Source organism: Pelagicoccus sp. SDUM812005, assembly GCF_031127875.1.
GTDB lineage: Bacteria > Verrucomicrobiota > Verrucomicrobiia > Opitutales > Opitutaceae > Pelagicoccus.
This window is the reverse complement of the sequence record NZ_JARXIA010000027.1, coordinates 1-57,671: the sequence shown is the minus strand read 5'-3', so window position 1 is coordinate 57,671 and position 57,671 is coordinate 1. Positions and strand designations below refer to the sequence as shown.

Below are 57,671 nucleotides of genomic sequence, written 5' to 3'. Positions count from 1 at the left end.
ATCGTCATCTTTTTTCAAATACAGAACCACCCTGCCAGATCGCAGGGCTAGGCGGCCATCCTTTTCGCTTCACAATACACCAATTCCTTCCGAGCCAAACCGCCTCCTAAACCGAAAAGAGCGGCCCTCCTAAGAAGGGCCGCCGCAGATTGTTACCAATGAAGCCCGAACCGCCTAGAACTTGTAGCGAACCGAGAGCTCCGTTACCGGCGGAGCGATCTTGCGCTGGCGGTAAACCAGCTCGTCGGTGAACACATTCACGAATCCGCCTGAATCGCGAAGATCGTCCTTGTTTTCCAAGTCCACCAGATTTCTGAAACGCAGGTCAAAGGTCAGGTTCCTCTTGTCGAGCTTGGTCTTGTATTGAAAGGAAAGCGTGACCGGATGTTGGGAACCGCCGATGAACTCGACGAGGTTCCCGTCTTCGTCCGTATCGAAGTCGAGATAGTAGTTGTCTCTCCACTGCCCCGAAAGCATCACCCGCAACTTCGGCAAGAAGAACTCCTTGCCGAACTGGTAGTCGAGCAGCCACTTGGCGCTGTAAGGACGGGCTCGCGACTCGTCCACGATCGCGTTGCCAGCGTCCTCCGCGATGATATCGAGGGCTTCGTCCAAGTACCCGCGCAGGTCTTCCTCCGCTTCCGGCAACTCCCCTTCCTCATAGTTCGGGTCGTTCTCCCAATGCTCCGCTAGAAAAGCCGCACGCTCCGCTTCCCGGGCTTCGGCCTGCAGCGTCATTTCGGTGAAGAGGTCCAGATCGTTGTTGGCGTCCACGTCGATGTACGACAATGCCAAGCGGGCCTGCAGGCCCTGGGTACGCTGCATGAGGAAGGTAACCTCAGCTCCACGCGAACGTTCGCTGGACTTATGAGTTCTCCACTCGTTGTTCAGCCCCGTTTCGATATCCACGAATCCAGGATCACCCTCGACAACGGGCGTATAGATAATCGTGCCGTCCGTATCAATGCTCAGCGTCGTATCGTTGTAGAGCAACTCCATCTCGTCGTGATTGTTGGCGCTGGCCACGGTAAAGGGCACGTTCTCGCGCTTAATATCATAAACCGCAGCCGTTACGGACAGCTTGTTATCCATGAAGTCGCCCTTCAGGCCGAGTTCCTTGGTAGATCCTTCCTGCGGTCCCAAGACATTGCCAAGGAAATCCACGCTGTCCTGCCAGCGGAAGGAATCGGAGACCGTAGCATAGACGTTATAGTTTTCGTTCACCTTGTAAACGAGGCCCGCGTTTCCCGTCGTCGCGGAGGCGCCAGCCGCCTCCAGGTAGGAATAGTGCTCCGGCGCCTCGTCCGGCGTGCCGAGGTTTACGTCCTGTCCCCAGTAAGCAGCTTCGCCATACTGGTCGATGGCAGCTTGTCGCAAGGAGCTGGAGCCAATATCGAGCAAGTCCATTCGCTTGAGGCGGAACTTGTCGTAGCGAATGCCCAGCAGGCTCCGCAGCCTGCCGTTGAAGTACGAACCGTTCGCAGAGAAGGAAGCGGACTTGGAATAGCGCTTGTCGTAGTAGGGCGATGTCTGCGGAGCGTAGTTCACCCAAATCGGCTCCATGATCCCTTCCACGTAAGGCAAGTTGTCGCGGTCGACCTGAGCATAGAAGTCGGGATCTCGCAGGTCGACCTCGGGATCGTCCAGGTAAGCGCGCACCGTGATGCGGTGACGCCCCTCCAAATCGGTCGTGTAATCATAGGTTCCGTCGCCATTGGAAGCAGCCGCTCGGTTGACCAAACGGGAGCGGAAGGAATAAGCGATCTCATCCTGGTAGTCGACGCTTCCCACCAAGTACTGCGACATCCAATCTCCCACATGCAGAGGGTAGCTGGCGGAAAAGCGGTAGGAGTTCACGTCGTTGCCGAAGACCTTCGAATCCAGATCTCCATCGGTATAGATCCGTCCGTCCGCATCGACCGAAAGGGTCGAACCGAAGCCGCCATCGTTGCGGTTTTGGTACTGCTCCTGGCGATTCATCGACAGCTGCAAGCTCAGGTCCCCTACCCGCTGGTCGAGCCAAAAGCTATAGTTGTTGATTTCACGGTTCAGGAAATTCCCCGTCCCATAAGTATTCACGCCATCCGACAGGCCGTCCAAGGTCAGCAGGGGCTCGTCGTCCCGATCGTAGACCAACGCGGTGGCGCCAGGCACCAAGTCCAGAGTGTTGCCGGTAGCAGCCCCGGAGCGATCCGAGCTGGCCAAGGTTACCGGCTCCAGGAAACCGCCCGCCCCGTCGGATTCGTAGAAAAGGCTATTGCTGCGAGACGAACCGCGATTCGCCAGGTCCCCGTCGGTCGTGTAGTACCAACGGGTGCTGGACGTGAAACCACGGCCATTCGCGGATACCTGCCGAATCCCGACTTGGTTGCCCGCCGCGATGCGGTTGTACTTCAAATCTTCAAACTCGAAACGGATCTCCGTTTTATCGAACGGCTTATAGGTCAGAGCCACATCGTAGCCCTGCAAGTCGTCCTTGCCAAAATCGAGATAGCTTTCCTTGGAACGCTTCACTCCATTGAGACGGATCGCCAGCTGGTCGGTAATCTGACGGTTGACGTCCACCGTATAGCGATAGCTCCCCTCGCTGTCGAAAGTCGTGCGAAACTCGGTCAGGTCACTGAACATGGCTCGCTTGGTGAAAACCGTGGACTGCCCACCGGGCGAGGCGTCGCCGAACATCAGGGAATTAGACCCTTTGTTCACGTCGATTCGGCTCACGTTATACGTATCCGTTTTAGCATACCACATGAAGAAGTTGCGAGAGGATTGGGCGTTTTCGCGTCCTCCAATCTCGAGACCACGGTAGGACGAACGATTGTCGTCCGTGCGCTTGTCGGCCTGGTCGATCGTGTCGAGGCCGGCCATGTAGCTGTTCGCCTCGGTCAAGTCCTCGATCCCGAGGTCGTCGATAAACTCTGCGGTGATCGGATCCACGCTGATGGGCACGTTCTTGAGAGCCTGGTTCGTACGGGATCCGGTAAGCGTGCTCCCCGCCCGCCAGCCTTGGTCCTTGCTAGCGTCGACGGTGAAGGGAGAAAGCTCAAAAATTTCCTGCTCCTCCGCTTCTTGAGCAAGGAGGGCGGGAACGAACAATCCCAGCAGCGTCACAGAGCGCAGAGGGATGCGAAGCGAGGAATGTCTTCGAGCAAACGGATGGTTTTCGAATAGATTCATGGGTGTGGGTACTTTTTTGGGTTTGATAAGGTTGTTGGCTGGTTAGGTGAACAAATCCTATCCCAAATACACGCGGCTCACCCTCGAGGTTGGTCAGGAGCATGACAGTCGAACAGTATCGAGATTCGCCGAGAAAACGGGAATAGAAGCCGACGCTCGACAGGAGACGCGAGGTAACTGGGGGGTAGTCTCCAAGTCATCATACAATGAGCATTTCGTCAAAGACGAGGGAACGTGACACGTTGCGTTCCTCCCTTTCAGGGGAGTCCTCAAGAATACTCAAACGGTCACGAAGGACCTGACCAGAGTTGATCGCCCCCTCAGTCCAGCAGCGGAGCGAGCGCTTCCGCGTAGCGTTCGCCCAAAGTCACGGCCGACGCCGTATCGAAGTGGGTCCCGTCCTGAGTGGACAAGCCTTTCGAGCTCGCTACCGCGCAGTTCGGGTACGACGCCAGCTTGGCTATCTGCTCGTTCACGGGACGCGAGCCTTCCACCTGCCCTGCCACGAACGGCAAGTCAGGCTGCTCCAAAGCCGCGCGCAAGCCATCCACCAGCTCCACCAGCTTCTCGTGGTAGAGCTCGTCCTTGCTGTTGCCTTCGCCTTGATGCCAAAGAATTCCTCGAAGCGTTCCTGCCTTAGCGGCGATCCGAGCTCGAGCGACCGCTTCCTCGAAGAGCACGCCGCCCTTCTCCCAAGCCTCGATCTTGGTTCCGCCCCGAGCGTTCACCACCAGACCGATGGACCGCTCTGGCCGCAACTCTCGCAAGCGCTTCGCAAAACCGTATCCCGGCCCCAGCCGCTGCATCTCCATGCGCTTGCGAACCGTGGAAAAGCGATTCAAGGGATTGTCCAACGGAACCCAACGCCCCTCGCTATCGAGTAGTCCGGCGCCGGATACAATCTCGTCGGCAAGATCCCCTAGCTCCGCTCGCCCAGCCATGTTCGACTGACCGATCAACAGGTACACGTCCATCTCTCCCTGGGGTTCCTCGATCGGATTCCCGTAGTAGCGGTTGTCGACGAAATGGTTGCGACGGCTCTCGCCTAGGTCGATGTAGGCCCCTTCGCTTCGGTTCACAACAATGTTCTCCCGATAGGTCGTACCTTCCGCCCAGGTCCCCCAGCGTTTGTGAAAAGCCAGTTTCGTATCCCGCTGGCGTTCGCCGAGCACGAAGGTGTTGCGGTAAAACAAGGTGTTAGTAGCGGAACCCGATACCCGCACCATGAACCGTCCTTCGCCTCCTTTGCGCTCCCGCTGACCGTCTTCCTCGAAGAGATTGTCGCGTACCACCGTCCCGTCGTTGAAACGTCCCGGACCGCCCGTCACCAGCATGCCGAAGTCGTTGTGATGCGAGTAATTTAGCTGGATGAGCGTATTCTTGCTGCGATAGTCGCTGTCGACCCCACCGGCGTCTTCGTCTCCTTCGTTGGCTTTGGTGTAGCGAAACTCGTTGTGCTGCCACACCGCTCCGTCCGTGTTGAAATTAAAGGCCGCATTGCCCGAGCCCTTGATAGCGCAGGCATCGAAGAGGTTCTTTTCCATCAGGGGATCTACCGCCACCCGAACGATCAGAGCATTGGCGCCGGTGCGGCGAAAGGTGTTTCCGGTAATCACCCAACCACGATTCGGCGTCCAGTTTTCAGTATCCGTCAGATCGCGCTTATCGAAGTCAGAAACATTGGATACACCGGTACGATCTACGTCCTGAATCGTACAGCCTTCGATTCGCACGTCGTCGAATCGCATCGGTACGCCGCTGCCATCGTCGTACACGCGAAAGAAGATGCCGCCATTGTGCTTGGTCTTCATGTTGCCGTTGACCCCATGGATAACAAGGTTGCGGAAACGGAAGCCCGAAAACGCTCCCTTGCCATTGTCGCCCTTCGCTTGCACGAGGATAGCTACTTTGCGAATACGCTCTTCCTCCATCGGAGCAGGCGTATCCACGTTCTCGTACAATTCGATATTGCGACGCTCCCAAGCCGACAGCGAAAGCCCAGCTTCCTCCTCGGCGTTGTAGTTGGTGATCTCCAAGTTTTCGATCCACCAATATTCCTGGTTGTAGAGTCGGATAGCGCTGCTGATCGTCTGCTCGTTCGCCTCATTACGATTCGTTCGCCCATCTCCCTCGATCTTCGGAGCGGGTCCCTCCCCGTAGGAGCTCAGCACGATGGGATCCCCCTCCTTGCCCGATCCTTGCGGCATGAAGCAACCGCTCCAAACGCCGCCAGATTTCAGCAGAATGCGATCCCCTGCCTCAAAGGTCATGGCGTTCACCTTCTCAAGGGTGCGCCAGGCGTGCTTCTCGCTCACACCGCTCGCTTCGTCGTCGCCATGCTGGGCATCCACGTAGTAATCCTTCGAATACAATGACGTAGCGAAGAAAGTTAGGACAAAGACACAGAGGATACGGGGATAAGCAAACATGCCAGCGAGTAGAAGGAACTTATTCTACAACTTCAAACGTTGATTCAGAGCGAATGTCTTCCGAGGAGCTTCCGGCCATCACCAGGAATTCCCCCGGCTCCACCACTCGCTCCATCTCAGGCCCAAGCAAACTCAGGTCCCGCCAATCCAGCTCGAACTCTACGCGCTGCGACTCGCCGGGCTTCAGCCGAACCCGCTCGAAACCACGCAGCACCTTGTCGTAGGTCGTTACCGAGCTCACCTTGTCCTGCAGGTAAAGCTGCGCCACCTCGCTGCCCTCGCGCTTGCCCACGTTGCGCAGCTCGAAGGCAACCGTGACTTTCAGATCGTCCGCCAGCTCCACTTTCCGAGCGCTAAGCTCCACTTCGCCGTATTCAAATTCCGTATAGCTCAAGCCATGGCCAAAGGGATACAGAGCGCCCATGATACGCGAATAGCCAAATCCGTTGTGACCATGCTTCCGGGGCTGACCCGCGTTGGAGGCCGGCTTGGAGGGAAACGCGATCGGCACCTGCCCCACCGTCTTGGGAACCGTAACCGGCATCTTGCCGCCGGGATTGTAGTCTCCCAACAAAATATCTGCCACCGCATCGCCGCCGAACTCTCCCGGGAACCAAGCTTCCAGAATCGCCGGCACATGCTTGTCCGCCCAGTTCATGGCCATGGGACGTCCATTCAGCAAAACCACCACCGTTGGAACTCCCGTCGCATGAATCGCCTGCAGCAATTTCAACTGGTTTCCGGGAAGCTGCAGACTGGTGCGGGAAACGCTTTCGCCCACCGTCTTGCCGTTGTCGCCAAGCACTACCACAGCGAGGTCCGCCCCCTTGGCCTTCCCGACCGCTTCATCGATCAAGGTCTGCTCGCTGGCGCTAGGATCCACGGGCAGGATTTCCGAATCGGGCCAACTGTCGTCCACCACTTCGCAGCCCTTGGCATGATCGACCGCCACGCCGGAGCCGAGCTTCGCCCGCAGGCCTTGGAGGATCGTTACGATATCCACGTTCGACGGACCATAGCGGCTGATCGAGCCGGACCCATCGTCCGCATTGGGACCGGCTACCAAAACGCGCTTCAAGATTCCCTTCTCAAGCGGCAGCAAACCGTCGTTCTTAAGCAACACGATCGACTCGCGAGAGGCCTGCTTGGATAGCTCGATATGCTCCGGAGTACGCACCTGAAGCATGGCTTCACCAGGATCACGATACGGCTGGTCGAACAGGCCAAGGTCGAACTTCACCGCCAACACCTCAGAAACGCGTTGATCGATCACGTCCATTGATATTTCTCCAAGCGCGATCGCTTCGCGCAACGGCTCCACAAACGACTCCGGCTTCGTGAAGTTCGTCCGCACGTTCATGCCGGCTTCCAAGCATTGGCGAATCGCGTCGCGATAGCTCGCGGCCGTACGGTGCTTGCGGAAGGGAAACTCCACCGCGTCGCTGTCGGAAACGACGTATCCATCGAACCCGAACTCGACACGAAGGATATCGGTCAAAAAGTACTTGCTGGTCGTGATCGGCTCTCCGTTCCAATCGTTGTAGGAACTCATCACTCCGCGACCTCCCGCTTCCTGGATCGCCACCCGAAAGGGCTCCAAGTGCAGGTCTCTCATTTCGCGCGGCGTCACCGCCGGATCGGTACGGGCATTCCCATCACGCCCGCCTTTGGGAATCCCGTAAACCGCAAAGTGCTTAGCCGTAGAAAGAACCCCTTGGCTCTGCAGACCGAGAACCATCTGACGCCCGTATTCGCCTACCAAATACGGATCCTCGCCATAACATTCCACGATCCTCCCCCAGCGCGGATCGCGCGGCAGGTCCAGGATCGGAGCGTAGATATTGGAGTATCCGAGCGCATACGCCTCCCGTCCTACCATCTCGCCAATCTCCCGTACGAGCTCCGTATTCCAGGTCGAACCGATCCCGATCTGAGCCGGCAAAAGCGTCGCCGAATCATGGCACAAACCGCGAATCCCCTCGTTGGTGAAATCGGCCGGCACCCCCAGTCTCGTTTCCTCGATAAAGAAGCGCTGCGTCGTATTAAACGCTTCGACGTGGTGATCGTATGGATACGAATGCTCGCGGGTCGATCCCTTCGCGATACAGCGAATGCTATTGTTCAAATGCTCGTCGATATTGCCAATCCCATCTTTCCAAACTCGATCCTTCCAACCGGGCGTGGGCAACGGATCGCTCAGCACGCGGCAATATCCGTAGAGCGTCACCAACTGGGCCGTCTTTTCCTCCACCGTCATCTGGGACAGCAAGTCCTCGACCCGAGCTTCCACCGGTTGGGCCTTGTCCTCGTACACGTCCCGATGGCCGTTCTTGTTCAAGTCGATCCAGCCCTCATGGTAAATATCAGCTGCGGAAGCCGCTCCCGCCAAGGCCGCGCCGGCGCTGGCCCCTAGCAGCAGATTTTGGATACACCTGAAAATCGAAGGTGAAGGAACCCTGCGCGCGAGGGCATCGAGACAATCGGTCAGTTTCATATAATCTGGGGTATATGTTAGGGCGAACGAGAGAGACACCGGTTGCATCTCCTCTCCTACAGCTCCGCTAGAGTCGCCTGCAGAGTCGCCCTGGGTCAATCGAGCCACTTCGTGACACGTCACGCGAACAGGCGCTTATCGGGTAGCCAGCGACCGACTCCGCGCCAGCGCTTCCAGCAGATAATAATCCGCATAGGTTATCGGCACCTCCACCTCGCTCTGCTTGTTCAGATTTCCGGTGCTTTTGTCCAAGAGAAACGGAATTTCCAAAGACGCGTCCAAGACGTACGCCTTCGATTGCAACGACTCCAAAAGGCGTTTGGCCTGTTCCAGAAAGTAACCCTCCTCGGTCGCTCCATACAGCTCGTAGAGAGCCGAGCACACGATGGCCGCGGCCGAGGAATCTCTCGGAACATTCGGAATCTTCGGGTCGTCAAAATCCCAATACGGAATGCCGTCCTCCGGCAAGCGTGGGTGCTGCAGGAAAAAGCGCGCGGTCTTCCGGGCCTGCGCCAAATATCGCTCGTCCTTGGTATAGCGATACGCCATCGTAAAACCGTAGATCGCCCAAGCCTGCCCCCTCGCCCAAGCCGACTCGTCACTAAACCCTTGATGCGTATTCTTCTGACGCGCCACGCCTGTCTCCGGATCGTAATCCACCACGTGGAAAGTGCTGCCGTCTGCCCGGAAGTGGTTTTTCAAAGTCGCATTCGCATGCCTCACCGCCACCTCATAAAACCGTTCATCTCCAGACAGTTTCCACGCCTCGAAAAGCAGTTCCAAGTTCATCATATTATCGATGATCACCGGATACTGCCACTGGCTCTTCGATGCGCCCCAGGAGCGAATTGAACCTACCGTATCACTAAAACGGGTACACAGAGTTCGAGCGCTCTGCACGATCACCGCTTCGTAGGCTTCCTGTCCCGTAAGACGGTAGCCCAAGCCAAAGCTCGATCCCATCCGAAAGCCGATGTCGTGATCCCGACCGTTGAGCTGCTCCCGTTCCAGCAAGGCCGTCCACTCCTCGGCCTTTTCCGCATAGGCCGCATCCCCCGTCAATCGATAGACGAGCCAAAGGTTCCCCGGAAAAAAGCCGCTCGTCCAGGCCCGCGACGAAGTTACTTCAAGCTCGCCCGTCTCCGGCGAATAGCTTCTGGGAATCCCTCTCTCTTCCACCGGATGCGTCAAAAGCAATTCGAACCGAGAGCTCAGGAGCTCATTCGCGTCGTCTTTTGCCTCCAAGGCGCAACTCGTAGCCGCTATACCAAGCGGAAGGAAGAATCTAACAAATGCCTTAATCATTGTCTGCTTTCGGGGATGATGACGATAGGGGAACTCTCGGCCCTCCAGCCAAGCACCCCATAGGACAGCCGTACGCGCGACAGCTCGAACCTTCATTTGAGTGACGCGTCACTCAATTCCACGGCTGGTCCAACCCAGAAAAAGCGTGACGAGTCACGCCCTCCCGTCATTGATGGAATTTCCCAAACGATCTTCATCGGACCTGTAGCAACCCCAAAAGCGCAAACCGTATCCCCATGAACATTCGCCACTTCACTAGGACTCTCGCGACAGCCTTGCTCGCTGCTTCAATCTCCGCTCTGCAGCTTCACGCCAAAGAGGCCCCACAGCCGAACATCATCTTCGTCATGGCCGACGACCTCGGCTGGGGCGACGTCGGCTTCAACGGCAACAAGATCATCAAGACGCCGCACCTCGACAAAATGGCCAACTCCGGCCTGAAGCTTGACCGCTTTTACGCCGCCTCCTCCATTTGCTCGCCGACCCGAGCCAGCACTCTCACCGGCCGACACCCTTGGCGACAGGGTATCCTCGCCGCCCATACCAGCGGACTGCGCACCGGCGAAATCACCATCGCCGAAATCGCCAAGGAAGAAGGCTACACCACCGGCATCTTCGGCAAATGGCATATCGGCTGGGTCAAGCCGGACGAGGTGAGCAGCCGCGGCCACTACTCCCCTCCCTGGCACCACGGCTTCGACCAAGCGTTCGTCACCACCAGCGCCGTGCCCACCTGGGATCCCGCGATCACCCCCAAGGGCTGGTCCAAATGGGGCAACACCGAAGGCGAGGTCTGGAAAAACTACCCCTACGTCGAAAACGGCGTCACCATCAAAGACAACATGCGCGGCGACGACTCCCGCGTCATCATGGACCGCGCCATCCCCTTCATCGAAAAGGCCGCCCAAAGCGGAACCCCCTTCCTGACATGCATCTGGTTCCACACCCCGCACGAACCGGTGGTAGCCGGTCCCGAATATCGAGCCATGTATTCAAAATATTCAGACGAAGCGCAGCACTACTATGGCTGCATCACCGCCATGGACGATCAAATGGGGCGCCTGCAAAAGAAACTCGAAGCGCTCGAAATCTCTGAAAACACCCTCATCATCTTCGCCAGCGACAACGGCCCCTCCTCCGGCGTGACCAATAAAGGCATCGCCTCCGCCGGCCCCTTCCGAGGCAGCAAGCACACCATCTACGAAGGTGGCCTGCGCGTCCCCGCTTTCATGTATTGGCCCGGCAAGATCAAGCCTCAGCAATCCAGCGATGCCATGACCGGCACCGTCGACATCTTCCCCACCGTATCCAAACTGATCGGACACCGCAAAGGCAAGAAGAGCAAGAATCCACTCGACGGCGTCAGCCTGACGCCCCTCATCGAAGGCAAGCCCTTCGACTCAGACCGCAGCCTCTTCTTCGGCTACCAACGCCTCTACAAAGGCGTCAAAACCATGGCCCTCACCGACGGCCGCTACAAGATCCTCCGCCTCCCCACGCCCGAAGGCGAATCCCCCTTCGAGAAGATGCCTGACTTCGACGCGAGCCAAGTTTGGGAAAACGATTCCCTCTATGCCCTCTACGACCTGCAGGAAGACCCGGGCGAAACCAAGGACCTCAAGCAGCAAATGCCGGAACGCTTCGCCCAGCTGCTCAAGCAATTGCAAGCCGCCGACCTCGAGTGCCAACTCAGTCGCGACGGCCTCGACTATACGTATTAGCGCAAGCGGGATGCCCCCCGTCCTACTCGCCTTCAGCATCACTCTTTGCCTTTTCCTCCCGAGCTGCTTTTATTCCAACAATGAAAGCGCTCGTCCCAGCTACCCTGATCGCCCTCTCCTGCATCCTGCCATCCCACGCGACAGCGGCCACCCCTTCCATTTCCCAAGGATTGGGAACGACCACCGTCGAATCCCTCTTCGATTGCGAAGGCGCTAGGCGAGCCAGGCCGAGTACCGTCGGCGAGGTAAGTTCGAGCGACGGCAAGACCTGGATCACGCCCGCCACAAACAACTTCCTCAACGGCCCCAAAGCCTCCGACCTCTATAACGACTGCTCCGGCATCCGCCTCCCCAACATTGACGCGCTCGACATCGAAAGCGTCCCCATCGTAGAGATCGATTCCGCCGGCGAAGTCTTCACCGGCTACCTCTTTGCCGACAACTACTTCGAACTCTACGTCAACGGCACCCTCGTCGCCGTCGACCCCGTCCCCTTCACCCCCTTCAATTCCTGCGTCGTCCGCTTCAAAGCCAAGCACCCCATCACCTACGCCGTTAAGCTCATCGATTGGGAGGAATCTCCCGGCATCGGGACCGAAAGCGGCCGCGGAAATCCCTACCATCCCGGCGACGGCGGTTTCGCCGCCTCCTTCAGCGACGGCACCGTGACCAACGCCGACTGGAAAGCCCAAACCTTCTACATCGCCCCGGTGCCCGATCCCTCCCTCGTCATCCAACGGCCCGACGGCACTCGCGACTCCAGCTCCGCTCCCAGGTCACCGGACAACGCGCCGGAATGCTACGCCCTCCACTACGAAATCCCAGATAACTGGGCGTCACCAGATTTCAACGACAGCAGTTGGCCTCAAGCCAGCGTCTTTACCAACGAAACAGTAGGCGTGCGCAACAAGCCTTCCTACATGAACTTCACCGATCAATTCATCGACGCCGGAGCCACCTTCATCTGGTCCTCCAATCTCGTCCTCGACAACGAAGTCCTCGTCCGCTTCACCCAACGACGTTCCCGCGCCGCCGCCGGGAAATAATTCCGCTGCGCCACGATCCTAGCCGCCAATCAAGGCCGCATAGCCGGAAAGCTCATCTCGCAATTTACCGTTCCCACAGAACCATCCGACCCGGAAATCGAATACCATCGAAAGCTTATAAACGGCCGCCCATCCGCGCGCTTCACCTCGAAGACCAGATAGCCGCCTTCCCCGCCGCCAAAATAGAGATGCTCCTTTTGGCGGCCTGGATTGCCTCCCAATTTCGCGTGCTCGTTATTGATCGGTCCGCAGCCGATCTCCACCAGCCCCGTCTCTGCGTCCTTGGACGCATACTGCCAGTGCCTGTCACCACAGATCACATACAAATCCTCAACTCCTGAAAGAAAACGACGGATTTCATCCCCTTCCGTGCGATAAACGTCATTGGACAAGTTATCCTTCTTCCCTGGCTTGTCCGGCCCCACGATAGGCGACGGACTGATTACCAGCTTAAAGGTCGCGTCCGATTCTGAAATCGTACGCTTTAGCCAAGCCTTCTGCTCTTGCCCCAGCATGCTTTTCTCCGGTCCATCAGGAGCGCGATTAGGAGTCCGGTAGTCACGTCCTTCCAGCAACCATATCTGCACATCCTTGCTCCAACGAACGGTGCGATACGGAAGCGGCGACTGGGTCGTCTGCTCGCGAAAGATTTCCAAGCCTTCCTCGAAAGTCAGATCCCCGTAGGTTTGTCCGGGATAACAATCATCCTTCAATACATCGTGATCATCCTTCAGAAAGTAGGAACTGATCTGCGAATGAAAGTCCCGATTCCAATGCATCGAAAACATGCGGTTCCAGCGTTCCCGAGCTTGCGCCCGGTTTTTGGAAAGCGGATGCACGCCATCGTAGTCCTTATCGTAATACACGATATCCCCCGTATGCACGAAAAAGTCCGCGTCGTGTTGGAGAATATCCGCGTAAGCCTTATGCCCCATCACCGGATCGTCGACCGTCCCCAGTCCCTGGCAGGTAACGACCACTCCCTTCACCCCTTCGATGGATTCGAGCGGCTTCGCCGTACGAAAGTGCCCTTTCAGCGCCTCGCTCGGACGCTTCGTTGAACCTTCCTGGTACGCGCGCGCCTCGAACTCGTATTGAGCGCCCGCACGCAGCCCCTCCAATCGCAGCTGATCCGTGAAATCGCGTTCCGCCGAGACGGGACGTCTTTCCGTATTCATCCAGTCCGTATTCTTGCCGCGCTCTCGATAGCTCAGCTCGTACCAACCCACGACTCCTGGCGCCGGCGCTACCGCTTGCTGCGGATTCCCTTTCTCCACTTCCGTCAACCGCACCCAAAACACCACGCTGTCCTGAGTGACCTCTCCCACCTTGATTCCATTGCCGAAGTACGGGACTGTTGCCGAGAGCAGATGGGAAACGGCCATACTCGCCAGAACGAGTAAACCAAGTCGGATCGTATTCATTATCTTCATCTATATCGGGGTTGTGAATCGCTCAATTCCTAAAATTCCACCTACAGTCCGTAGTTAAGAAACAATGACAGATCGACGACTCCTCTCCTTCAAGCTCACCCATCGTGACCGCCTGTCATCATCGCCACTCCAAGCGACCTGGCTTATTGCCAAGCTCGCCCATCTCGCCCATATCTTCTGCCGCGTCCGCTTCCTTGACGAGACCCGCGAGCGATTCCTCCGTAGCCGCATTCACAGGCAACACACAGACCGCGAACAGCCCCAAAGCAACGAACAGATTCTTCATAATCCCAAGCTAGAGACCTTTCCGCCCCAACTAAACCTCCTTGCTTCGTGACGCGTCACGGTCAGGAGAAATTGCCGCAAGCGATTCGATCCGAAATCATCCTAAGCTCCCCTTACCCCGAAAACCATGAAGACCTCCACCGTCCTTGCCCTCTGCATCCTGACAATTTCCCTCGGTGCCGCCGCTCAAGCGACCCCGCAGCCTCGCCAGCCCAACGTCCTCTTCATCGCCGTGGACGACCTAAACGACTGGATCGGCGCCTTGGACGGGCACCCCCAAGCCATCACTCCCCACCTCGACAAGCTTTCCGAGCGCGGCACCTACTTCACCAATGCCCACTGCTCCGCGCCCGTCTGCAACACTTCCCGCCACTCCCTGTTCACCGGCCTCCACCCGACCACCACCGGCTGGTACGGCACCACCGGCATGAAGAACATCGAAGCGAGCTATCAAGAGGTGTTGGGCGAACGGGTCCCGCTGCCGACCCATTTCCGGAACAATGGATACACCACTCTCGCCGCCGGAAAGATCTTCCACAAAGGCGTACAGGACTTCGACTATCCCTACTGGGACGAGACCCGCCCCGCCAAGTACAACTTCCGCCCGGGCTCCTTCAAGACCCACCACTTCGCTCCCTTCCCGCAAGACGGCGGCGCCATCGTCCGCAAGCACGGCGGACCCGTAAAAGGCGACACCCTCAGCTGGGCCGCCCTCGAGGACCACGAGATCCCCCAAGACGGCATGCCCGACGAACAGCTCGCCGACTGGGCCGTCTCCCAATTGCAAAAGGAACACCGCAAGCCCTTCTTCCTCGCTGTCGGTTTCCTCCGCCCCCACGTCCCCTTCACCGCTCCCAAACGCTACTTCGAGCGCTACCCGCTCGACTCCATCCAAATGCCCGAAGTCCCCGAGGACGACCTCAAGGACATCCCTCTCTACGGCAAAGCCATGATCTACGGCACCCTCCCCGAAGGCGACCATAAGGAAGTTTTGGATACAAGCCCCACTTACTGGAGAGAGCTCGTGCGGGCCTACCTTGCCAGCACCACCTTCGTCGACGAACAAATCGGCAAGGTGATCGCCGCCCTCGACCAGAGCCCTTACGCCGACAACACCATTATCGTGCTCTGGTCCGACCATGGCCAGCACCTCGGCGAAAAGAAGCACTGGCGCAAGCAAGCCCTCTGGGAGGAGTCCACTCGCGTCCCCCTCTTCTTCTCCTACCCCGGCATGCCCGCGACCGGCCAAAGAAACGACAGCCCCGTCAGCCTGCTCGACATCTATCCAACCCTGTCCGCCCTGGCCGGACTGCCCGAGCAAGATCTCGACGGCCTCAACCTCAAGCCCCTCATCGACGATCCCAACGCCGAACGCGGCCGCCCGGTGCTCACCACTCGCTACACGCGAAACCACTCCCTGCGCAGCCAAGACTGGCGCTACATCCGCTACCGCGACGGCAGCGAAGAGCTCTACGACCACCGCAGCGATCCACAAGAGTTCACCAACCTTGCCGCCAACCCCGAATACCTCCCCATCCTCGAGCAACACCGGGCCGCCTTGCCGCGACACGAAGCCTTCCCCGCCGGCAAGGACTCCTTCCCCAGCGACTCCTACGACAAGCGCGTTGCCAGCTTCAAAAAAGACGGGCTCCCCGCTTGGCTCGAATAGAGAAGCGACAAACAGCCGCATTCCGCGAACGTCTCCAAAAACTCGCTACGAGCGCGCCCTGCGCAGAACGGCTTGCTCCCGCTCGCCCCTTGCTTTCAGGTAAGCGCCTTCCAAGCGTCCCCATCTTCAGTCCGTGAAAAAAACGCCTGCCCCCAAAACTCTTTCCTCGCTCGAGCGCGTCAGCGTCGGCCAAAAGCTAGCCTACGGCACCGGCAACCTCGCCACCATGATCGGCAAGCAGGCCCCCAAGACCTTCTCCTACCAGATCTACAACATAGAGCTAGGCGTCATCAGCCCGATCATGATCGGCAACGTCATCTTCCTTTCGCGACTCATCGACGCGATCGCCAATCCCATCATGGGCGACATCTCGGACAAGTCGACCCACCGCTGGGGCCGCCGCCGCCCCTACCTCCTGCTCGGCTCCCTCCTCTCCGCCCTTTGCTTCGCCGCGCTCTGGATGATTCCGCGCGGCTTGAGCGACACCGGCTACCTCCTCTATTTCGGAGCCCTCTCCATCCTCTTCTACTTGGCCCTCACCGTCTACACGGTCCCGTGGTACGCGCTTGGATACGAGCTAACCACCGACTACCACGAACGAACCCGCGTGATGGCCTACCCCTCCTTCGTCGCCCCCTTCGCTGCCATCCTTGTCGGCTGGATGTACAACATCACCTACTGGGACATCTTCGCCGATCGCATCGAAGCCATCCGCTGGGTCGGCAGCCTGACCGCCTTCGCCATGCTCGCCGCCGGACTCGTATCCGCCTGCTTTACCGACGAACCCCTGCACACGGCCAAAGCCGCAGCTCCGCCCCCCAACGCGAAGCCGGTCTCCGCAAAGAAGGCTCAACGTTCCGGACTCTTCACCAACATCAAGCAGTCCCTCGCCTGCAAGCCCTTCCGCATGCTTTCCCTTACCATCGCCTGCATTCTGCTCGGGTCCAATATGATCCGAGGCCTGGAAAGCTACGTAACCGTCTACTACCTCTACGGGGGCGAGAAAGAGCCGGCCTCCGCCCTGCTCGCCTGGCACTCCACCGTATCCACAATCCTAACACTCGCGATCATACCCGTCATCACGCAGCTGGCCACCCGCTACGGAAAACAGCGAATCCTCGCCGCTTCGCTCTACCTCGCCCTGGCAGGCACCCTTGCCAAGCTGGTCCTCTATACGCCCGCCTGGCCCTACCTTTCGCTCGTGGTATCCATCATGGTCGCGCCCGCCATGGCCTCCGTCTTCATGCTCGTGCAAGCCATGGTGGCGGACGTCTGCGACCTGGACGAACTGCAATACCACCACCGCCGCGAGGGCATGTTCGGCGCCGTCTACGCCTTCCTTTTCAAGACGGGCATTTCCATCGCCTTCCTCTGCTCCGGGTACGTGATCGCCTCTACCGGATTCAGCCAAGAGATCGGCGGCCCCCAAAGCGAGTCCACCCTGCAAGGCCTGCGGCTCCTCTTCGCCTTCATACCCGCCCTCGCCTTCGCGGTCGGAATCTACTTCATCCACCAGTACGACCTCGACGAAAAGCAAGTCCGCCACATCCGCGACCAACTCGACGCCCGCAAGCTAGCCCTCTAAAACCGGAACCCGCCTGTTCTGGGAAAGCGCGAGCGAGCGCGCCCGAGAAACGGGCAACGACTTCCCCAAAAGAAAAAAGCGACAGCCCATGGGCTGCCGCTTTCTCGAAAATCTATCCTAGCCAAGAGGACGGAACGCCTAAGCCTCGTCCCGTCCCTTGGACTCGTTAAGCCTTCTTCTGCCGATTCGCGATGAATCCGTAGATAGCAATGATCACGAAGCAGAGGATAACGAGATAGAAGGAACCGCGGGTCGCAGTCGTCCCCATGAAACTGTCCAAGTCCAGCACCTGGCCTTGGAAACGGGTCATGAACACGCCACCCACGATCGCGAAAATGAGACCTGCGGACCCGAGCTTCGCGTCTTCGCCCACCCCGTCGAGGGCAAGTCCGTAGATAGTCGGAAACATGAGGGACATACAGGCGGAGATCAATACGAGCGAGTAGAGGCCCGTGAGACCTTGCAAGTAGATCGCGCCCAAGGTGAAGAGGATCGCGCCGGCGCTCAAGGCGAGCAGCAGCATGCTTGGAGAAACGTACTTGAGGAAGAAGGTACACACGAAGCGCGAGCAAAGGAAGATCACCATCGCCATGATGTTGAAGTTCTGGGCAGTCGCCTTATCGATTCCCAGCTCGTTTTCGGCGTACTGGATGATGAACGTCCAAGTCATGATCTGGGCCCCGACGTAGAAGGTCTGGGCGATCACGCCCCCCACGTATTTCGGGTTCTTGAGCAGACGCTTCACAGTGCGGCCGAAGTGCACGTCGTGATCGGAATCCGGCGGGCTGGTATTCGGAAGCTTGGTGACGAGGAAGATAACGAGCACGCCCGCCACCACGCAGCCGATCACCGTGTACGGCAGGGCTACCAGCTTGAGGTCGCTCTGCTGCAGCTCACGGTGCGTCATGCCTTGGAAGGACTCGATCTTGCCGTCCTTGAAATCCTGCAATGCGGTCGCGGGTGCATCCACGCCCTTCTCCATCACGTAGGCCTTCGCGTTCTCGTCGTAGACGCGCTCGCGGGGCGACGAACGAAGGAAGGATGGAATGTCGTACTCGACCTTCTGAACCTGAGTCGTATCCAACTCGGCTGCATAGCCGTTGATGTCGTTCTTGAAATCTTCGACCTCGATGTTGGAGAGGATTACCGTGCCTGCGATGAACATCCCGGTGAGGGAGCCCATCGGGTTGAAGGCTTGGGCCAGGTTCAAGCGGCGGGTAGCCGTCTCGGGAGGACCCATGGAAAGGATATAAGGATTGGCCGTGGTTTCGAGAAAGGCCAAACCGAAGGTCAGGATATAGAGCGAAATGATGAACAGGTTGAAGTTCGCTCCGGCCGCCGCAGGGATCGAAAGGAAGGCGCCGCCGGCATAGAGAGCCAGTCCGACAATGATGCCTTTCTTATACGAGTAGCGGCGAATGAAGATCGCCGCCGGCAAGGCCATGGTCGCGTATCCACCGTAGAATGCCATCTGCACCCAAGTACTTTGAGCGTTGGTGATAACGAAGACGTCCTTAAAGACCGCCACGAGCGGGTTCGTAACGTCGTTCGCGAATCCCCAGAGGGAAAACAAAGTCGTTACGAGAATAAACGAAAGCAGATACTTACGCGGAATAACGGGAGGGTTAGAATCAGAGGTCATATTTTTTGAGGTGCTGACGAGGATCCGGTCAGCCGGGGTTTCGTCGATTGTAAACTGTTATATAAATAACTCCAAGGGATTGAATGGAATGCAAAAAGGAGAGCCGCGGAGCGAAACCACGACTCTCCCGAAAACTATTCGTTTCCAGCGAAACTGGCATGAAAGACGAGCTCGGCCGGCAACCACTGGGCTTCCGCAGGCGTTCCGTCCAGGCGGCGCTGGCAGGGGTCCGTCAAGGACCACCACTTGCGCGTGTGGGGACACTGCTTCATCGCGGCCATGTCTTCCTCGAAGCTCGTACCGATGTATTCAAAATACGAGAACAAGTAGGCCTGTCCGGCCAGCTCGGTCCGAAAAATCGAGTAGTTCCGGATGTTAGCGGCTTCGATGGTGGCGAGCACCTCGGGCCACACGTCGGCATGCAGCTCGCGATAGAGCTGCTCCTTCTCCGGCGCTAAGCCGACCACCGAACCGAATCGCTGGGGCGACCCGGATTCCGCAGGGCTTGGATTGGTCGAACCGTATACTGGCTTTGCCATGATGCGCCTTAGCGGTACAAGGGACCGTAGTTTTCGCAGGCTCGGAAATCCGCGCCTTCGAGGTCTGCCGTGCCAAACGCGCGCCACGAGCTCGGACGGAATATCCGCTCTTCGGATACGTTGTGCATGTAGACCGGAATGCGGAGCATGGAAGCCAGCGTGATGTAGAGATGCCCTACGTGACCGCAGGTCAGCACGCAGTGGTTCGCGCCCCAGCTGTTCATGACCTCGTACGCGCTGCGGAAGGCCCCCTTGCCGGTAAGCGTCGGAGCGAACCAAGTGGTTGGCCAAGTCGGGTTGGTGCGGTCGTCGAGCGCCGTGTGGATAGAGTCTGGCAGCTCGATGGAATAACCTTCCGCGATCTGCAGCGCCGGGCCGAGGCCGTCCACCAAGTTCAAGCGGATCATCGTCGAAGCCATGCCTCCACGCGTCTTGTAGCGAGTGCTCCAACCGCCACCGGGGAAGTACTCCGTGATGGACGGATGCCAAGTGGTAGCCTTCAAGCAGGCTTCCGCTTCGCTGTCCTCAATTTCCCAATACGGCTTCATGGTCGGGTTGCCGTCCGCATCGCTCTGCTGGCCAGTGCCGTCGAGGGCAGCCGGGCCGGAATTGATGAGGTGCAGGATGCCGTCTTCGACCAAGTCGTTGTCCAAGCTCTCGCCGCTCGCCTGGGCGATCGCGTCCTTGCTCCAGTAGGTGCGCAGGTCGGCGAAGATCTGAGCCGAATTGGTCAGCAGGTGGCCAAAGAGCATTCCGGCGCCGTTCAAGGCGTCGTTCTCGGTCGCTACGATGTAGGGAGGACGCTTGCCGTTCCAGTCGAAGGAAGTGTTCAGGATGGCTTCCAGGAAGTCGCCGTTGGGGAAATGGTCGGTCCACTGGCGCTGGCCTTGGAAACCGGCAGCGATGGCGCCATGCCCATGGGCTTGCTCGCCCAGTCCCATCTCCGCGAGCTTGGGATTGCCCACCATTAGGTCGCGAGCGATCAAGGCCATCTTGATGGATACATCCCACTCGCTGTCGAGGGACTCGCGGGAGCGCTTGGTCTCCTCAGAGTTGTAGTCCTTCCCTTCCGGACAGTTTTCAGCCACCCAAGCCTTCGCTCTCTCGAACTCGTCCTGGTCGAACTGCCCCTTCTGCAAGCGGCCCACGAACTCGGTCAAGTCGATGGCTTCCACTCGCATGCCGAGGTACTTTTCCCACATGGAATTGTCCACCATGGAACCCGCGATTCCCATGGAGGTACCGCCCATGGAGAGGTAGGAACGGCCCTTCATCAAGCCAACCGCCAATCCGCAGCGAGCGAAGTTAAGCAGCTTTTCCGCCACGTCGGCCGGGATCTCCTTGGTGCCGGCAGGCTGCACGTCCTTGCCGTAAATGCCGAATGCGGGCAGACCCTTTTGCGTATGGCCCGCCAGGGCGGCCGCCAAGTAAACAGCGCCCGGACGCTCGGTGCCGTTGAAGCCCCAGATCGCCTTCACCGTGTGCGGATCCATGTCCATGGTTTCCGAGCCGTAGCACCAGCAAGGCGTGACCGTGATGGTGACCGTGACGCCTTCCTTGCGGAACTTCTCCGCGGCAGCTGTTGCTTCGGCGACGCCGCCGATGCAAGTGTCCGCCACCACGCACTCGACCGGCTCGCCGTTCGGGTAGCGCAAGACCTTAGTCAAGAGCTCGACCACCGACCGAGCTTGCTCCATGGTTTGCTCCTCGAGGGATTCGCGTACGCCGCCGAGACGACCGTCGATCGTCGGACGAATTCCAATCTTGGGGAGAGAGCCCGTCCAAGGGCTTGGGGATGCATTTAATTCAGACATAATGATATATTCCTAAACTTTTTGGGTTTTGTGAGTTTCGATTACAGAGCGAAGACGGTCAACGTATTCACTCCATAAGGACGTATCTCTTGGTGTAAAAGTCTTCGTTTCGACGGAGCGGCGAATGAGCTCCTGGCCCGCATCGATCGATTCGATAGCTCCGGCCGCCGCGAGCTGGGTAATGATGTTACCCATCGCCGTGGCTTCCACGGGACCAGCGGTCACCGGCACGCCCAAGGCGTTGGCCGTGCACTGGTTTAGCAGTTCGTTCTGGCAGCCGCCTCCTACCACGTTGAGCGACTCCAACGGTCCTTCCGAGAAGGACTGCAGGCGGTCCCAAACCAAACGGTAGGTAGCCGCCAAGCTTTCCGTCACCAAGCGCAAGAGCTGCCCCTTGCTTTCAGGGACGGCTTGTCCTGTATCCGCGCAGTACTTACGAATCTTGTTCGGCATGTCGCCTTCCTTCGCGAAGGAGGGGTGGTTCGGGTCGATAACCGAAAGGAACGGAGTCGCCTCCTCGGCCATCGCGGCCATTTCGCCGAAGCTGAGCTTTTCCCCGTCCTTGATCCACTGGGCCCGGCATTCCTGAAGCAGCCAGAGGCCGCAAATATTCGTCAGGAAGCGCACCTTGCCTCCGACGCCCATTTCATTCGAAAAACCCTGCTCGTAGGCTTCGGCCGCAAGGATCGGCTCCTCCGCTTCCATTCCCAGCAAGGACCAGGTACCGGAACTCAGGAAGGCGCGTCGGCCCTCTCCGGCCGGACGCCCTGCCACCGCGGAAGCGGTGTCGTGGGAACCGACGGCGATCACCGAGACGGAATCCGCTTCCGCAGCCCCGATCTTCTCCGCGACCGGAGCGCTGAGGGGACCCACGACGGATCCCGGCTCCACCACGTCCCCAAAGTAACCGCCGGAAATGCCCATCCGGTCCAAAACGTCGAGCGCCCACTCCCCGGTCAGAGGATTCAGCATCTGACTGGTGCTCGCGATGGTGCGTTCGTTCACGGCGACGCCGCTGAGCCAATAGTTGAGCAGGTCCGGAATGAAAAGCAGCTGGGTAGCAGACTTCAGCGAAGGGCTCCCCTCCTCGACCTCGCTCAACACCTGATAGAGCGTATTGAAAAACATGGGCTGCACACCGGTAGAGGCGAAAATCGCTTCCTCGTCCATGCGACTGGCAGCCAACTCCCGCATCCCGTCCGTACGGGAATCGCGGTACTGGTAGGGATTGCCCATCAGCTTGCCGCTGCCATCCAGCCATCCGTAGTCCACGCCCCAGGTATCCACTCCGATAGACTTCACGCGATCGCCGTAGTGCACGATCGCCGTAGAAAGTCCCTTCAAGATCTCGTCGTAGATGAACAAGATATCCCAAAAATAGGAACCGCCCACACACACGTTCCGGGTGGGGAAGCGATGGATTTCCTCCATCTTGAGAATCTCGCCATTGAATTCGCCCGCCACGACACGACCGCTCGAAGCGCCAAGGTCCACAGCCAATGCTACTCTGCTCTTATCCATACTTAGTGCACAAAAAAATCCGAGTCGTCGCAGCGTCCTTACTGCGATTTCGTCGAAACAAGGGGTTAAAGGAAACCGCCAGTATCGCAGATTCCCCGGCCAACTGGGAATAGCCATTACTTGCACACCTAACAATTTTTGACATTAGATTTTTTCAATTTTCCGAAATTGGCTTGCCTCGAGAACGCAGATACTGCCGCAAACAGCCCCATTCTCCCCTCTGTCGCCTCCAAATCCCAAGTAGCACGGATTATAGATCTCAGTAGTTACCCTAGCCCTATAAACAAAAATTGATCGCCGAAACGACGATCAATGTTCATGGCCCCAGAGACAGCGAACGGGGCAAGCCTCCCGGAAAAGCCGAGGGCGGATTAAAAGTCCGACAGCGCCGCTTGCGGCTGGGAGAAGACCTTCGGCTCGACGGAGCCCTGCAGCGTCTCGATCTCCGCCTCCGCCTCCCGGACGGCCTTCTTGGTATCCAGATTCTCGATCGACAACGTCGTGGTCCGCGACTCTCCGCCTGCCAAACTCATGACGCGCCCGCGCGCCCGCTCGAACTTGCGGGAATTGGGATAGTTCGTGGCCGGCTCCAAACCGGTAACGTAACCGTCGTCCAAGCCCGCCGTATTCTTCCAAAGCGTGAAACAAGGGAAGTCCTTCAGGGAGTAGCGCAGCAGCGAAGCTTGATCGCCCGCGGCGTTCCGCAACATCGCCAGCGTCTCCCGGCTGCCTCGCTTGCCCGCCAATTCGTACAGGTACGCTTGCTCGACGAAACCGACTTCCGGCTCTCCGTAGGTATCGAAGGTTTCGATACCCTCGGCCGCCCGGGGGTCGCGGGGAGCGACTTGCTTGAAGGGAGCGACCATGCGAGATCCCTTCTCCAAGAGCGTCTTCCCATAATTGATGTGGTACAGCAGTTCGTGCTCCTGGGGATTGCCTCCGATGTTCGTCACCGTATCCACAATTGTCAGACGTCCTGAGCCAAACTCGGTCCGGATCTCCGTATTGAGCCTCAGGGCCGGACCGAACATCATGGTCTCGTCGACCTCCCCTCTCAAGACGATCGCCTCGTCGGTAACCTCCAAAGAAACCGAGCGAGCCGGCAGGTTGGCGATGTTGCCATGCAAGGTCAGCGACACTTCCATCTCGTTGCCGCTATAGTCCAGCACCGTGTCCGTGCAGGGCGCTCCCATGCTATTGAGGCCGCAGCGCACGATCCACTCGTTGAATCCTTTCAGCCATCCAATGCCGCCACGCTCCTGCTGGTTTACGAAGGCTGGGTTGACCGGATCCTTAACCGGAGAATCCCAGCCGAGCTCGATCGGGCCGCACTGCCCCTTCCATATCCCCATGCCACGGGTCGGAAGCACGGCGAAGCGGAGCTTGCCATTGTCGATTTCCACAACCTGAACGCCTTCCTGTAAGCCGCCGCGCAGCGTGTAGGACTTCACCGACCAATTGCCAGGAGCGCTGTCGCCAAGTTCGATCGCAAGGAATCCTTCCGCGGAGCTAGGACTCAAGAGTACTAAATTATATCTTGTATTCATATTCTGGGGTTGTTCGCTCGTTTACTTGTCGGTCGCCTTCTCGATCTGGGCGATCAGTTGCTCTTTCGTCGGACCCGTCGCGTGAGTCACGAAAAAGGCCGTCGCTGCATTGGCCATCACCAACCGTTCCTTGAGCGGCAAGTCACCCAGCGAAGCGCAGAGGTAGCCGCCATTGAAGCTGTCTCCAGCCCCCGCCAGCCGTACCACATTTTCCTGGCGATCCTGCAGAGCGTAGGCCTCGCCGTCCACGGCGCTCGATGCCGCCGCGAACTCCGGAGTGTGCACCACCAGCTCGTCGAAGCCGATCTTTTCCCGAGCCAGGGTCAAGGCTGCCGCGACGGCCTGAGGCTCGAGCTTGGGAGCCGCCACCCCGATGCGAGAAAACAACTCCAGCACCTCGTGCTCATTCAGGCTAAAGGTCAGCGGAATCTTGCTGTTGTAGGGCTTGATCAACTCCAGCGACTCCATGAAGGCCTCGCTCGACTTCTTCTTGATGTCCGCGAAGTCGAAGAACATCCGGCGCGGTGGAGCGGAGTCCTCGTACTGCGACATGAAGCCTCGGAACAGGTTGTCGAAATCCGCCGTCAGCGACCAGTAGCCAAGCCCTAGGATATCCACCCCGGCGAACATTTCCTTTACGCCCTTGGCCCCGAACTGGGCCTCGAAGTCTTCCCACTTCAGGTTGGAAACCGCTTCGAGATTGCTCATCAAAACCTTCCCGTCGCCAAACTCCAAGGCAATGGTCAAGGCAGGATCCCCAAGCGAAATCAGCTCGCAGTTGTCTTCGAATTCCAAGAAGGCCGGGTCGATGGCGGCGCTGCCGTAGAGGCCGGGAAGCACCGGCTTGATGCCCAGGATGGCGGCGATGCGTCCGGTGTTGATGCCAAATCCGCCTTCGCAGCGGCGCTTGGGCACCAGCTCGAGCCCTACCCCGCCGTCGGCCCGCGCCACAAGCAACTCGCCGAATTGCTTGAGCTGCTTCATCGCCGTGTAATCGGTCTGGCTCTTGCGAACCTCCACGATCTCGTAGGTCTCGTCGACAAACCCATCGCAGCCTAGCAGGATCTTCCCGCTGATGCTCTTAACGTAGTCGACGTACTTCGTCATTTCAGTGCTCATAGTAGTATGTTCTCGTTTCTCAGTTACTAAGATTTCCTTACCTTTTTCTATTTGTTTATCCGCAGCTTGGGAAGCAAAAGATTCGATCCATAAATGGACGGATGCGTTTACGGGGGCGGTTCGCGGCGGGTCCTCGAATCGGCTGCCGTATTCTCGGCAGCCGACCGAGCAAGTTCGCGGGGGATTGAATGGAGCGAGTATAGCGAACACCCCCTGAAAGGGGAATAGCTATTGCTTGCATACCTAACAATTTTTGACCTTAGATCGAAGCATGCCTACCCCGAGCTTTCCCGGCGGGAGAATCGAAGTCGCTCCCCACGTCCACAACGCCCGCTACTCTTGCCCTGCCGATCCCTCTCGAAGGGACACCTTCCAGTACATCGCTGGCTACGAGGAATGCGACGGACACTACCGCGTCGCCCGCAACTCCTATCCATATTTGATACTGGAAATGGTGATCAGCGGCAGCGGGCGCCTGCGCATCGGCAAGGCCGAGCACGAGGTATCGGCTGGCTTCTGCTTTTGCGGCGGACCGGAGCTGGACTACGAGTTCGCGTCCAGCGCCGACTCCCCTATCCGCAAGTACTTCATCGTCTTCGGCAAGACGCAGGCCGGGAACGTCGCTCCCAAGAAATTCCTCTACCCCGGCTTCACCACGCCGTTCGCCATCCCGGAGGAACTGGAGAAGTGGAACGAGCTCATCATCGCCGAGGGCGTTTCCCAGGCCCCCGACGCCCTCGAGAACATCTCCGCCCTCATCGGCATCCTCGTGCGCAAGATCGCGCCCGACGCCAGCGGCAAGTCGAAGCGCCAAAGCACCGACGCCCTCGTCATCAAGGCCCTCGCCGAAATCGAACAAAACTTCAAGAGCCACAGCTCCCTGCAGGACCTCGCCGAAGCCCTAAGCGTCAGCAGCGAACACCTCTGCCGCGTCTTCAAAAGCAACGGCAAGGCCAGCCCCTACCGCATCCTCATCCGGCGTAAGATGGAGCACGCCTACGCCCAGTTGAAGATGACTCAAACGCCCATCCAGGAGATCGCCTACTCGCTCGGCTTCACCGACAGCTTCCACTTCTCCCGGGCCTTCAAGAAGCGCTACGGCCTGCCGCCCAGCAACGTCCGGTAGCCCAGCCCCTCCCCTCGCCTAGGCGCAAAAAAACATCGCCTCGGCGTTAACCAAGGCGATGTCCCTAGATCTCTGCTTTGAGCAAGCCCCGAACTCGCCCCTACAGAAAAACATAATCAGCAAGCTCCTCGTTCCACCTCGCGGGGAGATCCCAAAAGACCAATCAGCGAAACGAGGAACTGCCTGCGTTCTACACTAACCCTAGAAATCGATGGTCGTAGTGAGTTTCCAAGTACGCGGCGGAACGATCGAGTAGCGGCGGATATTGCCGTCGCTCAAGTAACGCAGCGGCTTGAACTCATAGTCACTCTGCAGAACGTTGTTCACGTTGAGCTGGAACTTCGCCTTCGTATCGCGACCCAGGATTTTCAGCTTGGTCGAGAAGGAAGCCATCAGATTCAAGCGGAAGTCATCGTCTGCCTCGTAGATCGTGATGCTGTCGTAGTCGCCGTACACCACATCCGGACGGGTCCTGACGACGGTTTCGCCCGTCTCGTCATCGATGTAGTTGAAGAAGTGATTCAAAGTACGCTTATCGCGCCAGGTGAAACCGCCGCCCACGCTCAAGCCTCTGGCCTTGCCTTCACGGAAGCTGTAAGTCGTGAACATGCTCGCTTTCTTGGCGCTGGAGCCGGTGTCGATGTCTTCGACCTGCAGCTTGGTCACGCCCGTCTCCTGGCCGATGTAGTCGTAGGCGCGACCGATCGGATGAAGGCTGGCGAACAAGGCTTCCGCCCCTTCGATATCCCCCGCTTCGATCATATCGTTCATGGCGACGCGATCTTCTTCCAAGACGAATAACTCGTTCTTTTCGTCTTCAATGTTCCGTAGGGCAGTCTTGAGGTCGTCGAGATAGCTGTCGCCAGCTGAAGCGTAGGCTTCGTAACGAGCCATGACTGACTCCTTCTCACCAGCGAGCCAAACGAGGTCCTCGTCATAGAGTCCCTTGCGCGAAGAGCGGAGCATGTCGGAGAAGTTGAACACGAGCTTCCAGTTTTTCGAGGGGTTCGCGATGACGCGCACATCGTAGCCCGCAGACTCCTTGTCAATAAGGGTCTGGTTGGCGCCCTCAGCGTAGGATGCCAAACGCTCTTCTTCACTCAAGTAGCGGGGATCGCTTTCGTCCATCGGAGCATTCGTGCGCTCTTCATCGACGATCGGATTTTCATCGTCGTCCAATATGTAGTCGCCATTTTCATCCTCGAGATAGTACTCGACCCCCTCTTGAGCGCGAACGAAGGCGTCCAAGACCGCGCGGTGCGGCTCGAGCAGGTTCTCTCCAACGCCGCCGCCCGTGGAAGCGTCTTCAGTGCGGTTCTCGAAATAGTTCATAGCGACCGAAAGCTTACGGTCGAAGAGGTTGAAGCGTAGCCCGATGTCCTGACCGAAGCCGTCTCCACTGGGAGCCACGATACCTGGAATGATGACGCGGTAGATGCTCGGATCGGAACGGTTCGTCGAACGGTTGTAGACCACCGACATCCACTTGGTTGGCTTGTAGACAACACCGAAGGTCGAGTTAGAAGCCGTCGATTCCTTGGTGTCGGTCGGCGTGGAGGACTGGAAGGACTCCGACAAGTTGTTATGCCCCGGCAGTCCTGTATTCGGGTCGATGTAGAGGAAGGGGCGGGCTGCCTCGTCGAGAAGAGCGATCTCACCGTTCTCGTTATAAACAACGTTTCCATCGTCGTCCTTCACGATCTGGGAATTTGCAGTTTTCCCGTTGTAGACGTTCGTGGTGGCATCCGTGTCACGCAGGCCAACCGTAGTGACAATCTTGTTGTTCCACCATCTTCCAACCCAAGTGAAAGAGGTACCCTCCGTGTCGGTAAGGGTTTCGCGTTGGTGGCCTCCACCGAGACGGAACTGCTTGGTTCCGAGCAGGAAGGGATTGCCGTCGCGATCCTCGACCAGCATCTCGACTGGATCGTAAAAGGCGCCGGTACGAATCTCGCTGTCGTCTATCGGATACCCGTCAGGCCCAGCTTCGTAGTAGTGTCGACGCCAGATCTTGTTGCGAGCGTGCAGCGCGTTGTTGCCCACCAGGTTGTAGCGGCCGAAATTCACGCCCCGGGCAATGGCTTCGTGGATATCGAGCACCTCTTGCGAAGTGGATCGCGCCCAGGACTTCTCCTTCTGGTTGGCCGCTATGTTGAAGCGATGGCTACCCCAGCGCTCAGTATCGAGCAAGTACCCGATGGATCCTCGGAGGGTGCTGTCTTTGAGGAAGAACTCGGGCACTTGGATCTGGGTCTCCGAATAGAGGTAATAACCATCCTCGCTAGGACCGAAGGGGTTCTCCATGTCATCGAAATACGGGGCCCCCGCTGCCACGCCGTCAAATACCTTGTTCGGATCCGCTTGAATCGCTAGGTTGCGTCCCGTGGGCGAAACCCGCAAAATGTCTCGTTCCGAATTGAAGTACTCGAGGTTCAGAAACAGGTTCTGACGAAGCCGTTGAGTCAGCCGGAGCCTCAAGTTCTTGACGTCTTGATTTTCGTAGGAATCCGGTCCGAAGGGAGTGAACTTCGATATATCGACTTCCTCGTCGGAAAGCATCCGCCCGCCAACCAAAGGACGCGTGCGAGAGAAGTTGTGCAATGGAATCACGTTACCCGCATCGGTGGGAAGCCCCTCTGCCTCGAAGTCGAGATTGTCTATGTAGACCTTGCGCTGGGAATTGTTTCCCCGAATGAGGCCGTACGCGGTCAAGCTATTGCGATTCACGCCCGCTTGATTGAAGGATTGGTAAGTGCCAGCTCCGTACAAGGCGTCATATTCCTCGCTGTCCCAAACGGCGTCCCAAGCTCGCCAGCTATCCGTGGCGCCCTGGTTCACAGTCCACTGCTTGTCGATATGGGCTCGCTCGTAGCTACCGCTCAACTCAGTCCCGTCGAAGGGATTCGCCGAGAGCACGAAAGTGTTGCGGCGGCTGTCGTTCCAAGCTCCCGCCCGCCAGCTTTCCTTATCCTCCGCTAGGGAGATTATCTTGAAGCCCAACTTGCCGTCGATCAGCACCTTGTTGAGGTTGAAGATGTTGCGGAACTGGTCGTCGGAACCCACCGTGGATTGGATGCGAAACGAATCGCGCTGCAGGCCTGCGCGCTGCGTCGAAATATTGACCGCTCCACCCGCTCCGCCGAATCCGAAAAGGACCGCGTTCGGTCCTTGCGAAATCTCGATACGCGAAGCGTTATAGGTGTCGATCGAGCCTCCGCCCGCATTGTTGTCCACCGTGATGGACGCCCGGCTGCCACGGATGTTCTGCAAGCCGTTTGCCACAAAGTTTAGGGTTGTGCCGACGTTTTCTTCAGTCGCGAGCCCGGTGGGGGCGTCACCATGATCCGGCTCCGCGTTCACCGCGTAGAGCAGGATGTCGTCAATGTTTTCGGCGCCGACGTCCTCCAGGAACTCCATGGTGAGGACCTCAACGGACTGGGCCACGTCGCCGAGCGACATGTTCAAACGGCTGCCCGCCAGCGTGTTTTCCGCGCGGTAGCCTTGGTCTTGCGAGCCGTCCACTTCGAAGGGGGAAAGCTCGTAGACCTCCTCCTCTTCATCTTTGTCCTGGGCGAACGCGGAAGGCAGGAAGCCCAAAGGGGCAATTAACAAAAGGCCTGCATACCTGAGCAGGACCGATCGATGGGGGGATTCGGGGATGGGGAATTTCATATGTAGGGTGCGGGGTCGAATTTGTAGTTTCGATTTAGTGGGTTGAGGTTATGGGATAAGCAGCCGACGACAGTTTACGCTGCGCCGAAACAGAGCGAAAATCGCTCATCGATTGTCTCGGCTTGGCCTGCTTTGCGGCTAGGGGCCGCAAAAGCATAGGGGGGTAAGCTGGGGTCTGCGTGAGGTACGATACCACTATAGGCTTAGCTCGCTTTTTACGAAATGCCCATTCGTCCTAAACCTAATGCGATTCGTCTATCTCCTTGTTGTTCTGAAACTTAAAACTGTATTTTAGTCCTAGAAACCGACTTAATTTCGGCGATTGCTCGGAGATCGCGGCAACCCTAGCGAAAGGGCCTTCCCCCCAACCCCCAAATCAGTTCCGAGCCTGCTTCTGGAACTCCGATGGGGTGCAATTGAAACGCTTCTTGAAGGCGCGATAGAAGGAGCTCGTTTCCAGATACCCGACCAGGGTCGCGACCTCCGCCACCGACTTTCCGCTGCTCAATAGCTCCTTCGCTTTCGCGAGGCGATAGCTCTTGATCGCCTCCGCGGGCGACACGTTCGTGATCGCCTTGCACTTCAGGTAGAACGAGCTCCGGCTCATGCCAATTTCGCTGGCGAGCATGTCGGTATTGAAGTCGGGCTGGCTCCAGTTTTGCTCCACCACGGACCGAATCCGCTTCACCAGCTCCGCTTCCGAGTCGTTCACGGCGGCGCTCACTTCCGCCTCCGGCTCCAGAAGCTGAGTCCTCAGGAACTTGGCGTGCCGCTTGCCCGCATCCAAGTGGCTTTGGATGCGCTTCTTGAGCAGGGTAACGGAAGTCGGCTTCGTCAAGTAGTCGATCGCTCCCGCCTCGAAACTGGCTACCTCCTTCTCCTCGGAGGCAAGCGAGGTCTGCAAGATGACAGGAATATGGCTCGTCGCCGCGTTTTCCTTCAACGCGCGGCAAAAAGCGATGCCATCCATCTCCGGCATCATCACGTCGGCGATGATCAAGTCGGGAACCTTTTCCGTGGCCAGATCGATTCCCTCGCGGCTGCCCTCCGCCTCGATCACCGTAAAGTCCACAGCCAACTCCTCCGCGATGTATTCGCGCAGCTCGTTGTGGTCGTCGACCAGCAGCACCACCGCTCGATCGCTCTCGGATTCCAAGGTCGCTGGCGTTTCCGAAACGGTTACGCCGCGCCCTTCCGGCTCGTTCGCTTCCCAGGAAGCGGCTTCAAGCTGAGGCGCTTCGAACTCCGGCATGTTCGAAAACTCGATAGTGAAGCGGGAACCGAAGCGACGCCCTTCGGAGTCTTTCACCGGACTTTCGACCGCGATCGTCGCCTGGCAGAAGTCGACCAACTCCTTCACCAACGCCAGGCCGATGCCGAAGCTGCGGATGCGTTGGCTGGAATTTTCCGAATTGTTGTAAAACGGCTCGAAGATGCGCTTCAGCACATTGGGCTGGATGCCGGCGCCGTTGTCCTCCACGACCAAGCGAAGCTGGCCCGTCCCCAAGCCGCTATCCTCGCCCTTCTCCAGCGTCACGGTGACTTCGGAATTCGCAGGCGAATGCTTGATCGCATTGAGAACCAGATTGTCCAGAATCTTGCGGTAGATGTCCTCGTCGAATCGCGTCAGGTAGCTCTCCTCCTTGCAGGAAAATTGCACCGTCTGGTTTCGCGAAGACGCGAGCGAGTCGAAATCCGCCACGACCGCTCGCGTGTATCGAACGACATCCCCCGCTTTCGGATTCAACTTATACTTCTGCGCCTTGGCCTTATGCAGCTCGAGCAATTGCTCCACCAACTGATTGAGCCGCCGGGTGCTGCGCAGCGCCGTGGCCAGCCCCTTGGAATTTTCGTCGATCCCATGCTCCTGAATGAACTTTTCCAAGGGCAACATGATCAAGCTCAAGGGCGAGCGCAGCTCATGGGAAATGTTCATCAGGAAGCGGGTACGCAGGCCGTCGAGCTCCGCCATGTGACGGATCCGCTGCGCCAGCAACAGGATGATCAAGCCAATCACGATGATCGGAACCGCAACCGCCGTGGCCACGAACCAAGGCGTTTCCCAGAAGGGAGCATAAACCGTAAAGGACAAAACAGCAGGGCTCGTATCCACGTTTCCATCCTGGTCCAAAGCCCTTACCCGCAAGCGATGATCGCCGGGCTCCAATTCCGAGAAATGGGTCGACGCATCCTTGCTGAAGGGAGACCAGCGACCTTGGTCGAGCTGATAGGAGAAGAGCAAGTCTATCTGAGGCGTTTCCGACCAAGGGTCGACTCCCGTCCAGGAAATGTATGCAGTATCCGAATACTTCGAACGCTCGTCCATCGAAACAATCCTCGTCTCCGGCGGCAATGCATCCGGCTTGAAGCGGAGACTCCTGAAGTTCATGGCCGCATTCTCTCTCGAATTTTTCCGAAAGTACCAGCTACGGCTCGCCAGGTTCACCCAAACCGAACCGTCCGACGAGCTACGCAAAGTCGTTCCCTCCCGGATTCCACTGATAGCCGGGCCTTTGACGTTTTGCCACTGCCCATGCTGGTAGCGGTCCAGCCCTTTAGCCGTCAAAGCAAGCACGGTTCCATCCTTCTGTACCATCAGGTTGGATACATAGATAGAGCTCAGTCCATCGCTTTCCGTAAACATCCGCCACTTGCTTCCATCGAAGTAGTGAACTCCCTGCCCCCAATTGCAGAACCACAGCTTGCCGTCGCTTTGGGTATGGAACTCGTCGATCCAGCTCACGCGATGCTTCCGCGGCACCTCGATTCCAGAAAAGGTGTCCTCGCCATATCGAAAGATGCGATCTTTGCTGTAGAGCAGGTTCCCCTCGCTATCCTCTTGGATCGCGATGATCCGGTTATGCGTATCCTCGAGGCGCTCCTTCACGTAACCCTCGCCCTGCGGGCGAAAGCGAACAATGCCTCCCTTCCCTGGTTCGATCGTAGTCTCCTGCCCGCAGGCGAAAAGCAAGCTCCCGTCCGAGAAGGAGCGAGCCCCGAAGCGACTCACGATCTCCCCTAGCTCCGGCAAGTCGTGACGTATCCACTTTTCACCGTCAAACTGGTTTACGGCGGCTTCGTTCTCGTGCGATCCGGCGATCCAGATCTCCCCCTTCGCGCTGAGCAACGCCACCAGCGGATTATCGATCAAACCGTCCTCCAAGGAAAACAGCTCCCACTCGCCACGCGCTGTATCGTGGATAACGAACTCACCCTTCTTCGTCAGGAAACAAAGCCTTCCCTCTCCCCACTCGCACTGGAAATTCAAGTTGGCGTAGTCCTTCCAGCGCCGACCGGAATAGTCGACCCGGGCCAATCGGCTCCGCCCTTGCGAGCTGTTGCTCTGCACGAACCAAACCTGCCCGTCCCTCCCTAGGCTCATGTAGGTCGTGAAATCCGTCAGCCGCAAATTCGCGTTGGAAATCGATGCCCAATCGGCCCCCGAGCGATAGGAGATCGATTCGTTGCCTGAAATCAGCAGCCGTCCGCTTTGCGGCTCGAGGATGGAATAGTTAACGTTGTTCCCGCCGGCCTTGCGAAGGTCGACCTCCTCCCAGACGTCCTTCCTCGGATCGTAGCTCCGAGGAGCCCGCTGCGGATTCGAGTCCACGAACCAAACGATTCCCTCGCTGTCCACTTCGATCATGCCCACTCTCCCCAAGCGCCCCGCCGGGAACCCGCCGGTCCCCTGCCAACTGCGCTTCACGCTAGCCACGCCGTCTTCCGTTTCGCAGCAGACGACGCTTCCCTGGGCGTCGAGCGCCCAGAGCTGTCCGGACTGGTCGAACTCTATGTCGAGAATCGCTGCAGCAATCCCCCTCGACATCACGACCTCTTCTCCCAAGGCGCTGAAGATTGCTCCCCTAGAGGCAAACCAAACCCTCCCATCCGCATCTTCCTGCATGCGCCGCACCGCAAAGGGGCCCACATGCTGCAGCCGCTTCCATTCTCCGCCGCTGAAGCGGTGAAGCTCCTGCCGCGACAGGAGGTAAACCTCCCCGCGTTCCGTTTCCTTAACCGCTCGCGGCACCCAAGGCGTATCGCCATCCGCGCTCAAACGCTGCATTTCCCTGCCGTCGTAGCGCACCAATTCATTTCCGATTCCCACCCAGACCGCTCCACTCTTCGGAGCATCGAAACAGCGGATCGATCCCGGACCTAAAGCCTCAACATCCGTCCAACGCCACGCCTCGCCAATCGGCTCCAAGCGCTCCGGGAAATAGACCTGCGAAGCAAACGCCAGCGAACCGCCGATTAACAGCGGCAAACTAGCGACCAGTACTCTAACAAACCCTATCAAGCTGGGAATCATTCGAAATCCGCATCCGTCCTCGGCATCCGCGCCCCCGACTGGAGAAGCCAAGCATCGAGCTTCTTCTTCAGCCGATACGCATGCTCTGGGTTTTCATCCAAAACATTATTCGTTTCCCCGGGATCCTTCCTCAAGTTGAACAACGCGTCTCCCGTCTCCGCGTATCCAAGATACAACTTCCAATCCCCTTCCAAAATGGAACTGCCCATCATGTAATCGATCCCCTTGCGGTGATGCGGGAAATGCCAATACAAGGCCTCGCGGCCGAGATCGGAACCACCCTCGAACAGCGGCATCAGATCCAAGCCATCAAGCTCCTTGAACCGACCGGCGTCGCCGCCCGCGGCATTCACGAACGTAGGGAAAAAGTCCATACTGGTAACCGGGACGGAACTCTCGCTCGCCGGCTCGATAACCTTCGGCCAACTCACCACCATCGGCACTCGCACGCCCCCTTCCAAAAGTGATCCCTTCTCTTCCGCCAGGCCTTCCGTCGGCTTCCAGCCGCCATTGTCGGAGTAGAACACAAGCAAGGTGTTCTCGAGGGAACCGGTTTCCTCCAGGGCCGCGATCACCTTGCCCACAGCCGTATCCATACTTTCGAGCATCGCCAGGTAGGCGTCGCCACCGTTCTTCTCAACGAGGTCGGCGGGAGCCCGGATCGGCGTGTGCACCGAATACAGCCAAAGCGTCACGTGAAACGGTCCCTCTTGGTTCGCCCGAATGAACTCGGCCGCTTCGTCTCCAAGGCGATCCGTCAGGTACTCGCCTTCCGCCCGACCCTCGATGGTAGCGTTGCGGTACGGATCGAACCACGACTTGGGCTGCCCATAGGCGCAGCCGCCCACATTCACGTCGAAACCGTAATGCTCCGGATGCCAGGCCGCGTTCACCACGCCATCCGGACGGGAAACGGAACCCTCGCCCGCCAAGTGCCACTTGCCGAAAAATCCGGTCGCGTAGCCCAAACGCTTCAGTTCGCGAGCGTAGCTGGGAAACTCGAACGGAATAAACTCGCGCGATTCCGCATCGACCGGACCGCCCTTTCCACGGCCGCCATTTTTCCACAGGTATTTCTCCAATCCCATGCCTGGAGCATGCGTGGTGTAGCCCACGCGAGCGGGCGACATCCCCGTAATGCAGGCAGCTCGCGTCGGCGAGCAAACCGGAGCAGCCGCATAGGCTTTCGTAAAGACCATGCCACTACGCGCCAAGCGCTCCAGGTTCGGCGTATTTATCTTTTCACTACTCCCCGTCAGATCCACCCATCCCGGACCGAGATCGTCGGCCATGATGAATACGATATTAGGGCGGTTCTCCTCTGCTCCGCAGATACCTGCGAAAACCAGCGATAGGACTGCGAGTAGTTTAATTTTCACGACAAATACTTGCTAGTTCAAGGGACGCAGGATCATGGCATGGCCGCCACCCACCGCCATCTTGGCCGTAACCACATCCCCGCGCTTAACCCGACGCATCTTGATTTCGTAGGCCTCCGGGTTCTTTACCCCATGCGAGTCGGCCGCATCCTGGTAAATCGTGGCCTCGTAGCGCTTGCCGGCTTCCAGGAAGTCGAGCTTGATATCCAAGCTCCGCTCGCTCTGGTCGTTGGCCGAAGCGACGAACCAAGTATCTCCGCTACGGCGGGCCACCGTGACGTATTCTCCAATTTTTGAATACGGCACCAAGGAGTCGTCCCAAGTCGCAGGCATCACCTTCAGGAACTCGAACAGGTCGATCTTCTTGTAGTACTCCTCCGGAGCGTCCGGCAAGGTCACCAGGCCCGTATAGATGATCAGGTTGCGAGCGACCTCGCTGACAACGGTCGAGATGTAGCTATTGAGCTCCCTCGGACCCTTTTCGCGCTCGCCCCGATTGATGCTGCCGATTCCGAAATTCCCGTTGGACATGTCGAGCGGCCCCGACAAGGAGCTGACCAAGGCCATTTTGATAAAGGTTTCCGGCGTGAACGCGCTGCGGCTGTCCTGTTGCCCGTGGCAGTACTCGCGGGTGATGAGATTCGGGAAGGTTCGCTCCACTCCCGACATCGGCACCGGACCGTCGTGGAAGTTGATGAGCAAGCGGTTCTCCGCCGCCGCTTCCATCGAATCGCGGGTAAAGTCCGCCCGATTTCCCATGAAGCCGTACTTCATCCCCATGGCGCCCAAATCCGCGTAGTGCTCGAACAAGGTCTCGTCCCCGAAGTTCCCTTTCTTGCGATCGTAGTAAAGCATGATCATCACGCCCTTTTCCTTGGCGTAGCTCATCACCTTCTCGATATCGACCTGCGGCGAAACCTTCATCTTCCCGTCGCCCGCTTCCTCGAACCAGTAGTCGTCCACCGTGAAATACTCGAGCCCCTGCTCCGCGCAAAAATCGATATACCGCAGGTAGCTGCGAGTATCGATGCCGTATACGAAATCGCCGTTGTCGTAGCCATGCACCCGCCAGTCCCAAAGCCCCTTGCCGGGCTTGATCCAGCTGGTGTCCTCGATCACGCTCGGGGCGGCTAGGTTCAAGGAAACCGTATTCACCGCCAAGTCTCCGGCGGACTCGCCCACCATGATGGTGCGCCAGGAAGTGAGCTGCCCTTCCCCAATCGACTCCGCCGCGCTGACTAACTCGAGGGAATTGTCCTCGATCACCTTGTCCACGCGCATGAGGCTGAAGCCCTGAGCGGAATAGAGATCCGACTCCACCAGTCCCAGGTGGATCCCATCGGCTCGCACCGTGACGAGCGGCAGCTTGCCGCGCTTTACCTTTTCGTCCTCCAGGTCGATCTCCCAACCTCTCGCTCCGCCATAGTGGGCAATCCCTTCGAGCGGCTTGTATTCACTCAAAAAGGTCAGTTTACGCCCTTTCGATTCCTCGCCTAGGACGAAGCGAAAGCCGATACCCGAGTCGAAGGCCCGACACAGCAAAGTCACTGGCGCGCCATCCGCCTCCAGCGAAAGCGTCAGCTCACGATGATGGTCGCGAATCTCGCTGAACTGCCCCCAAACCGGCTTCCATGTCGAGTCGCTCTCGCTCGTCGCGTGCCCCACCAGCTTCATCTCCGCATTCGAGAAGATTTCCACCTTGGATGGCGCCACCAGCGGAGTTCCGCTTTTGCTCACGGAATAGAACAAGGCCCCCTTCTCCACCTCGAAGGTGGCCGAAAGCGCTCCGTCCGGAGAATCTACCGTCAGGCTCGCAGCCAGCAGGCGAGACGCCGCAAAAGCTCCGAGTAAAACTATACCAAGGGTTCTCTTCATCATTTCGTTTTTTAAATCGTTGCTCGGGGTCAAGGCGGAGGCGGGGTACGCAGTCTCGCAATCCCACAGTTTACCATTTGCCCCGCCTTCAAACTATCGCCTGAAAGGAGTATTCTTGCTCGCCTTGTCCCCGCCGGCAGCCCTTCGCCGCCTTTCCGCTCGTTACTTGCGAATGGTGACCGAAAAGTCCTTCTCTCCCTGCGGCAGATCGAACTGCCAAAAGCCGTTGCCCAAGTCCCGAGCCGCATAGCCTTCCAAACGAGGCGTGCCTTCGGAGCTCCAAATCACCAAGGGTCCGCTCTCGAGCAGGGTCAGCTCCAGGCTGCGTCGGCTCGCCTGCAGCTCTCCCACCGCTACCGGCGACAGATACTTGTCGCGGGCCCCGATCACCGCCCAGCCCTTCCGGATGGGAGCCAGCAGGAGCAAGCGATCCGAAAAGCCGCTCAGCTCGAAGGTGTAGGCCTCGTCCAGCTTGCGCCCTTTTCCTTCCCTCCAATCGAAACAGACCAGCCCCTCGCGCGGGAGCTTCCACGGCGCCTCGTAAGGCTGGATCATGCCGGACGCGTGCCCATAGTCCTCCGCCGATACCCGGGCCTCGATCGTCGTCTCCTCGGGGTGGTACAGGTTGTAAGCGACGATCGCGGCGCAGTCGTTGGCCAAGGGAGCGATCACCCGAAAGGCCTCGCCGCTGCGGTAGACGTCCATCATCACGGATTCCGGCAAAGGCACTCCCGGCGCCAAGGGACGCAGGAGCTCGCCGTCCTCGTAGGCCAGCGGTCGAATGAAGGCGTCGTGAAAATCGCTCGGATTGTCCGAAAGGTAAATCGGAGCCCCGGACATCGCCTTGGAAATCGCCATCAGCTCGCCGGCGTCCGGGTCCGAAGAGTGAAACATGTCATGGTCCGGCCAAACCGTCTGCCCCTGCAGAAGCGTATTCACGTACGACTGCTCGATGTGGGCCTTCGCTTTGGGCAAGTCGTTGAGCTTGTAGTCGATGCTCACACGCGACACCGCCGAATGACGGGTACCGAGCACCTGCGGCGTGCCTTGGCTCATGCAGTTGATCATGCCTTGCGGCAGACGATCCGCCACGGCCTTTTCCAGGGCCTCCGTCATCCATGTATTGATTTCTACACTACTCGCCACATCGACCTGCTCGTTGTTGTACAGCGACTGGTTGTCGATCTTCACGAAATCGAAACCGAAATCGGCCACCGAGCCCATGAAGGCGTCGTAAAAGCGCTGCGTGCCGGCCTTCGAGCCGCCGGGGCCAAGATTCTTGCCGAAAGGAATGAAGTCCTCGTTCAGGGCCCCGAAGGCGTTCTCTGGATGGATGCCGCGCCAGAGCCCCATGTAGGAATGCCAAAGCCCGAACCACTTGATCTTGTCCTCCTTGCGCAGGGCCAAGAGCGGATCCCAGCCTTGCGGAAACTTCTTGGGATCCGCGGCGAAACTTTTCAGAGCGGTGCCCTCCTGGACCTGAAATCCGTCGTCCACCAAAAACCAGCGAATCGGCAAACCGCTTTCCTCGATGGCGCGCGCCGCGGCGACCAGCTTATCGCTATCGATATTCTTTCGGAAATGCTCCCACGAGCACCAGCCTAGGTAAGTAAAGGCTTCCGGATACTGCTTGTTCACGCGCCAATCCGTGCGTCCCTCCAGCTCCCCAAGCGCCAGTTCCCAGGCCTTGTTCATGGAACGGTAGAGGTCCCGGTCCTTCGCCCACGCCAGCAAGGGAAAGCGACCGCTTTCCTCCCCTTCGCCGAAATTGCCCAGCACCAGCTCGAGTTCGCCGCTCTCCAAGGTATTCAACCAACTCATACACGTCTCGCCGCTGAGCGTCAGCAGGCTGAGGTACTCGCCGGATCGCAATTGATAGAGCGCGAACATCCCTTCCGACTGAGCCCCTTTCCCGATGGTACTGCACGGGTTCTTGGCGAAAGGCTCCGCGAAGAGCGTCGTCATGTCATTGCCGTACACATACCACGGCGTCATTTGATTGGCCAAGGCCGGCCACTTGAAGCGCGAACCGAGCCCGCCGGAGAAATAGGCGCCGCGCTCGAAATCCGGCAGCTCCAAGACGCGACGCAGCAACACGCCGTCGCCATCCGGCTTCGTCGATTCCAAGGTTTCGACAATCACTCCACTCGAACCGCGGCCCAGCGAAAGAGGTTCCGCCCAGGCGGAAAGACTTGAGCACGCAAACGCTACAACAAAGAAGGACTTCAACAATTTCATGGGATACAGGCGCGTCCCGCTTCAGGCTTTGGATGAGGGGCACCCGCAAAGCTTCGGCGCAAAAGACGCAAAGGGGCATCCTAGCGCCAAAGCCCCAAAATTGGCATCGCCGGAAAAGAGTATTTTAAGCCCGCTTCTCCGCCGCCCCCCTGAGAGCCGCGCTACTGGCAGGCTCGTTTCAGCGATGCGAGAGGATGAATTCCACAATCGGGGTCGGATCGCTCAAACCGTGGGGATGATGCCCGACTTCCGGCTTGTGGATCACCTCGATCGAGCCGCCCAACTCTCGATAGCGAGCTTCCAGAACTGCCGTATTCTCGGCCACCGGCACCACCTCGTCGACGTCTCCCACCACGTGCAGCAACGGCACCCCGGCCAAGGCCAAGGGCTCCAGCCGGTCCAAGGGGTTCCGCTTGTAGGCCAAAGCTTCCGCTTCCGTAAATCCGTAGGCCGCCAGGCAGCGCTCCCAGCTTTTGGGGTTTCCCGCGCCCTTCCCCTTGCCGCCCGGCCAGCTTTTGAAATCGCAAACCGGGGCGTCGGCATAGATGCAGGCAACCTTCTCCGGATTCTCGGAAGCCCAGTTATAAAGGATCAATCCGCCCCGCGACAGGCCTTCCAGCGCCGGCTTTTTAGAGAACCCTTTCTCCTGCGTCAGGAAAGCGTAGAACGCGTCCCAGCGAGCCACCGCGGCCGGAGAGCCGAACAGGTCGCTCACGTCCACAAAGGCGACATGAAAGCCTTTCTCCAACAAAGCGATATCCACATTGGGCGCATGTCCGAAGAAGCGAGCCCGCCAGATCCAAGGCTTGCCCGCGGCCGCTTCCCGCGGCGCCACCACCTTGCACTCCAAGCCATCGAGCGAAAAGTCGTACTGAGCGAAGCCATGGAAATCCGAGGTTTCGCCGCCCCACTCTTCGGCGCCGCAAACTGCGACGCTCGCAAGCAGGCCGATCCACAGGAGGCACAAGACACGGGAGTAAGAAAGCATCCCGCATTCTATCGTTACGATTATCCTCCGACGCAAGCAAAGTCCCCACGGCCACCCGGGAAGGCTTTCGTATTTGATCTAGCATTACAGATCTCCTTCTTCTGGGGGTTATTGGGGCTGCGTTGAAACAACGCGTTGGGGGTAAGGATCAAACCATAGCATCCATGCAAGGTTTCGGGAACCCCACATACGGAGGGAGCGGGACGCTTTTACGGAGCCCCTTCTCCTTGGGACCTTTGAGCGCAAACAAAAATGGGCGCTCCCTTCACAAGGAGCGCCCAAACCATACTTCAAACAAACTCGATTATTCGACGACGGCCCCGTCGGGTATGCGCGATCCGGTTGGCACGATCGCTCCCGCCGCGATCGTAACATTCTTTCCGATACGCACCAAGCTACCGATCCGTACGCCGGCTCCGATCGCACTTCCCTCGCCGACCCGCACGAAGAATCCCATCGAGACGTCGTCCCCGACGCTCACGGTGGAAGCAAGGTTGGTGAAGAATCCCGTCTCGACGCGATCGCCGATGCGCACTTCGTCCCCATAGCTACTGAAGCGCGCCAGGAGGCAATCCTCGCCAACCGTGAGACCGTTTCCTGCCCGCGTGAAGTAGCCAAGGCTAGAGCGATCGCCGATCTCGACGGCCTCTCCATATTCGCTGAACCGCTCGAGCTCGACGTAGTCTCCCAATACCGAGCCGTCGCGCAAGATCACGAAACGTTCCACCGCTGTACCGGAACCGATAAAGACATCCTGGCCGAGCCAACTGAATCGTCCGATCGAACTTCCGTCCCCAATCGTAAAGTGGGCCCCGATTGTCGCCTCTTTTCCAATGCTCACGTTTTCTCCAACGAGTAAATGGTCTCCGATAATAACATCCTTTTCGATCACCGACCCCGAGCCCACAAAAGGATTATAGCCGAGTACGGCGCTGGGATCCACTTCGGATCCGGTATCCACGCACACATCGCCATAACCGTCCTGGTTGATATCTGCCTGGTCCGTATTCGCTGTCGTAGGACAGCTGTCGACAAGGTCCGCAACACCGTCTTCATCGTCGTCCAGATCGGCATTGTTTCCAAGGCCATCTCCATCCGAATCCACCTGTTCGCTGGGATCCAACGGGAAACGGTCAAACACGTCAGGCGTCCCGTCGTTGTCGTCGTCCGTATCCAGATCGTTGATAATGCCGTCGCCATCCGTATCGGCCAGCACCGCGATCTCAATGGTCGCTGCAACGCTGTCGGCGAATCCGTCGTTCGCCACGAAGGTGAAATGGTCCGTGCCTACGAAATCCAAACTTGGCGTATAGACCAAGTCCGGCGCCGTGCCGCTAAGCGTCCCGTAAAGAGGCTGGCTCTCGACCGCATAGCTCAACGCATCGCCGTCAAGGTCCGACCCCGTCAAGACGATGGACTCGGGCGTATCCTCGGTCGTGGATACGCTAGCTGCATTCGCGAGCGGGACATTGTTCGCTTGCACCGTGATGGAAACCGTTGCCTTCAGGCTCTTGGCCATGTCGTTGACTGTCTTGAAGGTGAAGCTGTCCGATCCGACGAAGCCGGGATTCGGCGTATAGACGAGATGGGGAGCGGTTCCGCTCAGAACGCCGTTTTCGGGTAGACTAAAGACCTCGAAGGCAAGTTCCGATTCCCGCGGATTGGAGCCGGTCAGCTCGACCTCGACGGAGCGTCCTTCGATCACGCCCGCTTCCTGAGCTTTAGCGATCGGCATCCAATCCCAGACCAGGCGGCACTCTTCGGTTTCCACGTTCAACCAAACATCAACATGCTCGAAGGAACGCGTATAAACGTAGCCGTTGCGAACAGGAGGCCCGAGCGGAGCGCCCAGAGGATGGCGAAACTCTTCGACGTAAGGCTTGGGGTTCCAGAGAAACTCCGCTTCCCCGAACTCCCCAGTACGCGCCACCTGGAAGCCGAAGTAGGAATAGGCTTCCGAATAAATAAGATGATACGCCAGAGGCAACTGGATCACTTCGCGAATGGTATCGATCACCTCGCCCTTGCGGCCTTCCGCAATCATGGCGATTGCTTCCTCGCCGCTTAGGACGAAGTGGTTGAGCTCGGCGTGATTCGGCTGGACCATCATCCCTTTCATCGAAGCCTCGCGGAACATCTGCAGGCTGGCAGAGATCGCGTCCGCGTCGCTGAGTGCGACGAGGCTGTCGCCGTTGCCGCCTTTCCAGCCTTCCGAGTAGGTGCTGTTGAAAAGGTGCAACAGCTCGCGATTGCCGCCAAAGTAGCTGGTCCGCAAAATATTGCCCGTCAGCACGTCGCCTTCCGGCATGCGCTCCCGAATGCTGAGGTAGGACTTCACGCGGTTCGTTGGGGCTACAATCTCACCATCGTGACTGAGCAAGGCGTCGTCGCCACCGGTCGCCTTGTCGATGAAGAGACTGTCGAGATTGGGATCCTCCAACCGCTCGACGCACCAGTCGCTCCACCACTGGCGGAATTCCGGATGGTCGTGGTTGTAGCGGTCCCACAAGCGGATGACGTCGTAGACGCGGTTCCCCTCCTCATCGAGGTCGTACAGGCTCCAATCGCGATTGTAGCTTTGATTCCCACTCATGCGATCGTGATGCAGCCCGGCGTTGCGATAGGTCGTGACGTGCAGGTCGGGATTGAAGGACTTGAGCTTAGCCGCCACTGCAGCCAGGCCGTCCTCAACATAGGCTTCGCCATAGAAGTTTCTTCCGCCCAAGGAAATCACCGGATAGGTGTTCGCCATCAGCTCGGCTACGTCGTCGGGCAATGCGTCGTTGCGGTGCACGCCCGCCGCCATTTGTACCGTATCCCAGGTCCAATCGGGATAGTCGATGTCGGTAACTTCTGGATACTCGCTTCGATGCTGAGGACCTGTCGGATAATGCGAATAGTCGCCCACCTCCGTATCCAAAAAGTCAGGAAGTTCGGATACGATCAGCTTGAAGGCAACGTTGTTGACCCGAACCTTGGAGTCCGCTCCCGAAGTAACGAGCAAGGCATCCGCCGGCGAAAAGCCGAAGCCGGTCGCAAAATTCGATTTCTGAGCCAGCAGCCCTTCCCCTTGGCCAACGATCAAGATGTGGCCGAAGCCGGCATCCGGTTCCACCAGGTGGGCCCCGACGAAGCCTTCCATCGTGCCGCCTTGCGTCGAAAGCTGCAGGTTCTCCACCGTGAAACGCAGGCTTTCGCCCGCATCCAAATCGCTGTCTTCGCCCACGCCCCAGCCGGCTCCATCGCCGCTGACCCCTGCAGCGCTTCCGAGCTCCGTCATCGACGCCGCTCCGGTACCCTCGTCGTAGCTGAAGGCAGACCCGGCGAAACCTTCCACCCTCAAGTCGAAGGACACTGTATCATTGATACCGTCACCATCGAAATCCGACCCCGACCAGGTTCCGGAGTAGATCCAGTCGTCGCCCTCCGCGACCGCCGCGTAGCTCATATCCGGAGAGGAAATGTCCCGAATGCGTCGTCCGGTGTTCACTTGCAAGTCAAGCGGGTTGGATCCATCTCCCCCCGTCGCTACGAACCAGAGCGTACTGGAACGAGCTGCGACGTCGTCGTAGACAGTCAGGTTGAGGCTGTCCTCATCCAGGGTCACGAGTCCGCCCGCTAAACCGGTAATAGTGATATTCGCAGGATCGAAGCTGCCGCTGACCGAGGCGAAACGTATCAGCTCAAGCTCGTTTCCGCCCGTATTGTAGTAGCGAAGGTCGATCTCCAGCTTGGCTCCTTCCGCGATGCTCAGCTCGTTCGCTACCTGAATCTGGGAGACCGGCTTCATGTCGAAAGTAAAGCGGAGCGTTCCGTTCTCACCTACCGCAAGGTCGTTCGCTTCGAGGGTTGGCTTGTCTCCTCGGACTTCCAACAAACCGTTTCCAACCTGCAGCTCGCCGTCTACCCGCAGGCTTCCAGAGCTCAGTTCCAAGGAGGACTCGGATAGCGCATCGGCGGCGTCGCCGATTCGCAGATCGCCTGCGACAGCCACTTCCGCCGCCGAAACCAACTGCATCGCTCCGCCGCCCGTGCCGGCATCGCTCCCCATAAGCAGTTCACCGATCCGGAGCAGGCCTCTACACACTTCCAGAGTCGCGCCATCGAGGATATGCAAGGAAACCGCTTCCTCCGTTTCCACCCAAGTAGGCACAACCGGAGCGTCTTCGCCGCTTAGCACCACAAGCTCGTCGGGAAACGTTCCCGGAAGGTAATCGGAAGACCAGTTCCCCGGCCGGTTCCAGTTGCTATCGACGGCGCCTTCCCAGTACACAACTCCATCGCCCGTCGGCTCCTCCGGCTCCTCGCCAGAACCGCCCAGCGTGACCGCCAGAGCGAAGTCGATGCTCCCCACTCCCCAATCTCCATTCGCATTGCCGGGATTGGCAGCAGAGACGTACAGGGTTTCCACGCCCGTCCCGATGGGGATGGTGAGGTTCGTGTTGAAATCGTATCCGTTCAAGGAGTCCGTACCCTCGCCTATGATCGCTTGGTGACTGTGGGAAGCCCACTCCAACGCCTCCACCGACCGGAAGGACGCGACCGCAGTTACGGCGCCGACACTCGAACTCGCATTATCGATGGTGAACTTCAAGGTCTCTCCCGCGGCCATGCGGTCGTGGCTGACCACCCAAGTGGTCACCGCTTCATCGGTAGTCAAAGAGACTTCGGTATCGGTCGCGCCGATGGCCATCGAAGCATTGCTAACCGTATCGCCCGGCACCGTCCCCAAAGTCTTTTTGTCCACGAGCCCAGCTGAAAATCCTTCAACTACGACATCGAAACTCAAGGTGTCACCCACTGCGTCGCCATCTAGATCGACTCCGGTATAGGTAACGGAGTAAACATAGTTATTCCCGTCGAGGAGGCCGGTTACCGAAAGGCCCTCCGCGGAAGCCGCCTCACCGTTTTGGCTGACTTTCAAGGTATTCGTGGCAGATTCCGTTGCGGCATTCAGGTCTACGAAATCGAGGTTGATCGGCGTATCAGCATGCAGAGCGCCGGCGAAACACAAGCAAGCCATCCCAGACTTCACTTTCTTATATAGCATTTCAAAATCTCCTATTGGGGGTTGAGAGGGGTATAAACGAGAACCCGTACACTATCATGAAATGCTCCCCAGCGGGAACCCCTCGTACGGAGGGACTCCCGCATTTTATAGGAAATATTAGCTCGTCGCGGCCAATATCATTTCTTCGTAATCGAAAATCCAACCACGTGTTGCCCCTGCGGCAGGGACTTGGGAAGCTTTATGGTCAATGCCTTGGCGTTGCGCTCGAAAACAACCGGCTCCTCGCTGCCCAGCAGGGCGATTTCTCCGACCTCCCCTTCGAACAAGCCCCCTTTCGCAAGGGCGCCAATCACAATATCCTTAGTCGGCGGGGCCAGAACGAAGGCGTACAAAACCTCTCCCTTCTGGGTAAAACGAATATCCTCCTGCGAGAAGTCCCGGTGATTTTCGCCTTGGCGCCCGTCCTTCATCTTGAGCGGACCTTCGCCAAAGAGCTTCCAAGGACGGCTCCCATAGATGCCAACCCCGTTCACCCTTATAAAATCGCCGATAGCCGTTATATAGGCGGCCTGGTTCTCCGGCAGCGTTCCGTCGCCTCGCAGCCCTACGTTGAGCATGACGACACCATTCTTGCTGATCGCATCCACCGCATTCCCCACCATCACGGGAATGCTCATGCGATTCTTGGCCCCCTTGCGATAGTACCAGCCACCCGAAACGTCCGTCGCCCACATCCATGGCTCGGGCTTGATTTCCCCGGCGCTACCACGTTCGAGGTTATAGGTGAAAGCGGACCGGTCGACGCTGCCATTCTTGAAGGAGAGCACCGTCGTTTGCTTTCCCTCGTTTTCCTTTAAGTCTCGATTGATGTATTCGGAAAACAACTTCACACCCGAAACGTCCCCGAACTTGTCCGCTGGGTACGGGGAGTCGTTGTTAAACATGTCCGGATCGTACTTTTCGATAATCTCCCAGCAACGTTCGTACCAGTGTCGGTTCCAGCTCTCCTGGTTGGCGTATCCCTTGGGATCGTAGTCCATGCTGAAGAGCTGCCACTCCAAGGTACCCGGCTTTTGGTACTGGCGAGCGTTGTTGAAAAATCGGGGCGACCAATAGAGATGGGTCGATACCCCGAACTTCAAGCCGTGCTTGTAGGCGGCATCCTTCCACTCCCGCAAGGTATCCCGCTTAGGCCCCATATCCACCGAGTTCCAGGGATGGGAGGAATCGTACATGTCGAAGTTGTCATGATGGCAGGCCACCGGCATGATAAAACGAGCTCCGTTTTCCTTGAAGAACTGCACAAGCCCCTCTGGATCCCAGCGTTCCGCCTTGAAGAGCGGCACCAAGTCCTCGTATCCAAATTCCGATGGCGGACCGTAGCGCTCCGCATGGAAATCGGAGAGCTTCTTGGTCATGTCATACTGCCGGCCGCTTTCGCCCTCGTTGGGTCCGTACATGCGGCGACCGTAGTGGGAACCATCGCTCGGTCTGTTTTCGTCAATCGCAGAGGGTACTCCCCAGTGGGTCCAAACTCCGATCTTCCCATCTACGAACCAATCCGGCACGCGGTAGTTTCGCGCCATCGCCTCCCAATTCGCTTCGATTTGCGCCTCGGCCCCGGTGACGAGCACAGCAGCCGCCGCTATAAATAGTTTCTTCTTTATCATTTTTGCATTAGTCTTCTACCGCCTCTGGCGGAAATAGCTGAAGGACTGCAGCCTCCTTTTGATCGGAAACGAAGCAGCCCTTCACGATACGAACTCGGATCGCGCAATCGATCGAAAAGAAGTCACCCTGACCTCCTGCCAACTACGCAACCGAGACGATCCCCGCGCATTCTCGGCACCCGAGGGATGCCGAGAAGCGGGTTTCGGTTTTTAGTAACAGCTTTAAAAGCTCAAAGAATTGGACCAAACGATTTGGCGCGGCGCCGGGAAGGCGATACGGGCAGGACTGCCGTCCGGCTGGACCTGGACCACCAGAGGCTCGTCGTCCGCAAACAGGTCCCGAATGTTGAGCTGCGTGCTCCACTTCGCTTTGTCGTTGAAAACCTTCCGGCTGTATCCGAACCAAATATCGACCTGAGTGCTGGGTTCGCCATAGTACGGCTTATTGACGTCCACAACCGGGATCTCGATAGCCTGCGTCTCGGGCAAGAAGATCTTCGTCGTATAAGCATAACCGATGGCGCGGGCATCCGTCCAACGGTAGGAACCGCCGACCTTGAGGCCCTTCATCGCTCCGTCCTTGAAGGTGTAGTTTCCAAGAGCGCGGAAGCTGTAGCGAGCGTGCTCGGGACTGGTCGAGCCTTCCAAAGCCTGAGCCTTGAAGAGCGACTGGGCCTGTCCGCTCTGAATTGGCTTCATGATGATGTTCGTCGCCAGATACGGATCGCGCAGGTGGTTAGCCAAAGCGTTGTTCAAGTGGTTGCCGGCAAAGCGCGGACCGTTCGGCACTGCAGAGAGAGCTTCCACCCACTCCTCCAACATGCGCTCGAAGCGAGGAGCGATATTATCCTGAGCAACGTCGCTCACGCTGCCGCTCATCGAGATTCGGAGCTGGCGGGACGGATTCCAAGTCAAGGTCAGCTCCGTTCCTTCCGACCGCATGTCCGAAGTATCCGACATGATATCCGTCAGGTTAGGCGTATGGATGAAGTAAGGATCGGTATTCTCGTCTCCAGGACCATAGTCCCAGGCATCGGTTTCCTTCGCAAAGTCCGACCAGAAACCTTCGATGGCCTTCCACATGTCTCCGACCTCGCCAAGCGTTGGATACTCTCTGCCCAAGGTCTCCATGAATCTCTGGTTCTGGCGGAAGTCCAAGATACCATCAGGACCAGCTGAGGACTGGAAGGACCCACTCTCATCGATCCAAGCTGTAATTTGATCGTCGGAAGGATCGTCGAACACGCCGTCTAGGTTCTTGTCGTATTGCATCAAGTAGGTGTAGGAAGAGCCAACCCAGCGCGCTTGCTGCCGGATGAGCTGCCCGGACGCCTCCGTAACCCTGTTGAACTGGCCGTTTATGAGGGCGGACTCGTAGCGGTTGATGCGCGCTGACAACTTGTTCTTAAAAAGGCCGATGGTAATTCCGTATTCCTTGGTCTCGCCGCTGGCGCCGGGAACGGTATTGCCCCAAAAGTCGAAGCTGCCTGGATTCGGACTGAAGTTCGAGGACTCTCCGTAGTGGGCATTCAATGACAGCCAATCCGGCAACACGCGCTGCGGAGTCTTGAAGACAAGCCCGTATCCAAACGTATCCGTTTTTGGAGACACTTCGAGTTCGCCATTCTCCAGCGTAAAGTTCTCGGAATCGAGAAGCGGTACGTTGTTCAACTCGGCGGGACCTTCGACGCGCCCTTCCGGCAGCTCTCCGTTCTCGTCCGGAATACCATAGCGCAGCGGCGTACCGTTGCGGATCTGCTCCACTTTGTCCTCACGATAACCGACGTTCGCAACCAAGTGGCCACGCAGGAAATGGCTCTGCAAATTCAAGGCCTGGGACGAGACATCCGTCTGAGTCAGGACGCCCCCCCGATCCAGAAAGCCTGGAGTGAAGCTACCCATGGCAGCGGTTTCGTCGTTAGCCACCGTGCCGGGACCTGCTTCGGTCGCCGGATCGCCTCTGCTCAGATAAAGCAACGGCACATCCGCATCGCCATCGAACTTCAGAACCGTATCTTTGGCCACACCTGTCGTATAGAAATCCGACAACTGGAAGTTCGGGTTCTCGAAAGCCTCCAGGTACGGATCGGAGATATAGAAAACGCCAGCCCAACCGCGCTGCGGGGACGTAGCATCCTCTCCCAAGTGGAAGAACGAATCCGCTCCGGAAGCAGTGGGCGCCTGGGTAAAGCGTTCCGTCCTTACCGTGGATTGGTCTACCAGCACCGAGGCGGTGTGACGCCCGAAATGCGAAAGGAAGCCGTCGAACTTTTCCTGGAAATCGAACTTGGCGAAAGCGGTGGCGCGCATCGCTTCGCGCTCGTCGAAATTATCGGTTCGCAGCGCCGTCCGAGGCGTAGAAAAATAGAGACGCCCAAAGTTCGGATTCGGCACGCCGTATCCAGTTTCCGGATCGATGGGACCGATCGGATTCGTATAGTTCATATCGATGTCGATCGTCGCCGACTTCACCGCTACGAAACTTTCCTGGGAAGAGTGCTCCCTATGGTAGCCGATCTCCACCCCGAAGTTCCCGTCCTTGGTCGCGGCGTCCACAAAGAACATCTTGCGGGCGAAATCGGAGCTGCGGTTATCGATCGAGCCGCTGATCAGGTTCCTCCTGAAATCGAAGACGTCGTAGTCCAATAGTCCCACGTTGGCGAAACCGACGTACTCGGGGAACTCCGTCGCGTTGAGGCTGCCCAAGCCGGAATTCGCGGCCAAGATCCTTTCCCCACTCTCGAGAGCGACCCCGTTCGGATTGAACTCAGTGACGGCCTGCGGAATGCGATTCAAGGTTCCCGCGAATACCGCTCGATCCGCCAAGCCATCGGTGCGGCCCGACGAACCATCGTAAAGCGACACGTACGAATCCTTCGTCAAAATCATTTGCCCGCCGTACAACTCGGAGCTCACATAGTTTCCTTCCGCGTCCTTGCCCCGATAAGTCAGGAATCCATCGTCTACGCCAGCTTCCCCATGGTAAATGCTATTGAAGGGATCGCTGATGCGACGTCCCGCAGCATTGGTGATCTCGCCGTCCAAGGAGCTTCCCCAAACCGTTCCATAGGGATCATCCAAGAAGGTGCTCAAGGTCTCCAAGGGAACCAACCGGTCCACCGGCACGCCCGAGTCGTGCCCGATTTCGTAGTGTCCGTTAATATTGATATTCCGCTCCTTGAAGGGCTTGAACTTGACCGCCACATAACGACGCGAGGAATCGCTCCAAGCTGGCTTCTGCATGTATTCGCTCTCCGTTTCCTGAAGGGCGAACCGCACCGCGAGCTTATCCTCGATCAAGATCTTGTTCATGTTGGCCGAGTAGCTCTGAGAGAAATTGTCCTCGAAGTCCTCAGTCGAAAAGCGATGATTCAGGTTGATCGACTCCTTCTTCAGGTTCGCTTGCTGTAGCGAGGAATTGATGATTCCACCGGGCGATCCCAACCCGAAGAGGAAGGAATTCGCGCCGCGATTGATATCGACACGATTCGAAACGTAACTGCTGAACCCTCCCGCCGACTCAAAATAATTCGTGGTCCGCGTAGGAGCCGCAAATCCGCGGATACGCACAGCCGACTGCGGGTTCTGGCGGGCCTCGGAAGTATCGATGTCGCCGCCAGTGGTCGTTTGATCGTAGGCTAGGTAGTCGCTCATGGAGCCGACCGCTTCCGTACCGGTCGTATACTGGAGAATCTCATCCATGCTGATGGCACCGATGTCCTGGATAAACTCCTCAGTGATGACCTGTACGGAAGTCGCTACGTCCGAGAGCTCCGTCGCCAAGCGGCCGCCAGCCATAGTCTGAGAAGAGTAGTAGCCCTGATCTTCGGAGCCATCTACGGTAAACGGAGAGAGTTCATAGATCTCTTCTTCGGAGGCCTCTTCGTTCTCCTGAGCGAACTGCATGAACGGCACCAAAGGGACACCGGCGATAGCGGCCAATCGCCGCATCGTAAAGGAGGGGTACTTCATAGTATTTATAGGGATCTGGGTTTCTAGCTTTGAACCTGGGCGGAACCATACGCTCAATCCGAGGCATTTCGCTCAATCGATACAAGCGCGCTATGGGGTAGCGATTCACGTTTGAGGCTCTCAACATAGTCTTTCTCCGCAAATGAGGGAACCCTCCATTCGTAGGGATACCTCCACTTTTCTCTGCCAAGGCCGCCAACTGGCCTGCTCAGATCGTGCCTCACCCCAAGAATTTATAGCTAAATCCCAATCGCTGAAACCCTATCGTCGCCTCAACAGGAAGAGGGCCTGCAATCCTCCACGGACTGCCGGCCCTTGCCTGAAAAGCTGCGACCTAGCGAACAAGTTTCCCCGTCCGCCGTCGCATGCAAGGCGGCCAGTAGGACGCCTTCGCTTTGAAATCCACTATTCCTCGTCAGGAAAGGTCGGCACCTGCAGGCTGGCCCCCGCGCTCCAGACCGGGCTTCCAAACTCGTAGGCGCCCAGGTCGGGAGCTCCTCCTACGACAGCTTCCGTAATCCCTTCCACCCGAACCCCCGCGTCGATCGCGGACGCCCCGGGACGCAAAGTGTAGTCTCCGTTCGCGGCATCGTTAAAGACGCTGGCGTCGACCACGCTATTATGCGACTTCGTAATCCCGTAGATATTGTCCACCTCGACCAGATTATTCTGCGAGACGATAACCGCCCCCTTCCGTTCGCTGCCGCGCACTTCGATAGCGATCTGCACATTCATCAGGGTATTGTTAACGAAATAGTTTTCCGTTGCCGAGCGGGTGCGGATCCCGTCATGGGCGTTCCAAACCACGTTGTGGTGGATCTTGTAGCCGCTGCTTGAATTATCCAGATAGATTCCCACCGCACCTTTATGATCGCTCATGAAATCGTGCATTACGTTGTAGGAAACCTCCGACTCCGCCAAGGGCGAGGTTCCTTGGTGATTCGTATAGAACAGTCCGGAATCAGGAACCAAGTATCCATGGTTATGAACATGGTTGTATTGAACCAAAGCTCGGTGGGCCACCTTGATTCCAAAGCTACGGTTTCCGAGCTCGATGCCATCGCGTCCACCGAACCGGCTGGTATTGCGAATAATTTTATTATCGTCGCCCGGAGCCCAAATGGGCGAGAAGCGCTCGCCCTGCCAATTGCATTGCTCCGCGATCGAGTTCTCCAGCAAGTTATGGTTACCCCAAAGCGAAATGCCATGCGTCCAGGAACCGCTTACATAGCAGTCCTTCACCACATTGTGGTCCCCGCCTACGAAAATGCAGGAGGCCCCGTTTTCGAAGTCGCCCCAGGCTTCCCGTTGACTCTGCCCCCCGGCGTAAAAGGTTTCGAAGGTCCCTCCATAGCGTACCGTGCAGCGACGTATCGTACAGTGGTCAGAGTCCGGCATATGGATATCGGCAGCCTTAAAGTGCAGCCCTTCCAAGCTTATATACTTCTTGTCGGTCAGGTTAAAGCCGTGAACCCGCGTGCGCCCTTCGACAAGCGTCGATGACTCATCCATCGATTCGGGCAGCTTTAGGTAAAGGGTCTCATCCTGCCAGTGCCACTCGCCCGCCGCGTCCAATGCGTTCAAATGCCCGATGATATATCCGGCCCCTTCGCCCGTGAACTGGAACTTTGGGTTCTTCCACAAACCGCTCAGGTCGGTACAGGTGATCGTCTTCCCCGACGAGGATTCGACCCGCCCCCGGTGCCCGGTCCACCAGTTTCGAGTCGTGGGCAATCCCATGAAATAGGCGCCCACCCAGTAGTCGTCGGGCTTCGCCTCCATGCGTTCGAAGGTGACCAGTCCGGTAGGCATCTCCGTCTTGATGTCTACCCGATCGAGCTCGTCGGTGCTCAGCATATCCCCATCTTCGTTGGGATAACGAGCCCAGTGCATCCGTTTTCCTCCGACGAATACCTGCGTTATTTTGGCGCGGGAGGGCGCTTGCAGGATTCCGTCCTGATACAGTTTCCAGCCCTCGATGATATCCAAGCCGGTTATAAGAACGTACTCGTCTTCGAATGCCTTGAAGCTCAGCCCATCCTTATTTGGAGTTACCGTTTCTCGATAAACCCCTTCGCGTATATAACAAACATCGCCGTTCTCCATCACCTCCGCAGCCTGCTGAATCGTCTTCAAGGGGCTCTCGAGGCTACCGGCGTTGGCGTCGTCTCCCCTATTGGCATCCACATATACAGGCTTAGCCAAAAGCAAAGCGGGAAGCCCGATCAGGAGCGTTCCAACGCCTAAGGAAAAGTCTTTAAATGAACGAGGTATCCTACACATAAAAAATTCTTTCCACATCCCAACAAGGGATATCCAAGATTCCCCTCTTAGCGACTTATAAATTTATAGAATGATCACTTACCCGATCCGTCCAATCCCTATTTTGAAAACAAAGCGCTACCGAATTCGCTCTTTGACGCCACGCATAACCTCCAGCGCTTTCTCGCCAACCGTTCCATCCTGATAAACCGAAAGGTTTACGGTCACGAAACCGCCGTTATCCATGCAATCCCTTATGTATGCCCCTAGCTCTTCCGCCGTAAATTTCGGGTCGAGGATCCCGGTTTCCTTCGCTCCCCAAGCGTGCTTTTCCATGGTGAGCAGTACCTGGTAAGGCAGATGAGGAGAAGGACCGTTTTTCATGAAACCGTTGACGGGAGGATCGAGGGGATGCTGTACCTCGCCCGCCCAATAGTCCTGCCAAGGCGAAACATCCGGCCAAATCCAAGCGTTCAAGCAAATGATACGATCCTTGTTCCCCACTTTCGCAGCATTAAACAGATCTTCAAATGGAAGTTCCGGGAAGCCCTTGAAGATCGATATCATCGTATCAAACCAATACCCTGCGATCTTGTCCTTATAGCGCGTCCCCAACTCCGTAAGGATAGCGTCGAAGTTCTCGACGAAAGCCCGCTCCTGCTCTGGAGTCGCTCCGCCATAACGAGGGTACCCCAATCCCAAGGGTCCGTTCACATAACAGAGCAGACGGATCCCCTTCGCATTGAGAGCATTGGCAAGCTCTTCCAGCAAGTCGCGTCGTGTGGTATGGCCAGGATGGATACGCTCCCAACTTTCCAGCGGAGCCGGGCAATAGGGTTCGGCATGCCCGATGGGAAAGTAGACATAGCCTGCCCCGGTTTCTTCCACCATTGCGGCAAACCGATCCACGTCGAATTCGTTAACCGCTTCCTCGAATGGCTTGATGGTAGCATCCTGCTGGGGAGTTCGCGACGTCCAGTGAAACATCAATCCGTATCCGGTCTCCACGAACCAGTCTACGCTGGCTCTGGCCGCCTGGGCCCGGGCCTCCTCCTGCGCGATGGATTCCTTCTTGGAAACAGGCAGCAATTCGAAAGAACGAAAATGGAGCAAAACCGCATCCGAATCGCTGCGTGGCGTGGATACCGATATCAGCTGCAAGCCAGCGTTCAGCGAGACGGTTCCCGGCAGCTTCACCCGTTCGAAGTTGAGAGCTTCCGAAACCGCGAAGTTCTCGCCTCCCGGAAAGGGACCCGACGTTTGCGAGATCGCAAGCTCGCTGGTTCCCGTTTCCGTTTCCAGAGTCAGCATCGTTCCGCCACCAGCTTCGTCCACGCTGGCGATCAGGTACACTTCGTATTCGTCTTTTTCCGGCACGTCCGCTTCCCATACCAGCGTAGCGTCCCCAGTCCATTTAGTGTTCCCGCGCTCGATCACCAAGTCCGAACTGCCAAGCGGCTTGGAAGCTCTATTATTATGCAAATACACACTCTGCGGAGAACTGAATTCGATTGAAATATCAGCCGGGGATTCCGCTTTATCTTCAGATACTTGCGACGCACACGAAACGAGCGTCGCCAGAGCGCTGCCGAATAGTAGGCACCTTATCCAAAGCGAAGTGATTGCTTTCATAGTGACTAAATATCGTTCGTGTCCTGCCTTGGCCCTTCGCCTCGTTTCCTATATCAATTTCCGGTAACGGCTTGCGGCAACGCGTGCCGGCCGGCGGCTTCGCTCTTCTCGATATCGGTATGCCGCGTCCTGCGATTGGTGTACCAATGGTACTTACCTTTCGCATCCGAATCCACTACGATCGACTCCGCATACTCTACCACGATCACCGTATTCTTGGAGTCTGGAGCCTTTGCAGGAACCTTGACCTTCGTAACCGCACCCTTCGCATCGTAAATCAGGGGCAAGGGCTTTTGCTTCGGATCCGCGAGGAAATAGGCCTTGGAGGGCTTGGCCGCGATGCCGTTGAACTCGATGCCTTCCCGCTTCCATTCCAGGACGTGCAGATAAAGCTTATTTTCCTTCCGGGTCATCGCTCCCCACCAAAAGTCGTAATCGAGCGGCGACTGCTGGGTTCCATAAATGGCGTCTCCGTTTTCCTTCATCCAGGCGCCGACCTCCGTTAAGCGATCGATCTCCTCGGGCAGCAAGGTACCCTCCGGCGTCGGTCCCACGTTGAGCAGCAAGTTCACGCCGCGAGCCGCGCAAAGCGCCAGGAACTCCACGACGTCCTTCGAGCTTTTCCAGGCGTCGTCGTTGCGATCGTAGCCCCAGTTGTGCCGCAAGGTCATGCAAGTTTCGGAATCACCGGTAGCGAGCTCCGCTGGCAGCATGCGGTCCGGCAGCGACTCGAAATCCGCATACCTGCGATCCTCGAGCGGCACCCGGCGACTGTAGAGTCGGCTGCATATAACCGTATCGGGCTGCAGCTCGCGCACCCTGGCTCCCTGGGCATCGGCTTCGATCAAGTTGCTGCCACCCGTGTCGAACCAAAGCACCGCCATATCGCCGTACTTCGACAGGAGCTCGTCCAATTGGATTTGAACCAGCTCCAGGTAGTCCTCGTTGCTCAAAGTTCCCGAACCCTTGCCCAGTCCACGATGGTACCAGTCCTTGGTTTGGGAATAGTAGACTCCGAAGCGCAGGCCTTGCTTGGCGCATTCCTCGGAAAGCTCCTTGATGATATCCCGCTTGAACGGGGTGGCATCCATCACGTCGTAATCCGTGGCCTCCGTATCGAACAGGGCGAAACCATCGTGATGCTTGGAAGTAATGACCACGTACTTCATACCGGCTTCCTTCGCGACCGAAACCCACTCCTCCGCATCGAAGGACGTGGGATTGAACTGCGGCGTCAAGGTGGCGCGGTACTCCTCCTTGGAAATGTCGGCGCTCTTCATCAGCCACTCGGCGCTCGCGCCGCCTTGCTCCTTGCCGTAGTCCTTCCCCTTCCATTCGCCTCCAGCAATTGAATACAACCCCCAATGGATAAACATGCCGTAACGGGCGTCTCGCCACCACTCCATGTGGGAATCGTCTTTCGGGGCCGAGCGAACGAGCACCGGCGCGATCGTCAGAAAGGTAATCAACAGGGTAAATAGTCTTTTTCTCTTATTCATTCTAAAATGCTTCGTTATCACGCTTGAACCGCAGGCTTCTGGATCAGTAGCTCAGCGTCCCGCCTTTCTTGACTGGCTGACGATCGCTCTCCCACCATTCCTTGGGTCCTTCCGCTTCAATATTGGTCCAAAGGTCGATAAGGATCTTTTTCATCTCCTCGGTTTTCTCCGGCATCTGCTGCGAGAGGTCGCTCTTCTCCTGCCAATCGTTTTGCACGTTGTAGAGCTCGAACTTGGTCAGCACGTCGTTCCCGACGATCTTCCAGTCCCCAATTCGCATCGCAACGCGCTGATCCGGCGGCGAAACGTGCGTGCGCCAAAAGAGCGGAATCGGCCGCTCGACAGGCTTTCCCGAGAGGGCAGGTACCATGCTGACTCCGTCAATCGTGCGGTCCGTCGGCAAGGGCAAGTCGACCAAATCCAGCACCGTAGCAAAAACGTCGCTCCCTATAACCGGCACCTCGCTCGTACTGCCAGGTTGGATACGTTCCGGCCAGCGCACCAGCCCGGGAACTCGAATGCCGCCTTCGTACTCGCTGCGCTTGCCGCCGCGCAAGCCGCCGCTGGTTCCGCCAAAGTTTCCGACAGGTCCGTTGTCCGAGGTGAAAAAGACGAAGGTATTCTCGCTCTCCCCTACCTCCTCCAAGGCGTCGAGCACCATGCCGAGGGCGTGGTCGAGCTGGGTGATGTTGCCCATGTACTTCGCGTT

31 protein-coding genes (1 of these 31 running past the window's edge) are annotated in these 57,671 nt (G+C 57.9%); 5 read left to right on the top strand and 26 right to left on the bottom strand.

All coding sequences use genetic code 11. The features are described from left to right. The 5 genes from QEH57_RS22760 to QEH57_RS22740 all read right to left on the bottom strand — a co-directional run. Positions 1–8, bottom strand: the 5' end (the start) of a protein-coding gene (locus tag QEH57_RS22760) for a LacI family DNA-binding transcriptional regulator (RefSeq protein WP_309009103.1). The gene continues 1,036 nt to the left of window position 1, outside the view; 8 of the gene's 1,044 nt are visible here — the first part of the coding sequence; it begins with the start codon at positions 6–8; its stop codon lies off the left edge, out of view. A 166-nt stretch (positions 9–174) separates the two neighbouring features. Then, a complete protein-coding gene (locus QEH57_RS22755) occupies positions 175–3,177 on the bottom strand; it encodes a TonB-dependent receptor (protein ID WP_309009102.1) in 3,003 nt (1,000 codons plus the stop codon). 320 nt (positions 3,178–3,497) lie between these two features. Beyond that, the gene (locus QEH57_RS22750; protein ID WP_309009101.1) at positions 3,498–5,606 is read right to left on the bottom strand and encodes a sialate O-acetylesterase; all 2,109 of its coding nucleotides are present in this window, start codon (positions 5,604–5,606) and stop codon (positions 3,498–3,500) included. 19 nt (positions 5,607–5,625) lie between these two features. Continuing rightward, positions 5,626–8,100, bottom strand: coding sequence for a glycoside hydrolase family 3 N-terminal domain-containing protein (locus QEH57_RS22745; RefSeq protein WP_309009100.1), 2,475 nt, complete (start codon positions 8,098–8,100; stop codon positions 5,626–5,628). Positions 8,101–8,235: 135 nt separating this feature from the next. Next, positions 8,236–9,405: a glycoside hydrolase family 88 protein gene (locus QEH57_RS22740; RefSeq protein ID WP_309009099.1), complete on the bottom strand. Its 1,170-nt coding sequence runs from the start codon at positions 9,403–9,405 to the stop codon at positions 8,236–8,238. Between the two features lie 236 nt (positions 9,406–9,641). On the opposite strand from QEH57_RS22740, the gene QEH57_RS22735 reads away from it, so the two are divergent. Together QEH57_RS22735 and QEH57_RS22730 are read left to right on the top strand one after the other, a co-directional pair. Further along, entirely contained in the window at positions 9,642–11,126 is a 1,485-nt protein-coding gene (locus QEH57_RS22735; RefSeq protein WP_309009098.1) for a sulfatase-like hydrolase/transferase, read from the top strand. 80 nt (positions 11,127–11,206) lie between these two features. Continuing rightward, positions 11,207–12,172 (top strand): hypothetical protein, encoded by a 966-nt coding sequence (locus tag QEH57_RS22730; protein ID WP_309009097.1) that lies wholly within the window; start codon positions 11,207–11,209, stop codon positions 12,170–12,172. A gap of 29 nt (positions 12,173–12,201) precedes the next feature. Here the strand turns inward: QEH57_RS22730 and QEH57_RS22725 are convergent, their stop codons facing one another. Continuing rightward, on the bottom strand, positions 12,202–13,605 hold the full coding sequence (locus QEH57_RS22725; RefSeq protein ID WP_309009096.1) for an alkaline phosphatase D family protein: 1,404 nt from the start codon (positions 13,603–13,605) through the stop codon (positions 12,202–12,204). Positions 13,606–13,723: 118 nt separating this feature from the next. Beyond that, positions 13,724–13,891: a hypothetical protein gene (locus QEH57_RS22720; protein WP_309009095.1), complete on the bottom strand. Its 168-nt coding sequence runs from the start codon at positions 13,889–13,891 to the stop codon at positions 13,724–13,726. Positions 13,892–14,017: 126 nt separating this feature from the next. On the opposite strand from QEH57_RS22720, the gene QEH57_RS22715 reads away from it, so the two are divergent. Beyond that, positions 14,018–15,559, top strand: a complete 1,542-nt coding sequence (locus QEH57_RS22715; RefSeq protein ID WP_309009094.1) for a sulfatase — start codon at positions 14,018–14,020, stop codon at positions 15,557–15,559. A 133-nt stretch (positions 15,560–15,692) separates the two neighbouring features. Then, on the top strand, positions 15,693–17,144 hold the full coding sequence (locus tag QEH57_RS22710; protein WP_309009093.1) for an MFS transporter: 1,452 nt from the start codon (positions 15,693–15,695) through the stop codon (positions 17,142–17,144). A gap of 166 nt (positions 17,145–17,310) precedes the next feature. Here QEH57_RS22710 and QEH57_RS22705 read toward each other — a convergent pair whose 3' ends face one another. The 6 genes from QEH57_RS22705 to QEH57_RS22680 all read right to left on the bottom strand — a co-directional run bounded on the left by QEH57_RS22705 (position 17,311) and on the right by QEH57_RS22680 (position 25,326). Beyond that, entirely contained in the window at positions 17,311–18,786 is a 1,476-nt protein-coding gene (locus QEH57_RS22705) for an MFS transporter (RefSeq protein ID WP_309009092.1), read from the bottom strand. Positions 18,787–18,920: 134 nt separating this feature from the next. After that, positions 18,921–19,325: an L-rhamnose mutarotase gene (locus QEH57_RS22700; RefSeq protein WP_309009091.1), complete on the bottom strand. Its 405-nt coding sequence runs from the start codon at positions 19,323–19,325 to the stop codon at positions 18,921–18,923. Positions 19,326–19,333: 8 nt separating this feature from the next. Continuing rightward, positions 19,334–21,139: an L-fucose isomerase gene (locus QEH57_RS22695; RefSeq protein WP_309009090.1), complete on the bottom strand. Its 1,806-nt coding sequence runs from the start codon at positions 21,137–21,139 to the stop codon at positions 19,334–19,336. A 12-nt stretch (positions 21,140–21,151) separates the two neighbouring features. Then, the gene (locus tag QEH57_RS22690) at positions 21,152–22,660 is read right to left on the bottom strand and encodes a rhamnulokinase family protein (protein WP_309009089.1); all 1,509 of its coding nucleotides are present in this window, start codon (positions 22,658–22,660) and stop codon (positions 21,152–21,154) included. A 371-nt stretch (positions 22,661–23,031) separates the two neighbouring features. Next, positions 23,032–24,207, bottom strand: a complete 1,176-nt coding sequence (locus QEH57_RS22685) for an aldose 1-epimerase family protein (RefSeq protein WP_309009088.1) — start codon at positions 24,205–24,207, stop codon at positions 23,032–23,034. A gap of 21 nt (positions 24,208–24,228) precedes the next feature. Beyond that, complete coding sequence (locus QEH57_RS22680) at positions 24,229–25,326, bottom strand: PfkB family carbohydrate kinase (RefSeq protein ID WP_309009087.1); 1,098 nt, start codon at positions 25,324–25,326, stop codon at positions 24,229–24,231. Positions 25,327–25,597: 271 nt separating this feature from the next. Between QEH57_RS22680 and QEH57_RS22675 the strand changes: the two genes are divergently transcribed. Then, on the top strand, positions 25,598–26,452 hold the full coding sequence (locus QEH57_RS22675) for an AraC family transcriptional regulator (protein ID WP_309009086.1): 855 nt from the start codon (positions 25,598–25,600) through the stop codon (positions 26,450–26,452). A gap of 201 nt (positions 26,453–26,653) precedes the next feature. Here the strand turns inward: QEH57_RS22675 and QEH57_RS22670 are convergent, their stop codons facing one another. The 13 genes from QEH57_RS22670 to QEH57_RS22610 all read right to left on the bottom strand — a co-directional run. Continuing rightward, complete coding sequence (locus QEH57_RS22670) at positions 26,654–30,124, bottom strand: TonB-dependent receptor plug domain-containing protein (RefSeq protein WP_309009085.1); 3,471 nt, start codon at positions 30,122–30,124, stop codon at positions 26,654–26,656. Between the two features lie 376 nt (positions 30,125–30,500). Beyond that, complete coding sequence (locus QEH57_RS22665; RefSeq protein WP_309009084.1) at positions 30,501–34,391, bottom strand: hybrid sensor histidine kinase/response regulator transcription factor; 3,891 nt, start codon at positions 34,389–34,391, stop codon at positions 30,501–30,503. Positions 34,392–34,432: 41 nt separating this feature from the next. Continuing rightward, the gene (locus tag QEH57_RS22660) at positions 34,433–35,815 is read right to left on the bottom strand and encodes a sulfatase (RefSeq protein WP_309009083.1); all 1,383 of its coding nucleotides are present in this window, start codon (positions 35,813–35,815) and stop codon (positions 34,433–34,435) included. A 12-nt stretch (positions 35,816–35,827) separates the two neighbouring features. Further along, entirely contained in the window at positions 35,828–37,693 is a 1,866-nt protein-coding gene (locus QEH57_RS22655) for a glycoside hydrolase family 97 catalytic domain-containing protein (protein ID WP_309009082.1), read from the bottom strand. A 159-nt stretch (positions 37,694–37,852) separates the two neighbouring features. Continuing rightward, positions 37,853–39,817: a Sip1-related alpha-galactosidase gene (locus QEH57_RS22650; RefSeq protein ID WP_309009081.1), complete on the bottom strand. Its 1,965-nt coding sequence runs from the start codon at positions 39,815–39,817 to the stop codon at positions 37,853–37,855. A gap of 289 nt (positions 39,818–40,106) precedes the next feature. Then, positions 40,107–40,916 carry a prolyl oligopeptidase family serine peptidase gene (locus tag QEH57_RS22645; protein ID WP_309009080.1) on the bottom strand — a complete coding sequence of 270 codons (810 nt, stop codon included), beginning with the start codon at positions 40,914–40,916 and terminating at the stop codon, positions 40,107–40,109. Between the two features lie 304 nt (positions 40,917–41,220). Then, a complete protein-coding gene (locus QEH57_RS22640; protein ID WP_309009079.1) occupies positions 41,221–45,966 on the bottom strand; it encodes an Ig-like domain-containing protein in 4,746 nt (1,581 codons plus the stop codon). 137 nt (positions 45,967–46,103) lie between these two features. Further along, entirely contained in the window at positions 46,104–47,597 is a 1,494-nt protein-coding gene (locus QEH57_RS22635) for an alpha-L-fucosidase (RefSeq protein WP_309009078.1), read from the bottom strand. A 222-nt stretch (positions 47,598–47,819) separates the two neighbouring features. Continuing rightward, positions 47,820–51,569, bottom strand: a complete 3,750-nt coding sequence (locus QEH57_RS22630; RefSeq protein ID WP_309009077.1) for a TonB-dependent receptor plug domain-containing protein — start codon at positions 51,567–51,569, stop codon at positions 47,820–47,822. Positions 51,570–51,974: 405 nt separating this feature from the next. After that, positions 51,975–53,774, bottom strand: coding sequence for a right-handed parallel beta-helix repeat-containing protein (locus QEH57_RS22625; RefSeq protein ID WP_309009076.1), 1,800 nt, complete (start codon positions 53,772–53,774; stop codon positions 51,975–51,977). A gap of 195 nt (positions 53,775–53,969) precedes the next feature. Then, positions 53,970–55,313 (bottom strand): alpha-L-fucosidase, encoded by a 1,344-nt coding sequence (locus tag QEH57_RS22620; RefSeq protein ID WP_309009075.1) that lies wholly within the window; start codon positions 55,311–55,313, stop codon positions 53,970–53,972. Between the two features lie 203 nt (positions 55,314–55,516). Then, the gene (locus QEH57_RS22615) at positions 55,517–56,962 is read right to left on the bottom strand and encodes an alpha-L-fucosidase (RefSeq protein WP_309009074.1); all 1,446 of its coding nucleotides are present in this window, start codon (positions 56,960–56,962) and stop codon (positions 55,517–55,519) included. Between the two features lie 43 nt (positions 56,963–57,005). Continuing rightward, the coding region (locus QEH57_RS22610) for a sulfatase-like hydrolase/transferase (protein ID WP_309009073.1) at positions 57,006–57,671 on the bottom strand (666 nt) is incomplete at its 5' end.

Bases quoted from the DNA above. Each gene is read 5' to 3' on its own strand.
- QEH57_RS22745 (WP_309009100.1), bottom strand. From the start codon at position 8,100: ATGAAACTGACCGATTGTCTCGATGCCCTCGCGCGCAGGGTTCCTTCA.
- QEH57_RS22675 (WP_309009086.1), top strand. From the start codon at position 25,598: ATGCCTACCCCGAGCTTTCCCGGCGGGAGAATCGAAGTCGCTCCCCAC.
- QEH57_RS22655 (WP_309009082.1), bottom strand. From the start codon at position 37,693: ATGATGAAGAGAACCCTTGGTATAGTTTTACTCGGAGCTTTTGCGGCG.
- QEH57_RS22615 (WP_309009074.1), bottom strand. From the start codon at position 56,962: ATGAATAAGAGAAAAAGACTATTTACCCTGTTGATTACCTTTCTGACG.
- QEH57_RS22670 (WP_309009085.1), bottom strand. From the start codon at position 30,124: ATGAAATTCCCCATCCCCGAATCCCCCCATCGATCGGTCCTGCTCAGG.
- QEH57_RS22735 (WP_309009098.1), top strand. From the start codon at position 9,642: ATGAACATTCGCCACTTCACTAGGACTCTCGCGACAGCCTTGCTCGCT.
- QEH57_RS22720 (WP_309009095.1), bottom strand. From the start codon at position 13,891: ATGAAGAATCTGTTCGTTGCTTTGGGGCTGTTCGCGGTCTGTGTGTTG.
- QEH57_RS22725 (WP_309009096.1), bottom strand. From the start codon at position 13,605: ATGAAGATAATGAATACGATCCGACTTGGTTTACTCGTTCTGGCGAGT.
- QEH57_RS22690 (WP_309009089.1), bottom strand. From the start codon at position 22,660: ATGGATAAGAGCAGAGTAGCATTGGCTGTGGACCTTGGCGCTTCGAGC.
- QEH57_RS22640 (WP_309009079.1), bottom strand. From the start codon at position 45,966: ATGCTATATAAGAAAGTGAAGTCTGGGATGGCTTGCTTGTGTTTCGCC.
- QEH57_RS22750 (WP_309009101.1), bottom strand. From the start codon at position 5,606: ATGTTTGCTTATCCCCGTATCCTCTGTGTCTTTGTCCTAACTTTCTTC.
- QEH57_RS22630 (WP_309009077.1), bottom strand. From the start codon at position 51,569: ATGAAGTACCCCTCCTTTACGATGCGGCGATTGGCCGCTATCGCCGGT.
- QEH57_RS22715 (WP_309009094.1), top strand. From the start codon at position 14,018: ATGAAGACCTCCACCGTCCTTGCCCTCTGCATCCTGACAATTTCCCTC.
- QEH57_RS22730 (WP_309009097.1), top strand. From the start codon at position 11,207: ATGAAAGCGCTCGTCCCAGCTACCCTGATCGCCCTCTCCTGCATCCTG.
- QEH57_RS22680 (WP_309009087.1), bottom strand. From the start codon at position 25,326: ATGAGCACTGAAATGACGAAGTACGTCGACTACGTTAAGAGCATCAGC.
- QEH57_RS22755 (WP_309009102.1), bottom strand. From the start codon at position 3,177: ATGAATCTATTCGAAAACCATCCGTTTGCTCGAAGACATTCCTCGCTT.
- QEH57_RS22685 (WP_309009088.1), bottom strand. From the start codon at position 24,207: ATGAATACAAGATATAATTTAGTACTCTTGAGTCCTAGCTCCGCGGAA.
- QEH57_RS22700 (WP_309009091.1), bottom strand. From the start codon at position 19,325: ATGGCAAAGCCAGTATACGGTTCGACCAATCCAAGCCCTGCGGAATCC.
- QEH57_RS22705 (WP_309009092.1), bottom strand. From the start codon at position 18,786: ATGACCTCTGATTCTAACCCTCCCGTTATTCCGCGTAAGTATCTGCTT.
- QEH57_RS22645 (WP_309009080.1), bottom strand. From the start codon at position 40,916: ATGCTTTCTTACTCCCGTGTCTTGTGCCTCCTGTGGATCGGCCTGCTT.
- QEH57_RS22635 (WP_309009078.1), bottom strand. From the start codon at position 47,597: ATGATAAAGAAGAAACTATTTATAGCGGCGGCTGCTGTGCTCGTCACC.
- QEH57_RS22740 (WP_309009099.1), bottom strand. From the start codon at position 9,405: ATGATTAAGGCATTTGTTAGATTCTTCCTTCCGCTTGGTATAGCGGCT.
- QEH57_RS22695 (WP_309009090.1), bottom strand. From the start codon at position 21,139: ATGTCTGAATTAAATGCATCCCCAAGCCCTTGGACGGGCTCTCTCCCC.